The 57,671-nt window shown below is 57.9% G+C and carries 29 protein-coding genes (2 of these 29 only partly in view); 1 reads left to right on the top strand and 28 read right to left on the bottom strand.

Annotated elements, in window-relative coordinates; translation table 11 throughout:
* The 28 genes from QEH57_RS06485 to QEH57_RS06350 all read right to left on the bottom strand — a co-directional run.
* On the bottom strand, window positions 1–1,139 hold the 5' portion of the coding sequence (locus tag QEH57_RS06485) for a DUF6786 family protein (RefSeq protein WP_309005880.1). Its footprint begins 112 nt before the window's first position; only the first 1,139 of its 1,251 coding nucleotides appear in the window; its start codon is at window positions 1,137–1,139; its stop codon lies beyond the left edge, outside the window.
* Window positions 1,140–1,183: 44 nt separating this feature from the next.
* Window positions 1,184–2,764, bottom strand: coding sequence for an SGNH/GDSL hydrolase family protein (locus QEH57_RS06480; RefSeq protein WP_309005879.1), 1,581 nt, complete (start codon window positions 2,762–2,764; stop codon window positions 1,184–1,186).
* 78 nt (window positions 2,765–2,842) lie between these two features.
* Complete coding sequence (locus QEH57_RS06475; RefSeq protein WP_309005878.1) at window positions 2,843–4,252, bottom strand: arylsulfatase; 1,410 nt, start codon at window positions 4,250–4,252, stop codon at window positions 2,843–2,845.
* 449 nt (window positions 4,253–4,701) lie between these two features.
* Entirely contained in the window at window positions 4,702–8,211 is a 3,510-nt protein-coding gene (locus QEH57_RS06470; RefSeq protein WP_309005877.1) for a TonB-dependent receptor plug domain-containing protein, read from the bottom strand.
* A gap of 428 nt (window positions 8,212–8,639) precedes the next feature.
* Window positions 8,640–13,397 carry an Ig-like domain-containing protein gene (locus QEH57_RS06465; protein WP_309005876.1) on the bottom strand — a complete coding sequence of 1,586 codons (4,758 nt, stop codon included), beginning with the start codon at window positions 13,395–13,397 and terminating at the stop codon, window positions 8,640–8,642.
* 274 nt (window positions 13,398–13,671) lie between these two features.
* Entirely contained in the window at window positions 13,672–17,634 is a 3,963-nt protein-coding gene (locus QEH57_RS06460; protein ID WP_309005875.1) for a helix-turn-helix domain-containing protein, read from the bottom strand.
* A gap of 68 nt (window positions 17,635–17,702) precedes the next feature.
* Entirely contained in the window at window positions 17,703–19,736 is a 2,034-nt protein-coding gene (locus QEH57_RS06455; protein WP_309005874.1) for a glycoside hydrolase family 97 catalytic domain-containing protein, read from the bottom strand.
* Complete coding sequence (locus tag QEH57_RS06450) at window positions 19,737–21,254, bottom strand: arylsulfatase (protein WP_309005873.1); 1,518 nt, start codon at window positions 21,252–21,254, stop codon at window positions 19,737–19,739.
* Window positions 21,255–21,295: 41 nt separating this feature from the next.
* On the bottom strand, window positions 21,296–22,375 hold the full coding sequence (locus tag QEH57_RS06445) for a glycoside hydrolase family protein (protein ID WP_309005872.1): 1,080 nt from the start codon (window positions 22,373–22,375) through the stop codon (window positions 21,296–21,298).
* A gap of 27 nt (window positions 22,376–22,402) precedes the next feature.
* Entirely contained in the window at window positions 22,403–25,000 is a 2,598-nt protein-coding gene (locus QEH57_RS06440; protein ID WP_309005871.1) for a glycoside hydrolase family 95 protein, read from the bottom strand.
* Window positions 25,001–25,566: 566 nt separating this feature from the next.
* Window positions 25,567–29,382: a hypothetical protein gene (locus tag QEH57_RS06435; protein ID WP_309005870.1), complete on the bottom strand. Its 3,816-nt coding sequence runs from the start codon at window positions 29,380–29,382 to the stop codon at window positions 25,567–25,569.
* 1,015 nt (window positions 29,383–30,397) lie between these two features.
* On the bottom strand, window positions 30,398–33,103 hold the full coding sequence (locus QEH57_RS06430) for a GH116 family glycosyl hydrolase (protein ID WP_309005869.1): 2,706 nt from the start codon (window positions 33,101–33,103) through the stop codon (window positions 30,398–30,400).
* Between the two features lie 14 nt (window positions 33,104–33,117).
* Window positions 33,118–34,689 carry a sulfatase-like hydrolase/transferase gene (locus tag QEH57_RS06425; RefSeq protein WP_343224760.1) on the bottom strand — a complete coding sequence of 524 codons (1,572 nt, stop codon included), beginning with the start codon at window positions 34,687–34,689 and terminating at the stop codon, window positions 33,118–33,120.
* Between the two features lie 82 nt (window positions 34,690–34,771).
* The gene (locus QEH57_RS06420; protein ID WP_309005867.1) at window positions 34,772–36,181 is read right to left on the bottom strand and encodes a sulfatase; all 1,410 of its coding nucleotides are present in this window, start codon (window positions 36,179–36,181) and stop codon (window positions 34,772–34,774) included.
* 92 nt (window positions 36,182–36,273) lie between these two features.
* A complete protein-coding gene (locus QEH57_RS06415; RefSeq protein WP_309005866.1) occupies window positions 36,274–37,254 on the bottom strand; it encodes a family 43 glycosylhydrolase in 981 nt (326 codons plus the stop codon).
* Between the two features lie 47 nt (window positions 37,255–37,301).
* Window positions 37,302–38,297, bottom strand: coding sequence for an aldo/keto reductase (locus QEH57_RS06410; protein WP_309005865.1), 996 nt, complete (start codon window positions 38,295–38,297; stop codon window positions 37,302–37,304).
* 86 nt (window positions 38,298–38,383) lie between these two features.
* Window positions 38,384–39,913: an arylsulfatase gene (locus tag QEH57_RS06405; RefSeq protein WP_309005864.1), complete on the bottom strand. Its 1,530-nt coding sequence runs from the start codon at window positions 39,911–39,913 to the stop codon at window positions 38,384–38,386.
* 35 nt (window positions 39,914–39,948) lie between these two features.
* Window positions 39,949–41,412, bottom strand: coding sequence for a sulfatase (locus tag QEH57_RS06400; protein WP_309005863.1), 1,464 nt, complete (start codon window positions 41,410–41,412; stop codon window positions 39,949–39,951).
* Window positions 41,409–42,791 (bottom strand): sulfatase, encoded by a 1,383-nt coding sequence (locus tag QEH57_RS06395; protein ID WP_309005862.1) that lies wholly within the window; start codon window positions 42,789–42,791, stop codon window positions 41,409–41,411. Before QEH57_RS06395 ends, QEH57_RS06400 begins: the two co-directional genes overlap by 4 nt.
* 127 nt (window positions 42,792–42,918) lie before the next feature.
* Complete coding sequence (locus QEH57_RS06390; protein WP_309005861.1) at window positions 42,919–44,361, bottom strand: sulfatase; 1,443 nt, start codon at window positions 44,359–44,361, stop codon at window positions 42,919–42,921.
* Window positions 44,358–45,788, bottom strand: a complete 1,431-nt coding sequence (locus QEH57_RS06385; protein ID WP_309005860.1) for a sulfatase — start codon at window positions 45,786–45,788, stop codon at window positions 44,358–44,360. The genes QEH57_RS06390 and QEH57_RS06385 overlap by 4 nt, the downstream gene beginning before the upstream one ends.
* 80 nt (window positions 45,789–45,868) lie before the next feature.
* On the bottom strand, window positions 45,869–47,275 hold the full coding sequence (locus tag QEH57_RS06380) for a sulfatase-like hydrolase/transferase (RefSeq protein ID WP_309005859.1): 1,407 nt from the start codon (window positions 47,273–47,275) through the stop codon (window positions 45,869–45,871).
* Window positions 47,272–48,573, bottom strand: coding sequence for a sulfatase-like hydrolase/transferase (locus tag QEH57_RS06375; protein WP_309005858.1), 1,302 nt, complete (start codon window positions 48,571–48,573; stop codon window positions 47,272–47,274). The genes QEH57_RS06380 and QEH57_RS06375 overlap by 4 nt, the downstream gene beginning before the upstream one ends.
* 92 nt (window positions 48,574–48,665) lie before the next feature.
* The gene (locus QEH57_RS06370) at window positions 48,666–48,890 is read right to left on the bottom strand and encodes a hypothetical protein (RefSeq protein ID WP_309005857.1); all 225 of its coding nucleotides are present in this window, start codon (window positions 48,888–48,890) and stop codon (window positions 48,666–48,668) included.
* Window positions 48,891–49,089: 199 nt separating this feature from the next.
* Window positions 49,090–52,506, bottom strand: coding sequence for a GH116 family glycosyl-hydrolase (locus QEH57_RS06365; RefSeq protein ID WP_309005856.1), 3,417 nt, complete (start codon window positions 52,504–52,506; stop codon window positions 49,090–49,092).
* A gap of 6 nt (window positions 52,507–52,512) precedes the next feature.
* The gene (locus QEH57_RS06360; RefSeq protein WP_343224759.1) at window positions 52,513–53,415 is read right to left on the bottom strand and encodes a family 43 glycosylhydrolase; all 903 of its coding nucleotides are present in this window, start codon (window positions 53,413–53,415) and stop codon (window positions 52,513–52,515) included.
* 134 nt (window positions 53,416–53,549) lie between these two features.
* On the bottom strand, window positions 53,550–54,995 hold the full coding sequence (locus QEH57_RS06355; protein WP_309005854.1) for a sulfatase: 1,446 nt from the start codon (window positions 54,993–54,995) through the stop codon (window positions 53,550–53,552).
* A 233-nt stretch (window positions 54,996–55,228) separates the two neighbouring features.
* A complete protein-coding gene (locus QEH57_RS06350) occupies window positions 55,229–56,596 on the bottom strand; it encodes a sulfatase (protein WP_309005853.1) in 1,368 nt (455 codons plus the stop codon).
* Between the two features lie 155 nt (window positions 56,597–56,751).
* On the opposite strand from QEH57_RS06350, the gene QEH57_RS06345 reads away from it, so the two are divergent.
* Window positions 56,752–57,671, top strand: partial view of a LacI family DNA-binding transcriptional regulator gene (locus QEH57_RS06345; RefSeq protein WP_309005852.1) — the 5' portion only. It continues 106 nt past the right edge of the window; the window shows 920 of its 1,026 coding nt (coding positions 1–920); its start codon is at window positions 56,752–56,754; the stop codon falls past the right edge of the window.

Raw genomic sequence — 57,671 nt, 5'->3', positions numbered from 1 at the left:
GTTTCGCCCGGCTTCAGGGCGGCGGCGGGAGAAGAGGTTTCGAGCTCGTAGAAAGGCCCCAGCGGAGCCACGCCTTCCGCGGGCGAACCGTCGTTGTAGGAATTGATCACGTCGCCGGAGTAAGGCTCCTTCTGCAACTCCCACATGGAATTCACGAAACCGTTGGGCGCCTCCTGCACGTTGTAGGTCACCACTGTCAGGACCTTCCCCTTCGCGTCGTAGCTGCCGGCGATTCCCTCGGAGCGCTGCGGCGAGATTCCAATCTTGCCGCGACGCGTTCCGTCGCCCCGGAAGTATAGGATGTCCTCTTCTACCTTCAGGTAGTCCTCCGGCACCTTGCCGAAATAAGTGTCGTTCACCTTGGGGCCGAGCTTCGCCTCGCTGCCTTCCTTGAAAGGGATCACCACGGTAGTTTCGGGCGATGGGTTGTACATGCCCAAGATCCAAATCGACAACAAGCCGGTCTTGGGATCCCAAGCCTTGTCGCCTTGATTGGTCACGCGATTATCCGTTTCGTATCCAACCAGCTGGATACCCTCGCCTACGGAAACGCCGAGCGACTTTTCCGCCGCCTCCGCCCCCAGCAGCGAAACGGTGCGTTCGATACCAAGCTGAAACTTCGTCCCGCTGTAGTTCATCAACTCCGCCTCGTGCTTAAACGTAGCGGATTTATCACTACGCTTCACGAGCTCGAAAGCATCGGTGTCGATGGCCGCTGGTGTTTTCCAGTCTTCGAACTCGAACTTGTCGCCCGGCTTGAAGAAAATCGCGTACTGTCCGCCTTCCGGACCAAGCCAGAAGCGCTCCTCGCCTCCAAAGATATAGATGTGATCTTCCAGTTTCCCTTTCTGCTCTTCCGGCGAAAGAATGCCCTTTTCGATGACAGGACGGTTGATCCAGCCGAAGCTCGGCCCCTCCGATCGATCATAGGTACTGGTCATGACACGCCCCTGGTAGTCAGGGGCTACCGCCACCGCGGCGTTCCCGTCCTGCAGCAGAACGATAGGAGTATGCTTTTCCATGAACGCCACATCGCTGGCAAACTCGCCGTCTCCACCTTTGGACGTGCATCCACACAACAAATACAGAGCCAATCCAGCTGCTCCGATCTCAGTTAAAGTCCTTTTCTTGTTCTTCATACGTTCTCTATCTATGGGGTTCTCTTATCGCTTTCTCACAGAGATCAGCTGTCAAGTTTGATTGAATAGGTTTCTGCCAAATGGCGAATCAGTTCCTCCATCTCTTCATCAGCTAAGGGGCGCTCGTAGATGAGAAGACGGGCAATCTCGCCGCTAAAGGATTCCTTGCCTGGGTGATTGGTTGCGTCGCGCTCTTGGCCGATGGCCATTTTGGACGGATTTGCCTCTGGGTTCACCGGCACCTGCTTCGTATCCACAGGAACAGACGAATTCACGAAAAGCTCCAGGTCCACCAGCTCGTGCCCCTCGTCCATTCTGCCCATGACGATGTAGTAGCGATCTTGCTCGAGCGGCTTTTCGCTCACCACCAAAGGGTTGAGCCTTTCATGCCAGAGGGTCGGCTTTCCCTCTCCGCGAATACCGTTCCGGGTCCCCATCCAAACACGGTTGTCATCCATCAGGTTTCCCCAGAAACCTTCGTAAAACGATCCGTTCTTCAAATTGCCGAAGAACGAGTTCACGTCCTTCTTGCCCACGTTTTGCTCGTAGGCGCACATCACCGAAAACCAAGTGTATCCACTTCCGGTCACCAGATGGTCAAACGCATCCTCGTGCAGATTCACCAGCTCCTGCTCCTCGAAGACAAGCGTATCATTCCCACCGATACGGGCCACCGCTCGCTTCAATGTGGGGCGCCCCGATCCGGGGAGCTCGCGCCCTTCGTCTCGTTTCACGAACCGGTCCGCAGCCGTCCCCTCCACCTGATTGCGCCAGGCAGCCACCCGCAATCCGTCTTCCAGCTCCACGCCGCGATTGGCATCAAGATCGAGCAAAAGCCAGTCGCGCACGGGCAGGTCTCCAGCCTTCGAGGATCCGCCGCTCGCCCGCAAGGCCGCGGAGATTTCGCTAGCCACCTTCTCCGCCAGGTAGGCCGACCCTTCCGGCGTGTAATGCACGTCGCCTTTTTGCCTTTGGATCTTCGCATACCGCTGCAGGGCGTGGGAGTGCAGATCGTTGATCCTGATTCCGTTCGCCTCCATGATCTCGCCCGCAATCTCGTTGTAGACGAGGTCGTCGCCCAGCTTGCGCCCGGCCTCGAATTCCGGAACCGGCGTCGTGGCGCACCAAATCAAAGTCGCATCGGTTCGCTTCAGGCGAGCCACGATCTTTTCCATGTTGGAGCGGTACTGCTCGGGCGTAGCAGTGATCGTTCCGTTCACCTTGTCCCGATAGCCCTGCGTCTTCGACTCGGGATGCCGGTAGCAAAGGTCCCATAGGCCCCAGTTGAAATGAATGACATCCCACTTGCCCGGCTCCATGGCCAGCCACTTATCCAAATGCTCCAAGCCGTAGGCAGAATTCTTCCCGTTTCCCGGAATTCGAAAAACGTCCGCCTTCCCGTGCAGCAGCTTGCGAACATCCACCGTGTAAGCGTTCGAAATCGAGTCGCCGATCAGCAACACATTGGGCCGTCCCGGATGGTCCTTCGGATTCTTGAAGGCCTGCGAATACTCGGGCCCTTCGAAAAGCTCCTCCTCGCTTGCCAACTCCTTCTCGGCAAATGCGAGCGATACCGAGCAGGCCGCCAACACGGCCCACCTCACTGCTCTGAATAATGCGACCATGACTTTGGGGGGATAACTCGAATAACTCACCAGCTTAACACATTCGGACCGTTCGCTGCCATCGCCTAAAAAGGCGATTTAAGGGCGGTTCCCAGCCTGCTTCGGCGCAAGGCTCTGTCGCGGAACATGAGCCTCCTCGAATAGCTTCGCAAAGCGGTCCACCACTTCAGGATAGCTCGCGGCCAAGTCCCGCTCTTCCGCAAGGTCGCTCGCGGCAAAAAGCAGAATCGGATCCTCTCCCAAGCGTACCGCTTTCCAATGGCGGGTCAGGGCCGCGCGCTTCTCGACCTTCGCCTTAAACTCCCAGTAAAGATAGTCGTGCTGCGCTTGCTCTCCCTCGCCTACCAGTGTCGGAAGAAAGCTGATACCGTCGACTCCCTCTGGAACCGTCGCTCCCGTCAGGTCGCAGAGGGTTGGCATCACGTCCCAAAACGCGGACAGATGATCGGTCTCGCTTCCGGCGGCGATCCGCCCGGGCCATCGAGCGAGCATAGGCACGCGGATCCCGCCTTCGAACAGGTCGCGCTTGCCGCCGCGCAATTGCCCGTTCGAGCCGAAGGCCTCCGGATCCTGACCGCCTTCGCTATGCGGGCCGTTATCGGACGAAAAGATCACCAGCGTATCCTCGGCGATGCCCAGCGTATCCAGTTTCTTCATAATCTCCCCTATCTCCCAATCCAGACGGCTAACCATGCCGGCAAAAGTCGCTCGGGGTTCCTGCACGGGGCCATACTCGCCTCCGCGTCCACCGCCACCTCCGGGAAAGGGATCCACTTCCTCCACCTTGCCGCGATACGGAGCGACCCATTCCTCGGGCGCCACCAAATCGGCGTGCGGTATCAGCGCCGCGTAATGCAAAAAGAAGGGCTGCTCCTGCGCGGCGCGTTGATCGAGGTAAGCCATGATTTCCTTCATGAACTCGTCGTGAATATAAGTATCGCCCGTGTGCTTTCGATTGTTAGGAAAGGCGACCGTTTCACCATTGCGATACACGACTTCCGGAAAATAGTAATGCGCCGCGGCGTGGCTGTTGAACCCATAGAAATAGTCGAATCCCTTGCGGTTCGCGAAGCCCGGCTCGATCCCATTGCAGCCCAACCCGTTTTTGCCAATCATGGCCGTGTGGTAGCCCACGTCCTGCAATACCCGGGCGATCGTTATATCCAAATCGTCCTCCCGCAGCTGAACATTCCCGTTTCCCCGTACCCACAGGTGCCCGGAGTGCAAGCCGGTCATCAAGGACGCTCGCGAGGGAGCGCAGACCGTGCTTCCGGAATGATGGTTGGTGAACTTCATCCCCTCGTCCCGCAGACGATCGATGTTCGGCGTCTCGATCAGCTCTTGTCCATAACAACCGAGGTCCCCGTATCCCAGATCATCCGCCAGGATGTATATGATATTCGGCCGCGCTCCGAACAGGCAAGCTGGCAGCAGGAAGCCCGCGAACAGCAGGAACTTCAAACGGCGACTTAGTTGGCTAGTTCTCATCGATAATCTAAATGCTAAACAATTCTACGGCTCCCCCAACGCATCAGCAGAACTGAGTCGACGAAGCTCCCTTGATTCGCATGCGATAGAACACGGCAGCGGCGAAAAGGCGTCCGGACAAGGCCACGATCAGGAAAACGAAGGAAAGGTATCTAAAGGGCATGGGGTTCAAGGCGCTTCGAACGCCCTCACAGGGCCATTCAAAAAACCCGTGACCTTACCAGATTCCAAGCCATGCCACTATCGCCTGAAAAGGTGATTTATCAGCCCCGCTCGAGAATAGGACGTTCTTCCGACTAACGACTTCGCGCAAAAAAAGGCAGCCTCGCGTGGAAGCTGCCTTATTGCGAAAAGGACGGGAGCCCTCCGACCCTACATCGAAGGATCCCCCCTTTTCTCCCTAATAAGCGTCGATACCCTACATCGACGCGAAAAACCTTAGCATGGCTCTAGAATTTGACAGTGGTCGTGAGCTTCCAGGTACGAGGCGTAATGGTCGTGTACTTACGAACGTTGCCGTCGACCATGTAGCGCAGCGGAATCATGCGGTGCTCCGGCTCCAGGACGTTGTTCACGTTCAACTGGAACGATACTTGGGCGTCGCGCTGGCCTAGCTTCATCTTCGTCGAGTACTTCGCCATCAGGTTGAGCCTGAAGTCATCTTCCGAGAGGTATTGGCTGATGCTGTCGTACTCGCCCAGCTCCGCGTTGGGGCGGGTCGTGGTGTAGACCGAACCATCTTCGTTCACGTAGTTGTAGAAGTGGTTCAAGATACGCTTGTCGCGCCAAGTAAAGCCACCGCCTAGGCTCATGCCACGGAATCGACCGTCCTTGAAGGTATAAGTCGTGAACATGTTCCCCTTCTTCTTGCTCGATCCAGTGCTCACCTCTTCCACCATCATCTTGTCGATCGACGTCTCCTGGTCGCTCCAGTCGTACACGCGGCCGACGGGATGCAGGCTCGCCATCAAAGCATCCGCCGCTTCGTAGTCGCCTGCTTCGATGAGGTTCTTATAACGAATCTCGTCTTCCTCCAGGATGTAGTTGCTGTACGCGCCTCCGCTGTTAAGGGCATCGACCAAAGCCTCGGCGGTGCCGTCCCCCGCAGCGACGTATTGCTCGTAAAGGTCTCGCATGAGGGCGCTTTTCTCGTCCCTCCAACCGAGATCTTCTTCGTAGAGGCCTGTCATGTTGGATTTCAGCATATCCGAGAAGTTGAAGGAGAGCCTCCAGTTGCGAGTCGGATTCGCGATGATTCGGATATCGTAACCGCTAGACGACCTGTCCACGAGCGTCTGGTTGACGCCTGTTGCGTTCAGAACCTCGTACTCTTCGTCGCTGATATAGCGCGGATCGCTCTCAGCGATCGGAGCCACGCTTCTTTCTTCGTCGACGATCGGCTCCCCGTTTTCATCCAGGATTTCCATGCCGTTCTCGTCCAATTGATAATACTCGAACCCATCCTGGACATCGCGGAACGCGTTCAGCACATAACGGTGCGGGTTGAGTATATACGAATTGATACCGCCTCCTGCCATCGAGTTGTTCTGCTCGTTCTCGAAGTAATTGACGTTAACCGAAACCTTGTTGTCCAGGAGCTTGAAGCGCAGGCCGATGTCGCGTCCGAAGCCATCGCCGCTAGGGGCGATCACGCCCGGCAGAATGGTGCGGAAGATACTTGGATCCGAACGGTTGTCAGACTCGTTGTAGACAAGGGATGCCCACTTCGTGGCCTTGTAGACGATGCCGAGGCTGCCGTTGTTCGCGGAGGAGGTCTTGGACTGCTCAGCCTCGGTCCTCGTGTAGCCTAGGGACTGGTTGTTCGGCGCAAGCTGGCCGGCTAGCCCCGCTTCCACCAGAGCCTCCGTCTCGGGATAAAAGTACAGGAGATCGCGGGCCGCCTCGTCTATCAGGGCCGGGCTGCCGTCTTCGTTATATACGACGTTTCCGTCTTCGTCCTTTATCACCGCAGCGTTCGCATAAACGCCGGGATATATATTGGTCGTCACATCCGTCTTGCGCACACCGAACGTGGTCGTCAGGCGGTCCTTTAGAAACTTGCTGGAAACGGTGAGGCTGCCTCCCGAGGACTTGTTCTCGGTGGTGCGGAAGTTGCCCAGTCCGGCCGGAGCCCACATCGAGCCCAGCAGGAGGGGGTCTCCATTGCCGTCCTCGACCAGCATGCTAACCGGCTCCGTCAGATCCCCTACCGAGATGTGAGTATCGTCGATGGGGTAGCCATCTGGACCGGCTTGATAGTAGTGGCGACGCGTCACTCTGTTCCGGACATTCATGTAGTTCGCGATGAGGTGATAGCGGCCGAGGTCGACCCCTTCCTCGATGGCCGTCCGCACGTCGATGCTCTCGTGATAGGCCTCCCTGCCGTTCGACTTGAGCTTGTTGTTGAAGGACAGGTTCACGCGGTGCTTGCCCCAGCGTTCCGTATCGAGCTTGTAGCCCAAGGATCCGCGAAAGGTACGGTTCTCCACATAATAGGTCGCCTTGGTTGTCTCGGAATCTGAATACATCCAAAAGCTGTCTTCCGTGGGGGCGAAGGGATTCGCATAGGAGTCGCCATTTTCGTCTGCCGCGAAAACAGACCCGGGACTGACCGCCCCCCACACTTGGTTCGGGTCCGCATCGATGACCACCGAGCGGGCATTGGCAGAGGTTTGCGTCGCGTCCACATCCGAGTCCCAATATTCAAGATTGAGATAGAGGTTTGGCCGCAAGCGCTGGGTGAGCCCGATCTTGAAGTTCTGGATGTTCTCCTCGCGCGTGGCGTCGTCGCCGTAAGCGTTGAAGGCGGAGACATCGATCTCCTCGTTGGAGAACATGCGACCGCCAACCTCAGCGGTGGTGCGCGGCATATGCAGAAACGGAATCACATTGCCCGCATCGGTCGGCAATCCGGCAGCCGCAAAATCCAAGTTGTCTATGAATACCTTGGAGCGGGCGTTTCTGCCGAGCTGGATGCCAGTGGCGCCACGGACCGCTCCGCCCACCGCGTTGAACTCGCTATAAGCCGCCTCGGCCGAATAGGTATCGTGATAGCTTCCATCCAAGAAGGCATTGGAAAAACTCATGTAGCGATCCGTGAGGCTTCCCCGCAGCCCGTACACCGAGTCAACGTGCCCTTTCTCGTAGTTGGCATGGACCTCGGTTCCCTGGAAGGGACGCCAAGTGGCAATGAAGGTGTTGCGCTGGCTGCTCTTGGTCTGCCCTGCTCGCCAGCTATCCGCGTCGTCCAGCAGCGAGATGACCTTGAAGCCGAGCCGGTTCTCGAAGATCGACTTGTTGACGTTCAGGATGTTGCGGAACTGGTTGAAGGATCCCACCGTCGAGGACAGCGAGAGAGAATCCTGGGTCGTGCTCGCCTGTTGCGTCGAAAGATTGACGATACCGCCCGAGCCGCCGAAGCCGAAGAGCACCGCATTGGGACCCTGCGAGATTTCCACGCGAGACGAATTGTAGGTATCGATGGTCCCTCCGCCGGAATTGTTATCCACCGAGACAGAGGCCTTGGACCCACGCATCTTCTGCAAGCCGTTCGCCGCGAAGGCCAAGGTATCGCCTACGCTGTTTTCGTCGACCAATCCGCTCACCCCATCCGCATAGTCCGGCTCGGCGTTCACGGCATAGAGCAGGATGTCGTCGATATTCTCGGCTCCGACATCCTCGAGAAACTCAGCCGTGAGCACGTTCACGGACTGGGCCACATCCTCCAAGGACATATTCATGCGGCTCCCGGCCAGTGTATTCTCGGCGCGGTAGCCCTGGTCTTCCGACGCATCGACGACGAAAGGCGAAAGCTCGTGGACTTCCTCCAATTCCTCCTCCTGGGCGCTCAGGGCCGGGGCCAGCGCAAAAGGGACTGCCAGCAAGGCAGAAAGTTGACGCGTATAGGGGCGGCGGAATAACGGTCCCTCGCTCGGAACCTCAGGTTTAGGGTGCTTCATTTTGTAATGAGTGTGGGGTGGGTTTCGTAGTTTATCGTTCTGGCCTAAGCGGGGGCGCGGGGTGGAGCGGGTAAGCGATTCGAGAGCGAAACGGTGGGATCCGTGCTGCTCTCCAGTCGGGCGCAATGGGTGCCGCGTCCTTTTCTTAAACCACCCCCAGACAGCTCCGCCCCCTCTCTAAATCCAAGCGGGTTTCCGTCCCAAGAAGGGAATATTTTGTCTTACCCGCTGATATGTAAACACTTGCAAGCTCCACAAAAGCTTCGCACCAAGCGAGGAATCGGGTTGCGAGCGTTGATCTACGACTGCCGATACGTAGGGCTGGCGCCGTGTTCAAGAGCGATTCATTTCAAATTGAGAACCCACCGCAAAAAAAGGGCGCCTACCGATACGGTAAGCGCCCTGCTAGATATGAATGGAATGCGCGGCTACTCCACGGTCGCGTTGTCGGGAATTTGCAAGCCGGAGGGAATGCTGGCGCCGTCCGAGATCGTAACGTTTTCGCCAATACGCACGAAGCCGCCGATCGTCACTCCGTCGCCAATCTCAGTTCCAGAACCGATCCTCACGAAGAAGCCTATTTCCACGTCGTCGCCGACGCTTACCTGGGAATCGATCGTCGCGAAAAAGCCGGTTTCGACACGGGCGCCGAACGCGACGCCGTCGCCGTAGGTACCGAAATGGCCTAGCATCGAATCCTCGCCCACGCTGAGGTCGTCCCCTGCCCGGGTGAAGAAACCGAGGCTGGAGCGGTCGCCGACCGATACGCCTTCACCGTACTCGCTGTACTTTGCGAGCTCCGCTACGTCGCCGAGCACAGCTCCGTCGCGCAGGATTACCCAGCGTTCCACTGCCGTCTCGGAGCCGATGAACACGTCGTCACCCAGCCAGCTGTAGTCGCCGATAGAGCTGCCGTCGGCAATCGTGAAGCCGTCGCCGATAGTCGTCTCCCGGCCGATGCTCACGTTCTCGCCGATGAGGGCGTTGTCTCCGATAAGAGCATTTTTCCCGATCACGCTTCCCGCGCCTACGAAGGGATTGTAGCCGAGGCGAGCGCTTGGCGAAACATCGGAACCTGTATCCACGCAGACATCACCATAGCCATCCGCGTTGATATCCGCCTGGTCCGCATTCGGAGTGGTGGGACAACTGTCGACCAAGTCCTCCACGCCGTCGCCATCGTCGTCGAGATCGGCATTGTCACCGGTTCCGTCGCCGTCGAGATCGCTCTGCTCGGTGGGATCCAATGGGAACGCATCCGATTCGTCCGGGGTGCCGTCGTTGTCGTCGTCGGTATCGGCGTTGTTTCCTGTACCGTCTCCATCGGAATCCGTGTCTTCCGTCGGGTCGTTCGGGAAGGCATCGCCGTTATCTCCGACGCCATCCCCATCCGTATCCGTGTCTTCCGCAGGATCCAGCGGGAAGGCGTCCAACTCGTCCGGCGTGCCGTCGCCGTCATCGTCGGCGTCCTCGTCATTGGCGATCCCGTCGCCATCGGTATCGGCTCGCACCGTGATCTCAACGGTCGCCGCAGGACTGTCATCCGTGCCGTCGTTGGCCACGAAGGTAAAGCTGTCCACTCCGACAAAGTCCGGATCCGGCGTGTAGACGAGATCGGGAGCGACTCCGCTCAAGCTGCCGTTGGCAGGTGGCGTTTGCACCGAGTAGCTCAAGGGCTCCTCGTCCGAGTCGGATCCGCTCAAGGTTAATGCGACGGATGTATCCTCCAGAGTGGATACGCTCTGAGACTCCGCATAGGGAATCTTATTGTTCGTAGCGTAACTTGAATACAGGTCCGCAACCGCATCCGCATCCAAACTCAATCCGTAGATACGTACGCTATCGATGAGCCCCTTGTAGTATAGGTTTATGCCATTGCTTCCCAAGTAGGCGTCGGCAACGCCCTCCAAGGTCTTGGTCGTTCCCGTCTTGCTGTGGTGAAGAGCACCGTTGGCGTACATCGCCATCTCGCCGGTGGCGGCGTTCTTGGTGAACACCCAATGATTCCACTGACCCCGCGTTTTCGCTGCCGGAGTATTTTTGAAAAGCCGGTCATAGGTTTTCGCGCCGATCTTTCCAGCATCCCAAATGACGTTGTTCTTATTATCTGGCAGTGCGAGGCTCATCATCTTGTTGCCTGCCCCATCGAATGCGATGAAGATTGAATCCGGACGCGGCTGGGAGAGATCTCCGTAGATCCAAAGGGCAATCGTGATTTGCTCGCCTACCGAGCTAAACGCCTCTGCGGGAATATCCACGCTCGTGGCGCTGCCGTCGAAGGCCATGGCGCTGCCGCTGATTCCAGCCACCCATGTTCCCTCGGAGGCTAGCCCGTCATGGCCAGAAGGTCCGCTATCCGATACGGTGGAGCCCGACGCATCGTCGAACTCCCAGGAGAGCAGCAAACTGTCTTCCCAAGTGGATACAGCAATTTCCAATGTCGCCGTGGCGCTGCGGCCCGTTCCGTCCGAGGCCTCGACCAGCCAACTGTTCAAGCCTGCGTCCGCCGCTTGCGGCGTGCCGCTCAAGGTCCCGTCGGCCTGCGCGCTCAACCACGACGGGCCGCTGAGAATCGCGTAGCTCACCGGATCTTCGTCCGCATCCAACGCGGCCCCTTCAAGCGTGCCTTCGTACGGCGTGCCGATGACGGCTTCCAAGCCTTGTATCGGATTGGAGACGAACACAGGGGCGTCGTCATTAACAAGTTCCACGTTCAAGAGAATCGTCCCGGACCGGCTAACGTTCTGCCCGTCGCTCACCTTGAACCCCAGGCGATCCTCGCCGAAAAAGTTGGGATCGGGCGTGTAGACGAGGTTGGGCGCCGTGCCGCTCAGCGTTCCGTGCTCCGGCTCGACGGAGATCTCGAACGTCAACGGATCCCCGTCCGGATCGCTACCCGTCAGAACAATGTCCGCCGGGCTATCTTCCAACAGGACGACGCGACTCGAAGTGGGACGAGGCGTGTGGTCGTAGACCGTGAAATTCCAAACCTCGCCCTCGATCACCGAAGCGTCGGCCTGCACTGCATCGACGCGCCAGTAATAGGTCTGATCGTTCGTCAAAATCCCCGGATCGAAAATATTGTTCGTCTGGTTCCCTTGGAATACGAGGTTGTCTGGCGACGTTCCGAAATAGACGTTATGGGATACGGCGTCCAGCCCACCCAACCACATCAGGTCGGCATCTACTTTGATGTTTTCCCGTCCCACCGGCGGTACTGCCATAGAAGCGTGCGGCTCCTTGCGGCCGCCGATCCAGTATTCATCATCTCCATACTCGTAGGCGCCGATGTCTGGAGCCGCACCAAGGTAGCCAGCGGTCACGTCAATTTCCTGCCCATTCACCGTACATACGGTAGGCGTGCCTTGGTCGATCAAAGCGACGGCGTCGGGGCGTGGGCGAAAGTCCCAGTTGGCCGGATCTCGCAAGAGGGTCGCCATAATCGCAGTGCTATCGTTCTGGCCCACGTAGTTGTGGGAGGAAACTCCAGGCAGCGGGTCGTCCTTGATCATGTCGGCCGCGTTGTTGCGGGTCAGGGTATGGGCATTGCCTCCCAGGGAAACGGTTACCGCCAGTTCCGACTGAGCGCCGCCGATACCTATATTGTTATAGACTTCATGGAAATCGCCCTTGAGGTAATAAGCATCTCCGGGACCAGCGATCCCTTTGATATAAGTCGACAGGGCGACGTTGCGATAGAGGTTCGCCCTCACCCCTTCTAGAGGCTTGTTGTTCCCGTCCCAACGGAAGTCGCGACGATTGCCAATGAACCAATTGTAACGTCCCACCGACTCGATCACGTGGGCCAGCGGCGAGTACATCGAGGAGGAATCGCTTCCCTCCATCTTGCCGCAGCCGGTGTGGAAATTATATTCGCTGGTCCAGGGACGGCCTTCCTCCGGATCGTAAAGAATGAACTTAACGCCTTGGGCGCTGCCGGCGGTGTCGATCGTATTGCGACGGTACACGAAGTCCCGAGACCTGGAAACGGTGATGGTCCCCTGAGAATGGAGAAAGTAAGGTGTGCCCGTATCCGGCGAAACGGTGGCGTGATCGATGTGGTAGAACAGGTTGTTCTCCACCAGCATGTTCTCCACGAAGTTGCCCCACAGGCCAGACGCATCCGCATAGCGAAACGCGCAATTGTATATCGTGGTATTAACGCAGAAGTCTGCCTCCGTACCTTCGAAAAAAGCAGTCTGCGGCACGTCGGTATCCCCCAGCGAACGCTTCGAAGCCGCGTAATAGTTAAATTCGCAGTTTTGCAGGGTGATGTTGTCGGACGAGGCGAAGTAGAAGGTCGTAGCGAAAAACTCGATACCGTCGACCACGATGTCATGCGTCCCCGCGTCGCCTAGCAAAGAATAGGCATTAGTGCCCTTGGCGAAGATTTGACGCCCGTTGGGACTTTCCCCGTCGTCTGCCCACAGGTACAAGGTTCCGGTCGATTCGTCGTAACCCCACTCCTCGGCCGTATCCAGCAGCACGCGCTCCGCATTGTTCAAGCCTCCCTCGAAGAAGTATTCGTGGGAGCCTTTATACTTGCCGACTTTCCGGTAGTTGAACCGGTCCGATCCGACGCCGTGGTTTTCGACCAGCCTCGCGAAAGTCGAGTGGTTTCCGAAATTGAGCACACCGACGCAATCGGTGAAATCGATGCCGAGCGAAGCCAATTGGGCGTCGATCACCGTGCCGTTCGTCGACCCCGGATCCTTGCGGATGCGAGCAGGCCCCTTCGTCCAACAGGTATCCGAAAACACGGGGGCGTTCGGGAACCGGGCCAAAGTCATGAGGCGGTCGTCCACGAACAGCTGGGTGACCGGCTCGGCCACCGTCGTCTTGTAGACGTTACCGGTGTCCAGCGTCCACTCGGAAGCGACTTCGAAGGTGCCATCCACCGTGACGCTTTCGCCCGGGTAGGCGGTCACGGTAATCGGGCTTCCCTCCGCTCCGGCAACTCCAGACAAATCGATGGTCTGGCCGCGATAAACGCCGCCTCGGATAAAGCAGGTATCCCCCGGGCCCAACTGGTCGACAGCCCGCTGAATCGTAGCGAACGGACTCTCCAGCGTTCCTGCGTTGGAGTCGCTGCCCGTGGTTGCCACGTAGTAATCCGCAGCCTGAAGGGCGCCGCCGGAAAGGGCAAAGCACGCTATTATGGTTTCACAAAGCTTTTTGTATTTCATGAGGTTTTGTCTTGGGGTTCAGATTCGTAGCCGCCGCCCTTCGAGGGTCCGCGCTACGGAAACATCGACTTCGACTAGGCCCGGAATTTCCGGGGTCGAAACGAGGCGGCCGATTGCCGCGTAGATACCGATAAGTCGCTAGTTCCGAGCGCGCCAAAACCAAGTGTGCATTTGTGCCAGATACGGAACCATTTGTCCTTCCATCTGCTAATAAACGACTTACGCAAAACGCCTTACACCTGCTAACGGCCTTCGAGAGCGCCTTCTACCTCGCTCAAACGCTCGATTTCCTGCGGATCTCAGAGGGGGCGCAGTCGAAGCGCTTCTGAAAGGCGCGGGTAAACGAACGCGGGTCCGAATAACCCACCACCGACGCCACGTCGGACACCCACTTGCCGCTCTCCAGCAGCTCCTTGGCCTTGGCGAGACGGTAGTTCTTGATGGCCTCGGCCGGCGGCAATCCGGTGACCGCCTTGCACTTTCGGTAGAAGGAGCTGCGGCTCATTCCGACCTCCTTGGCCAACACATCGGTGTTGAAACTGTAGTCGTCCCAGCGGCTCTCCAGAATCTCCCGGATCCGCTTCACAAACCCGAGCTCGGCTTCGTTCGAGACGGACTCCGAAACCTCCTCGCTATCGGCTTCCAGCAAGCGCGATTTCAGATACTTGGCAAAGCGGGCCCGAGCGTCCAAATGGCTCGCGATCCGCTTCTTGATCAGCGGAATGGATACCGGCTTGGTAACGTAATCGATCGCCCCGGCCTCCAGTCCAGCCGCCTCGCTTTCCCGCGATGCCAGCGAGGTTTGCAAAATGATCGGGATGTGGCTGGTGGCGACGTTCTTCTTGAGAGCATCGCAAAACTCGACGCCATCCATCTCCGGCATCACCACATCGGAAATGATCAAGTCCGGCATCCGCTGCAGGGCGAGCTCGATCCCCTCGCGACTTCCCTCGGCTTCGATCACGGCGAAGTCGGCCGCCAATTCCTCCGCAATGTATTCCCTCAGCTCCTTATGGTCGTCCACCAAGAGGATAAGCGGCTTGGCCTCGCCCTTCGCCCGGGAATCGGCTGCCGCATCCCCCTCCGCCTCCGAGCCGACTTCAGCGGGCGCCGAAAGCGCCTTCTCCTTCTCAAGCTCGCCAGCGTCCACCGGTAACATCCCTTGGAATTCGATGGTGAACCGGGAGCCGTGCTGCCGTCCTTCCGCGCTTCGCGTCGGACTCTCCGCCGTGATGGTCGCCTGGCAGAAATCCACCAGTTCCTTCACCAATGCCAGGCCGATCCCGTGGCTCCGCATCCGATGGCTCGTTCCCTTCGAATCATAGTAAAACGGCTCGAAGATCCGCTTCAGGATAGTGGGCCGAATTCCGAAACCGTCGTCCTCCACGACCAAGCGCAAAGCCCCTTCTCCCAGCTCCGGACCCATTTCGAGGGAGACGGAAATCTCGGCCTTCGAGGGGGAATGCTTGATCGCGTTCAACACGAGATTGTCCAAGAGCTTGCGATAAAGGTCCTCGTCGAAGCGGGTAAGGTAACGATCCACAGCGCACGAAAAACGAACCACTTGATCTCGCGAAGCCGCAAGATTGTCGAAGTCGCCCACGATCAGGCGGGTATAGCGAACGATGTCTCCAACTTTTGGATTCAAGCGATACTTCTGGGCCCGAGCCTTGTGCAGGTCCAGCAGCTGCTCTACCAGTTGGTTTAGCCGGCGGGCGCTGCGAAGGGCCGTGCCCAAGCCTTTCGAATTCTCGTCGATCCCCTGCTCCTTCACGAACTTTTCCAAGGGCATCATGATCAAGCTCAAGGGCGAGCGCAGCTCGTGCGACACGTTCATCAGGAACCGCGTGCGAACCCCATCGAGCTCCGCCATATGCCGAATTCGCTGCGCCAGCAACAAGATCACCAACCCGATGACGACGAGCGGAATCGCGATCACCGCAACGAGGAACCAGGTCGTTTCCCAAAACGGGGCGACAATGGTGAACGACAGCGCCGCCGGGGTTTCATCCACATTCCCGTCTCGGTCCCGGGCCCTCACCTTGATCGTATGGTCCCCCGCCTCCAGCTCCGAGAAATACTTCGAAGTCTCCGGACCGAACAAGCTCCATTCGCCTCCGTCCAACTGATACGAATACTGGAGCTCGGCATGAGGCGTGTCCGACCATTCGTCCACTCCATCCCAACTAATGTAAGCAGACCTTGAATACAGGGAGGACTCCGGAGTATAGAACACCATGGTATCCGGCGCTGCCTCGTCCTCGCGAAACCGAAGGCTGCGGAAGTCCATGACCTGGGTCGTCCGGGAGTTTTCGGTGAAGTACCAGCTGCGGCTCGCCAAGCTCACCCAAATGGATCCGTCCTTCGACTGCCGCAAGGTCGCCCCTTCGCGAATGCCTCCCACACGGGGCCCGGCCACGTTTTCCCACTTCCCCTTGCGATAGCGGTCCAGACCGCTTTCAGTTAGGGCGTAAACGGTTCCGTTTTCCTGTACCAACAAGTTCGATACATAGTTCGAACTCAAGCCGTCGTCCACGGTGAACATGCGCAAGGCCTCCCCATCGAAGAAATGCACGCCGCGTCCCCAGTTGCAGTACCAGAGCGAACCATCCTCCTCCGCGTGAAACTCGTCGATCCAAATGACCGGATTTTCGGAGGGCAGCTCCAAGGGCACCGCCCCCTCCTCATCGAGACGATAGATCTGGTTTTTGCTGTAGAGAAGCTCCCCGTCGTCTCCTTCCTGGATCGATATGATTCGCTGGTGGGCACCTGCTAGCCGCTCCTTAGCGTAGCTCCCGTTTTCCACGCGGAAGCGAACGATTCCCCCCTTGCCCTTGCCAACCTCGAACTCCTGCCCGCAAGCGAACACCAAGCTTCCATCGGAAAGGGAACGCGCCGAAAAACGGCTGATTGTCCCGCCCAGTTCCGGCAATTCATGCAGCCTCCACCTGTCTCCGTCGAACTGGTTGACCGCCGCTACGCCGCGGTGCGAGCCTGCGATCCAAACCTCGCCCTCCGCGCTCAGGATGGCCACCAAGGCATTGTCGATGAGCCCGTCCTCTTCGCCGTATCGATGCCACAGGTCCCGTCGCGTATCGTGCACCACGAAATCGCCGGACTTCGTCAAGAAGCAGAGACGGCCCTCTCCCCAATCGCACTGGAAGTTCAAATCGACGAACTCCTTCCAGCGCTCGCCCGCATAGTCTATGCGAGCCAGCCGGCTGCGGTCATGCGGACTGCTGCTTTGCATGAACCAAAGGTACCCGTCCTGGTCGACGCGCATGAAGGTCGTGAGCTCGGTCAAGTTCAGGCTCGCGTTCGAGATCGAACTCCATCCGCCGCCCGACGCCACCGAGATCGAATCGTTTCCGGAAATCAGCAGCTTGCCTTTCTCCACCTCGAGGATCGAGTGGTTCCGATGGGTGCCGCCCGATTTAAGCAGATCGATCTCGTTCCACTCTCCGGTCTTGGGATTGAAGCTGCGCGGCGGCCGACTTGGATTGACGTCGACGAACCAAAGAAGCCCGTCGCGGGTGGCCTCGATCATTCCCGTCCGGCACGGCCTGCCGTTGCCTACGCTTTCGAAGACATCCCACCGTTGCCTGACCAACGCCTTCCCGCCATTCGGGCGGCAACGATAAACCCCTCCCAAAGCGTCGAGCGCCCAAATCGCCCCCTGCTCATCGAGCTCGATGTCGAGCAGCCGGCTGGCGATCTGTACCGAGCTCTGGATCTCGTCGCCCAGCACGCTGTGAATCTGGCCGTCCGCGGCGAACCAAAGCCTTCCGTCGTCCCCTTCCAAGATCCGCCGACAGCGGTTCGCCCCCACGTTTCCCAGCAGCTTCCAGCTCCCCTCGCTCAAACGGAAAAGCTCCGTCCGGGACAAGGCATACACGTCGCCGCTCTTGCTGGCCTTGATCGCCCTGGCCCCCGAGCGCGGTCCGCCGGGCAAGCCGAAATCCTGAAAGGTCTTCCCGTCGTAGCGCAGCACCTTCGTATCCATGCCGATCCACACCGTTCCCTCCTCCGCAATGTCGAAGGAGTGAATCGACCCGGCCCCTAGGCCTTCCACGTTTTGCCAGCGCCATTTTTCGCTGATGGCTTCGATTTCCTTCGGAACATACAACTGGCTCGCTCCCGCCAAGCAGCCACCCGCGAGCAGCCCGAGCCAAACCAGCGACCGAGCAAGAAAATGAACGAGACCTAAAACGCCTCCTGTACCTCTGTCTGTATTCAACACTTCGTTACCGGCGCTTACGCGGCCAGCTCAGGCAAAACGACGCCATCGCTGGCCCTTTCAAAAAATCAGGACGCAGGGCGTATCCACATGCTATGGCCTCCGCCCGGAGCGATCACGATGGGCAGCACGTCGCCCCGCTTGGCAGTGAGCCTGCGCACCTGATACAATTCCCGCTTCGTTTCATGAGGCTTCATCTCAAGGCCCTGCTCCGTGGCCTCCTTCTTGGTGCCGGGACCGTAATACTCGTAGCTAGCCCCGGGCGCGTCCTCGTACAAGGTTACATCGTAGCTGACGCCCTCTTCCAGGAAATCGAGCGCCACCGTTCCTTCTCGCCCAGCTTCGTCCGCCAAGGACGCCACGAACCACTGCTCGCCGCTCCGGCGGGCTAGGGTGATATGCTTCCCAATCTCCGCGTCCAGGACCTTGGTTTCGTCCCAAGTCATGGGCATCCGGGCGATGAATTCGAATAGATCCGCCTTGCGCCGGTAGGCATCCGGATGGTCGGGCAAGGTCAGCAAGCCGCTGGGAAACAGGAGGCACTGGGCCACCTGAGAAGCCACCGTCGACGGAATTTGCCGATGGCATTTCTCGCGGCTGATAAACGTATCCAAATCGAACATACCGCAACTGCGATCTACCGGCCCGGCGAGGGCATGCACGAAAAGCTGGTTGATCAAGCGGCTCGGCGTCGCCGACGGCCGACTCGGTCCGTCCAACATGCTATTGACGTACTCGTAGGCGAGGATGTTCGGATAGGTTCGCTGGTATCCACTGGGCTTATACGGCTCATGAAGCACGTATTGGATCTGGTACTCCGCGCACTTCCTCACCACCTCGTTGCTGAGTTCGATGGGGTTGCTGCTTCCAGCGCCTCCCAGAAAACCCATCTTCACTCCCGCCACGCCCCACTCCTGGTACTGGGACAAGGTCTCGTCGAGATCGTAGCGAGCGAAGGCTTTGGAATTAACGTACAACCACAGGGCTACGCCCTTCGACTTCGCATAGGAACAGATCTTCTGGATGTCGACCTCGGGGATAAAGGTTTTCGGGTCAGACTCGAAATCGTGCTCGGGACCGTACCACTCCGCATCCACCATCACGTACTGAAGGTTGTTCTCCGCGGCGAAATCGACGTAGCGCAGGTAGCTCTCCGTCGTCAGCCCGTACTCGAAACCATCGTCGGCATGGGCGCCGTGGTTTCGCCAGTCCCACAGCGACTTTCCGGGCTTGATCCAAGAGCTGTCCTCCAGGCGCGAAGGCTCGTTCAAGTTGACGATCAAGGTGGACTCGATCAGCTCGCCGGGACGCTCGCCGATGGTGAGCGTTCGCCACGGCGTAAGGCGACCGGCTACCTTTGCGAAGTCGCTCCGGTAAGTGATGGAATTTCCTTCCAGCTGGACACCGTCCGAGACCGCATGGTTCACGCCGGCCTCGTGGAGCGAAAGGTAGGCATCGTCCGCCAGCTTCAGGGTTAGCGGCGTCTTGATAACCTTCGGCTTAAAGGTATAGCGGGTGTTCGCGGTCACCCGGGCCTGGTCCTCTTTCTCCGGTTCCCATGACGCTACCTCGATCGCGTCGGACACCAGGGTGGAAGACAAGGGATGCCAAGCGATCGGATTTTTGGATACGTAACGGATCGAACTGGCTTCGTGCTGGTAGGCGGCCTCGTTGAGGGCCCGACCTTCCGGAAGCTCGTAGCGGAAAGCGACCCCATCGTCATAGGCCCGCAACACGATCGTTTGCGGCGAATCCGTATCGGACGCCCCGCCGACGCGCAGTCGAATCTCGCGGTACGCGTCTCTGTAGATCCTTTGCGGTCCCCAAACCGCTTCCCACGATTCGTCGCCGGCGGAGCGACTCACCTCGTAGACCTCGAGCACCTGCCCGGCTTCCGCCTTCAAGCCCAAGGGCGAGGCCTCGACAAGCGGTTCTCCGTTCAGGCGAACCGCGTAAAGGATGTCACCGTCCTCAGCCTGCCAGGAAACTTCGATACTCCCGTCAGGAGAAGAAAGCTTCTCGGAGTTGCTGGAACACGCCGCGAACAGGCCCGCAATACAGGGAGCAAGAACGGCAAGAAACAGGATACGATTCGCCTTCATCTATTCCTTCCCCGATTTCCAAAGTACAATTTCGTCCACGTCGTTGCTCACGACAGGTCCCGCCGTACTACGCCCGCGGGCCACGTCCTCTTCCAACTGCTTGAGCAACTGGGCCACCACCTCCGGATGGCTGTGATACAGGTTCGTCGTTTCGCTGGGATCCTTCTCCATGTCGTACAACTGGGCAATCGGCGCCCCGCTCGCGGCCGCGTCCTTTTCCGTCGGCTTCGTCCAACCTCCGGACCCCTTCGACAAAAGCAGCTTCCACTTCCCTTGACGGTAGGCGAAATGGCCGCGAATGCCGTGGTGCACGATACCGTTGCGGGTGGATACGATCTTCTCGCCCTTCAAGGCCGGCAGGAAGCTGACGCTGTCAACGCCTTCCGTCTCCGGATACGAAGTGCCGAGGATATCCGCGCAGGTCGCCATCAAGTCGGTAAGGCAGATGGCCTGGTCGCTCTTCGACCCCGCTTCCACCACGCTGGGCCAACGTACGATGAAGGGCACCCGATGCCCGCCTTCCCACAGGTCGGATTTGAATCCACGAAGCTCGGCGCTGGAATAGTGCCCCTTCGCCTCCATCGCCTGGTAGTCGGAAGGGTTGGCCGAACAACCGTTGTCCGCAGTCACCACGATGATGGTATTCTCGCCAAAGCCGGCCTCGTCCACCGCAGCGACGATCTGACCAATCACATGATCGGTTTGCATGACGAAGTCCCCATAGGGCTCGACCCCGCTCTTGCCCTGCCATTCGGGAGCCACCGAGATCGGCGAATGCGGCGAGGTGAGCGGCACGTAGGCAAAGAAAGGCGTATCCTTCTTTTGCTTACGGATAAACTCGACCGTCTTGCGCCCAATCTCCGGCAGGACGTCGACCGCCTCGAAACCGGGCTCCGCCCACCCGGTACGCTCCTTCCAGAAGTTCTTCTTCACCGTTGCTTCCCCGAGGAAACGATCGTTCTCGATATAGATGTAAGGCGGCATGTCCAGCGAGGCGGAGATCCCATAAAAATAGTCGAAGCCATGGTGAAAGGGACTGTCCTCGATCACGCCGTTCCAATCGACATTGTTGCCATTGTTGGCGGCTGGCTTTCCGTCCGTGGTCGGCAAGTCCATTCCCAAATGCCACTTGCCGATGGCTGCGGTGTTGTAGCCCTGCTCCTTCAAGAAATCCGCCACCGTCACCCGCTCCTTGGAGATCAAGGGTGGGCTATAGCCCCAGAGCACGAAGGTCTGCAGACGGGTACGCCAATTGTAACGCCCCGTGAGGATTCCATAGCGGGTCGGCGTACAGACCGCCGAGCTGGTGTGGGCGTCAGTGAAGATCATGCCTTCCTCCGCCAGCCTGTCCATGTGCGGGGTCTGGATCTTTCCCCGTTCCGGATTGAGGACCTGCACGTCGCCGACCCCCATGTCATCCGCCAGGATGTAGATAATATTGGGCTCAGCAGCCCAAGACTCCGCAACGCCCAGCAGCAAAATCGCCGCCAAGCGCCAGCTCCCTAATATCGAACTCATAGCTTTCATCTAAATTCCTTTTCGTGGTGGGGGTTATAAAATCAATTTTCCTGACCGGATGCTCGAATTCGGAAAACGCAGGAGACCGAACCGCGGCCCCCGTTCCAATTCACTCCGGATGCCAAATACAAATACTGGGGGCGCCCCTCCTTGAGCAACAACTGGGGACGCTCGAACTTCTCCGCTCGCAAGACCTGGGCTCCGGCCAGATTTTCCGGCGAAACATAGCTCGACATCGTGTCGTATCCAATAATCGGATCCTCAAAATTCCTTCCATCCTCCGAGCGCCACAGGTAGCCGGTCCCCGCGCTATTGTGCGTCGTCAGCAGACAAATCCTGCCGTTCTCCTGGAAGGCGTAACCATCCTCGATTTCGCTCTGGTTGCTGGTAAGCGGTTCCTGCTCGAAGACGTAAGGCCCCTCCAGCTTGTCGGACACGGCCAGCCCCATGCGACGCACGTCGCCCTGCCGCATGGCCTTGTAGTAGAGGAAAAAGCGCCCGTCGGGATGGGCGAAAAGCGCCGGATTGTTCACTCCCACCACGGAGCGATAGCTCCAGATAGACGGGTCTTCGGGAAGCGAGAGCAGCAGACCGTCGCCGCCCACCTTCCGCCACGGCCCCGCCGGGTGGTCCGCGACCAACATCCCGATTCGTTGCGACTCTACCCGCTCCTTTCGCTGCCCTCCGGCATTCGCAATAAAAGTCAGGGCGTAGCGCTCTCCCACCTTTTGCACGTTCGGATTATGGGGAGACTGGCGATCCCAGGTGGCCCCGCCCGTTCCCTTGGCAACGACCTCTTTGTATTTAAAAGGACCTTCCGGGCCATCGCTTTCGTAGCGGGCGATCTCGCAATGGGTCAACCACGCGCCGAAACCTTTTTCAATGGGCCAGCGCGACACGAAAAGGTGCGTCTTCCCTTCCGGCCCCAGCACCGGCGAAGCGCCCCAGATATGGTAGCCCTCCTCTTCGACCGCAACTCCGACATACTCAATGCGATCCGCCCACGAACGATCCTTCGCGTAGTCTTCGCCGGACTCGCCGGCGCTGATACAGGGCGGCGCTCCAGACAGGAATGTCCAGAGCACCGCGGGGGTAACAAAACGTTTTAGGAGCGAAGCCATAAGCTGAAAGAACCGGAACGATCCGACCTAGCGCCAGACCTTCGATTCTCCCTTCCGCAAGGATATCGGCTCGCTGAGAGCGCCCTCGGAATAGACGCGAAAACGTCCATCGCTCGTAGCCCGAATAATAGCCTCCGCGAGTTCGCCATCCTTCCACTCGATATCCACTTCGAATCCGCCGCGGGCCCGAAGCCCCGTGATCTTACCGGTTGGCCACGCCGAAGGCAAAGCCGGCAACAGGTGCAAGATATACGGAGCATCTACCAAACTCTCGTCCGGCACCACTGGCACGAAGTGATTGGGCTTTTCCGGATCCGACTGGTAGGCCACGAATGCCGCCTCTTCAATGGACTCGGCCTCGTCGTTCACGCTGCGAAGATGGCTTTGTAGCAACATTTCGCATACACCCGCGGCGCCGCCGAAATTGCCGTCAATCTGGAACGGCGGATGAAAGTCGAAGAGGTTCGGATAGGCCCGCTGGGACGTCAGGAAACGGTAGATCTTGTGGGCCCGGTCTCCATTGTGCAGACGCGCCCAAAAATTCGTCTTCCAGCCGGTGCTCCACCCCGTGGACTCGTCGCCGCGGTGAGCCATGGTTACCAGGGCCGCTTCGTGCAGCTCCTTGGTGGTAAGCGGCGAAATGTCGCGTCCCGGATGCAAGGCGATCAGGTGCGAGATGTGACGGTGCTTGTTGTTCGGATCGTCCCAGTCCTCGGGCCATTCCTGCAGCTGCCCGTGTTGCCCGATCTTCTGCGGGCAAAGCTGCGGAATCATCTTCTGCAGGATCTTCCGGAAATCCTCGTCGCGATCCAAAACGTAAGAGGCTTCGATGCAGTCGGTGAAGAGATTGAGGATCAACTGCTGGTCGTAGGAAGCGCCCCAGGCTTGCTTGTTCAGCTTGCCGTAAAGCTCCTTCAGGTAGTCGTTTTCCGGCGACCAGGTGGGATAAACGACCAAGGTGCCATCCTTCCAAGGAGCCAGGTAACCCACGAAAAACTCCGCCGCGCCCTTAAGAATTGGATACACCTCTTCGAGATACTCTTCGTCGCGGCCGAAAGCGTAGTGCTCGAACAAATGCTGAGCCAACCAATGCCCGCTTTGCTGGGCCCGGCGCCCATGCTCGTTCTGCGCGGTAAATCCGAATACATTGCTGTTGAGCGAAACGCTCCAGCCCTGCTCGACTCCATAGGTTTCCCGAGCCGTATAAGCCCCAGACTCCGCCAAAACCTTCATCCACTCCACGAACGGACTAAAGGACTCGGGAAGGTTCGCGGTTTCCACCATCCAGTAGTTCATCTCCACGTTGATATCGGTATGGTAGTCGCAATTCCAGGCGGGCTTGAGGTCCGCGTTCCAAAGCCCTTGCAAATTCGAGGGCACGGGTGCGCCGCGCGAGCAGCTGATCTGCAGGTAGCGGCTGTAGTTGAAGTATAGGTTCTCGAGCTCCAAGCTCCCCTTGCCCGCTACCAGCTCATCGGTAGTCCCCCCCGACGAATCGAAATCCAACTCCAGGAAACAACGCTCCATCAAAGCCGATACATCCTCGCGGTGCGCCGCCCGCAAGGCATCGTAGCCGAGCTTGCTCGCCGTCGCAACCGCCGCTTCGCAGTCCCCCGCGTAGTCACGCCCCTTGAAGCTGGGATAGTCCGGCAGGTAATCGGAATAGCCAGCGAGATAGATCGTCACCTCCCGAGCCCCCTTCACTGCGATCGTCCCGTCCGCTTGGGCCGTCACCTCACCCTTGGACCCGGCATCGACCTGCACCAACTGCATAAACTCCGTGTTGTCCTGCACCATCTCGGCCTCGCCGCGCAACTCGATCCTGCGCCCCTGGGCCTTCACCTCAGCCGCGTGCTTGGTGGTCGCCTGCACCGTCAGGTCCAGCGTCGCGTTCTTAGCGGTATAGCGTACGACCAGCACATCGTTCGGATAGCTGCAAAAGTACTCTCGGGTGAATTCCCCCTTGCCGATCCGGTAGCTCACCGACCCCAGTCCCGTACGGATGTCGAGCGAACGGCGATAGTCGCTCACCGACTCCTGCTGGTGCCCGGTCGAAATCAGCAAATCGGCAAAGGGAGCGTAGTTCCCCAGCGGCTCCTGAGAGCTCAGGTACTTCGTGCCCAAGGCCTCCATGCTTCCCTCGCCCGAGCCAAACTTGCCCTCGCGGTAGGCCTTTCGCACCGTATCCAAATTCTTGTAGGCGCCGATGCGCGTTCCCGATTGGGCCACCTCGTCCATCCCGCGCTTGGTATTCATCCAGAGCGTGATGTCGTTTATGAGCAAATGCTCGGTATCCACGCCTCCGGAGAACATCGCTCCCAGCCTGCCGTTGCCCAGGGGCAAGGCCGTCTGAATGTAGCCAAAGGCATCCGCTCTTCCGCCCATCTTGGTCGTAGCCCGCTTGAACTCCGGATTCGCCGGCGAGTCGTACCGCAGCACGAATCGCTCGTCGCTCGCGCTTGCGAAAGCCACCGAGGCGCCGATGGCCCCCAAAAGAATTCCACGTTTGATTTTCGAAAACACTCCAAGCTCTCTCATTCTCAGTTCCTTAGCGGTCCGATTCCGGATACGTTCGATCAATCCGCCGTTCGCAGCGGGACAAGGGGTTTCTCTGGCGAGATTCATAAGTTTCAGGAAGGGGTAAACATTCGGAAAACTCGCGATACTAACACATCCGAACAGCAGCCGGTATCGCCTAAAAAGGCTATTTGTTTCGAAGAAAGCGCAAGAATCAGCGCCCATGGGCTCTTCAAGGCCCCCATGGCAGCGAACCCTGACGCCGCATCGGCGTGCCCGGCCGAACGCTCCTCGCACCGAGAAACCATGCCCCCCGGTAAAACTGCCTCCCTTAAACACCAACCCGCCCAGCGCCCAACCGCAAAGCCCCCGACTCCACCCGCGAAATCGAGATGCTCCCCCCGCAGAAAGCCTTTCTTAACGCAACCCGGGCAATTATGCGAAACGACGTAGGTCGATAGAACGTTCCCGTTCTCCTCCTCACCTAGAAACAATGCAGCTCCATGGTCCGAAAACCGAGACCCAATAACTTTATTTGCACCGAGAATCCATCCTTGTTTCTCACCTCTCGATCGAAGTTATAAAATCAAATAAAAGTACTATATTAAGATTCGGATTTTACGGTTAATGATTAGTTCTCCATAGTTGAGTGTTTTCCGAAACAGAATATTGAATCAATCCTCATACGGGTCTCGCTTCTCCTCTCGTTCCGCGTCTCGATCATATCGTTCGGCGAATTGACGCATTGCAGTTCCGAAACGAATGAATCCTTTCGCATCAAGAGATTCTGCTTTTTCCCTGTTTTTTTTCGCAAGTTCTCGCTCTTCCTTGCCATGAGTAAACCAATGGGCACCACGCTGGTTGAATAATTCGGCAGTGAATCCAGAGCGCATTTTTTCTGTATCTCGATAGTTCAGTACGGAAGCAACAGCTTCATGAATCCAGAGGCCTCCAGGGTCCGGCGGAGCATAGGCTAAAAGGTGCCCGATCTGAATCTGTGCAACATCAGCGTGTCCTGTTTCTTCCGTTATTCTCCGTGCTTCGTTAATCCATTCGTTAAATGCTTCAGCATTTAGTGTCCCGTCTTCGGAAAGCCCTGGGCAACGTCTCCATTCGGTCAGTAGTTTGTATGCGTTTCGTGCGAGGTTCTGCTTCTTCTTATTTGGTTCATCAGAATCATCTTTCTCATCATTCTTGGATCGGAAAACGAGACCTACAGCCTCCGCGAAGAATGCAGGATCTCCTGCTAGGCGTTTTTCGAGAGTGGCTGGTGATCCTGAAGAGAAGCGGTCAAGCCAGGGCAGAAAATTCCACTCGATTCGGAACAGCGCGTCCTGATCAGCAGTTTCTGATTTCTGAAGTCGTTTAATCAACTCGACAGTCTGATAGTTGTTAAGTTCGGCAATTCCTCCTCCACTTTCAAGCACCGCGATAAGCGCGCGGCTTGCTAGAGACTCGTCGATATAATTTTCGTCCTCTGCAGAGCACGCTATGCACATGACAGCGGCACCTGCGCGCCTGTAAGTGAGTAATTTCTCAATTGCTACTGAAAGACCCCGATCACATCCGTATGGGTCAACTCGCACTTTATTCCAATACTGCTCCTCGCTGGCCTCTCCAAGGTGAGTAGCCACTCGTTCCCAGATTTCACTCTCAAAGGGAAGGAGCGTTAAGAACTTCACACGGTAGTCAGCAGTCCAATCTTGTTCAAGCACCTCATCTACCCAATCAATCCGTCGAACCCAGAACCTGGCCCACACGAATCCGGCCACAAGTCTCGCTATGGATTCATCTTCCGCATCTAGAAGGAAAGGCAGTATTTCGGCCTCGGTTTCGTTTAACGCAACGATTCCAAGTGCCCGACCAACTTCATATGGAGAGGCAACCTTCGAAGCGAAATCTAAACAGCCCGCCATACCTCCTTCGGAGATGATCTCGTCGACGGCAGTCTGTCGTGCTTCCTCAAGACGTTTCCGTTGCTCTTCATAGTTTCCCTTCTCATCGTAAAGATCGAAATCTCGCCCAATGAAAAGGTGCTGGTATTTGAACTGGGGTGCGGTGGGAGCAAGGAGATTACTGGTCTCCACGATCTTTACTCTAACGTCCTTTGGAAGAGCCCCATCAGCGTCGGCGAACTTCCTGTGATGTCGGACGATCTCATCAAGTTTCTCCCAGATCGGCAGGCGTTCAGGTTCAGCGAGACCGGTGACCGCTTCGGAGGAGAGATGATCAAGGAGGGAATCAAGTGCAGCCATTGGCAGATCCGCAAGACGCCCAATGAGGGCAACGAGCTTCTCTGTATCTTGCTTGGCGAGTTCTACGGCAAGTTCAGTAATAGCGGCAATCTGCTCCCAATATTCGGTTCGAAGCACACTTTCTTTCCAGTCGCGGGGAATAAAGTCCCGCCACACTGGCTTATGGCACCCAGAAGTGAATCCGTGGCTATGCGGCAGAAGCGCTAATAGAAGAGCCCATCCGACTTCTGGTTGTTCCCTCAATACGACCTTGATTGCGGACTTTCGCTTCTCGAAAGGTGCCGTTGTTTGCACGTGCCATGGCAAATAGATTTCAGCAAGGGAGTTCGCGGGGCGGTTGGCCCAGTTGCCGCCTGGATCAATGGAGGCGATATCCGCAAGGATAACCGACACTCTAGGCAGGTAGTCGCTGTTCCACGCAAGGCTCTCTAGCGCCCAAAGCAATCCACTCATGTAGTTCCAGCCACCAAATCCACCCGCTCCCTCTTGCGCAAAGACCTCGTGAAAAGGAGCCGATGGCAAATCGACCAAAACCGACTCCACTGCATCTAGGAACTCGTCGGGAGCAGCTTCGGCAAGAAGCGGCATGTGAGTATCCAAACTCGCCCAACGCTCCCAACTCGCCTTGTTGAGTAATCGACGAACTACAAGAAGCGCTGTCGTATCTGCCTTCCTTTGCGAACACTCTGACAGAGCCTTAGGTTGGGATCCAAGCAACGCAAGGGTCTCCGCTATACCCTTTCTTAGTAACGAAGAGTACTCTAGGGCTTTGCCGTGAATGCTCGCGGCGAATCGCTCGTCTTTCGGGAGCTCAAACTTAGGATCTCTCTCGCTCAGTACGGCAACCGCTGTCGCTTCAAATCGATCTAGATCACTATCAGTGATCCGGTTGCCTAGAGCGTTCCAAGCCTCACCGCGCGCTACGAATCTCCACCTCTCATCAGTCTGAATAAGGGGAGAGTCCGAGCGCAGCGCGTCAGCTCTGAGTATCTCGATCCACTCCCCGTAGCTTTTTCCCAGCATTTCCTCCACTGCCCGAAGATCTGCAGGATTGTTTGCATTCCACTGACCCGCCAACGCGGCTTGCGCCAGTTCGCGAGCGGTATCCCAGTTGACGTATGGTGGAACAGAACCAAGTCCCAAAAGATGGCGGCGAAGAGCCGACATTCGTCCTCCTCCGATACCGCCAAGTTCTCGGGCGCGGACTTCAGAAAAATTAGCCTCTTTGAGAACTGCTTCTATCTGTGATCGAGACGGACTGCGGAGTTTTATTATTTCAGGATTGTCACCGGATAAAGCACCACACAGCGGTATAACAACCGCGTGGCCCTTTTTCGTTGCAACGGCTTGGAGGTTTTGCCGCTCTGAGTCCAATCCCAATCTAGGACTCGCAACTAGAACATGCGATTGCCTCAGCTCCGAAACCGTTCTCCAGGCCTCTTCATCGCTAATGAAAAGGCAGCGGTTTGCGTATTCTCGGGTCTTTTCATCATCGAGTGTCGATAAATATGCAGCGACAAAATCTTCGACATCATCTTCGCTCTCAGCAAAAAAAAATTGCCTGTGGGATTCTCCTGAGAAGACAGCTTCTAAGGACGCACAAGCACCGCCGCGAGAAGTCGTGAATAGTTGAGGTGGTAAAGGTGGATCGTTCTTGTCGCCTTGGGCTAGAATCAGATCCAAATGCTCGCCAGGTGTGATGATTCCCCCAAGACTTGCAGTGATCCCTACCTTCTTCGCCATCCATCGACCTAAGGCAGGAAATTCGCGGAGCCAGTCCGCAAGTTTTACTCCGTCGATTATTTTGATGGTGTTCCAACCACTACCCTTTCTCTCTTCCAACCACTCGGTCTGTTCGGGCTCATTCCAACCTCCAGAGGCGGAGGATCGGGGGGTCACGAAGACGAATGAGGATTTCGCCCGATTTTCAGCGGATAAAGCCTCAGTGCGCTTTTTGAAATCAGTTGACGCCTTAGTCTTCGGATCAGCCCCAGTGCCGATTTCCCAGTAGGAAGCGCCTGCTGGAACATACTCAAGAAAGCTTTGGTCTATCTCGACGAGCCCGTCCCAACCTGGCTGATTGACGACATCTCCATATGGGATACGGCACTCCGAGGGTGCTGGAACAGACTGCTTTACCAGCAAATACACAAGTTCAGGAACCACCGACTGACTGTCGCGCGTGGGTGAATAGCGGTCTAAATCGGCAGCTTGGACTATGTGAGTGTGATCCATCGGCGGGAGTTACTAAGCTTTTGAAAGATCGAGATTCGCGACGCGGGTTTTCGCGGCCATCAGTTAGTGCGGTGGGAAAGATTCATCTCGTGATAAACAATCAGGGATGTGCAGTTCCAGGTATCCAGAATTTGTATCCAAATTTTCATGCCCTGATACATTCGCAATTCCTAATGAGTTATTCCCAGTTCCAACTTAGACAGATACCTTCGGAAATGGATTTACTAGATCCCATTTCGGTGGGCTCTGGGCATAGGAGCGTTGGACAGGGGGTAACGCTTGTACCGCAATTTGGATACGCGCTTCGGAAGGCTTGAAAGGACATGTACAAGAGAGGGAGCTGTGAGACTTACAAAGTTGTCAGTTTCCTGCTTAGGACCGAAACGCGACCTTCGCAAGCTAAAGGTATTTACCTAGCAATATTTCAAAGACTCCCATGGCGGCCTTGGGGCGTGGTCGAGACTGGATCCCTACAAAAACGAGTGTGGTCTGAGACAAAGACCTGGCCCGAGAAAGCGAGAACCGGGTCGCTAAAAGACGAGGAAGATGGCCCGACAAAAAGCACGAAGAATCCGCGTGCTGAAACCTGCCTTATAAGGCAGGAAGCAGTGCAGGAGTCTTTGTGCCTTTTCGTGGCCAATAAACCTTCTAGCGGCGTGCCCGGCGGTCACGCCCTACCTATTGCGACGGATCAAATTGCACGAGACGCGCAAAGCAGGTGCGCGGCTCTGCCCTCTCACCTTCTGAAGAGGATGCGAAATTTCTCCCCCGTCTTTTTCCGCGTCCTCCGCGTTCTCTGCGGTTAAGAAAACAAGAGTCGTCTTGTGTGCTTCGGGAGTCGCGGCGTGCCCGGCGGTCACGCCCTACCTATTGCGAGTGATCATTGCACGAGACGCGAAAAGCATGTGTGTGGCTCTGCCCTCTTCTCCGCGTCCTCCGCGGTTAATAGGATAAACGTATCTCGTATCGAAACGACAATGCCCCTGCCCGCAGTCGATGCAGGCAAGGTAATCGCCTAGGAGCAAGACACCTCGAAACGCTGTCCGGCTTTAATCGCTAGCGGGCTAGCAAACTTCAAAACATAAGCGTCTCCCTTCGCTTCCACGGAAACGCCCAGCGCCTTTCCGTCTAGCGTGGCGGTAACGTCCCTCCCTGCGATGCCCGCTACTTTGTCCAAAGCGAACTCCTGCAATGCCAGCTTGCCGTAACGTAGTTCGAGGCCGGCCGTCAGCTTTCCGCCTTCAACTTGTTGCGTGAAACGGCCCCAGCCTTCGGCCGTGGTGAAGGCCGTCTGGAAGTTCTCCGGACTGAGCTTCGGGCCGAAGCCGAGCTTCCCCTCCGGACCGTCGTAGCGATAGCCACAGACCGCCAGAAACGCGCCGTAGCTCGCCATGGCTCGGGAATAGTGGTCGCTGCACTCAACCTCGTTGTAGGGATTGCGGGCTTCCGGCCGGTAGCGGTCGTAGATCGCCTTCCCGATGGCCAAGCCCTCCTCGACCATGCCCTCGCGGATCATGTGTGCCGCCACTTGCCACTCGAAGCCGGTCATGCACTCGTTGAGGTAGCCGGCGTAGTTCTTGTTTCCGCTCTTGGGTTCGACCTTGCCGAAGGGAAAGCTGCACATCACCAGCCCCGCGTCGCCCTCCGCCGCATAGTAGCGCCCGTTGGTCATCACCTTGCGGAAGGCCCCCACGTCCGGCGTAAAGTTGTACTTCCAAAGGGCCTGCAGCGCCTTGCGAATCTTGTCCTTTGGCAAGATGGGATCGAGCCCTAGCTCGTGCAACCAGGACTCGCCTAGAACCTGGTCAATATGGCAGCCATTGGTCGAACCGTGCATCTTATCCTCATCGGCGGGCGGCTTGTGGATAAAGTATCCAAAATCCTCGTTCCACAAGGCTTCCACCATGGCCGGAGCGCCCCTTGCCACAATGCCTTCGTAGCGGGAAGCGACCGCAGGCTGATCCATCTGGCGAGCCATCAAGGCCGCAGCCTTCAGGGCCGCGTGGTAGACGTTGGTCAGCCAATGCACCTGCCCGTACCAAGGTTCGTCCAAGGTATTGTGCTGGGCTCCCGCCAGCATGCCGTCCTCGTCCGGGTCCCACTCCTTGATCACAAAATCCATGGAGAGCTTCACCCGATCCCAGATCCTCGCGAGGAAGCTGTAGTCCGTCGTCATCTGGCTCTCCCGCAGCACGCGAATGATCGTTCCGCAGGTGCCGTCGATGGCGTCGTCGCGCCCCTTCTTTCCCTCCTGCATGCAATAGCGGAAGTACACCATGCCGTTCTCGTCATCGAAGCCGAGCCCGTACTCCACCTTCTCGCGGCACTCGCGCTCGATCTCCGGAAAGATGCGAGCCAGTCCTTGGGCATAGTTCCAGACATGGGTGCAATTGCCCGGACAACAGCGGACCCCTTCTTCCAAATTGTAGTGTTCGTCGTCGCTACCTTCTGGATACACGCGCTGCGCCACCTGCGTCTGCATGCAATTGATCGGTATGAAGGCTCGCTCCAAAAACCAGTACGGCAAACTCGAATCGTACCAAGTATCCACCCAGTCCTTACTCTTAGCGTAGAGCTCGCCCTCGCGACTCGCGACCTGGCTCGCAGCTTGCGCCGCGGTCGGCCAGAGCGTCGCGTAATGATTGCTCCCCGGCGAGGTCGATTTGGGTCCCACCCCGAAAGCCGTTCCATATCGAATGTGCGGAACCCGCCAGGATACCGCGAAGGACACGGTCTTGGACTCGCCCGGCGCCAGCGTCAACCGACGCCCGAGCGAAGCGAAGGAGGGAGCGGAAAGCTCGCGCTCGCTGACGGATCCGTCCTGCAGCCGCCCAATGGACTCGAAAAGTCCCTCCGGGCCAGGCGAGACCTTCTCCAGATCCACCCAGTCCGGCGACTCTTTTCCGAAAATCCCCAAGGCGATCGCATCCGCGTCCTCAAAGTCGGCGAAACACTCCACCGTAGCGATGTCGTCAAATTTTCGATACGCGCAGGTCTTCTTCCCACCCGAAGCCGATTCCTCCTTGCGGTCCACGATGCTCTCGATCCAGCCCGCGATCCCAAACTCCTTGGAAACGGACGCAGTATTGGTAACCGTATACCGCATCACGATCACCGGATAGCTGGACTCGTCACGGTTCAAAGGAATGAACGGCGTGTAAGCCTCCAGGCGAACCGCCAAGGGACACTGCCCATCGGCATAATCCACCTGCCCCATAGGGTACCGATTCGTGAAGCTGACCTCCTCAAAGCCCTCCGCGTCGAGGGTTCGCGTCTTTCCGTCTACTTGCAGGGCGAAGCCTTGGCTGATCGGCGAATGCGCCGCATCCGGCTTCAGGTAGCGAAGCCCCTTCGGGTTGTTCTTCTTGTCCTTGGTGGCGTCGAGGTTCCAATACCAAAGGCGGCCGTCCCCGCCGAGGTAGACCTGCCCCGTGCAAATCCCGTTGATCGGCATGCCGATGTACTGCAGCGCCCCCTTCTTGGCGCTCAGGGCCTCGCCGCGGGAGTACAGGCTGGCGATCCAATCCTTGCTCAGCCGCTTGTTCGCGGGAATGATCTTGTCGAAATCCTTCGCTTCAAAAGGCCCGGCCATCACCTTGAAGCGACCCGCCAGCAACATCGCAGCGGTCAGACCGGTTGCCTTTAAAAAGTCGCGCCGCGGGAGAGAGAGCCCTTCCCCGCTCAGTTCGCTGGCCAGGCTCGATTGTATCCTATTTTCCATGACGTTTCGATCCCTTAGTTTTTGCGCTTGATGCCGTCGTTCTGCGCCTGCGGCCGATAGCTCTCGATCTGGGCTTGCAGCTCCCGCACGACCTCGGGGTACTCATGATAGAGGTTGCGGGTTTGATTGGGATCCGCCTCCAGATCGTAGAGCTGGGCTGGAGCGGCATCCGCCTTGAGTTTGCCGTTTTCGATATCGCTGTTAGGCGTATTCACCAAAGCGGCCACCGCTGGCCCGCCCCAGGCATGGTGATGCGGCTTCGAACCCGAAAAACCTCCGTCGCTCTTGGCGGGAATATACATCCACTTCCCTTTGCGAAGCGACATGTGGGACGCCTTGCGCGGCGTAATGACCATTTCAGTACGCAGCGGAGCGTTGGGATTACCGACAAGGGCTGGCAACATATTGACGCTGTCGCGCTGCTCGCTCGGACTGAGCGTTTGCCCCGTTAGATCGGCAAAGGTCGCTTTCAAATCCACGCTCATGAACAACTGATTGGATACGCTTCCTGCCTCGATCTTCCCGGGCCACCAAGCGATGAAGGGCACGCGGTGCCCGCCTTCCCATACGCCGAACTTGGATCCGAGCAGGTCGCCGTTGATCCGATGGCCCAACTCGGCCGCCACGCGTCCACCATGATTGAACATGCCGCCATTGTCGCTCGTGAAGATCACAAGGGTATTATCGGCGACTCCGCTTTCCTCCAGCGACTTCATCACCTCGCCGACCATCCAGTCCAACTCGTGCACGAAATCGCCGTAAGGCCCCGCTTCGCTCGTTCCCTGGAAACGGGGGGCTGGAGTGAAGGGGTGGTGCACCGCAGTCGTGGCCAGATACATGAAAAACGGATTCCCGTCGCGAGCTTTGATCCAGTCCGTGGCCTTCTCGGTCAGCTTGGTGCCCACTTCGTAATCGTTGAAGAGCTTATGCGCTTCGACCGCGCCTTGGAAGCGGTTTTCCGTACGTTGGGATGCCTCGGGAGGAATTGGCGTAATCGGCGTCACGGGCTTCTTCTCCGCGTTTCGCCCGAGGTAGATCAATGGATCCGACGGATCGCCGCCCACCACGTGTTCATTTTCCACATACACGTACGGAGGGGCGCTGTTCACCACTGGCATCCCGAAATAATAATCGAAGCCCAAGTCGCGCGGGCCCGGACTCAAGGGCTTCTGCCAATCGTTCTCGCCTTCCCCGAAACCGAGATGCCACTTACCGACCACTGCCGTATCGTATCCCTTGCTTTTGAATACGTCGGCAATGGTCTGCGTTTCGACGTCGATCAGCAGCGGTGACTCGATCGGGCACGGCCCCCAAAGTCCCTTGCCGCCATCGGCCTTGTAAGGATACTCTCCCGTTAGCAGACCGTAGCGAGATGGCGTACAGACAGCCGAGGCCGAATGAGCGTCCGTGAAGCGACGCCCTTCCGCCGCGAGGCGATCGATGTTCGGCGTATCCACTTTCGTCGCGCCATAGCAGCCAAGGTCCCCATAGCCAAGATCGTCGGCGAAGATGAGCACCACGTTGGGAGCTACTTGCCGCATGGAAGGCGAAGTCGCGGCCGAGCAGAGGGTGCCCGCTGCCAGCATTGAAAGGATTAGGGTTAATAGCTTCGTTCTCATAGTATTCGGGTAAGTTGAAATTCGATAATGCTTTTTCATTATTCCTGATTCACGGGATAAGGGCCAGAGGCGTCGGGTTGTCGACCGAGCCTGCAGGGCGCTCGTTCGCCTCCATTTCCTTTTCGAAGGCCTGCATGGCGCCCTTGAGCTGCTGCACGATTTCCGGGTGGCTGGATGCGAGATTCGTTTTCTCCGAGATATCCGTATCCAAATTGTAGAGCGCTTCTTCTCCATCCACGATGCGCAGCTTCCAATCCTTCCAACGCACCGCTTCCAGGGTGCCCCAGTGGGCATAGAAGAAATACTCGTGCGGGCTTTCCGCGCCGTCCGCCAAGGTAGGCAAGATATCCTTCCCGTCGATGGCACGGTCTCTTGGCAGCTTCGCTCCCGCGAGCTTCGCAAAGGTGGGCAGCACGTCCATGGCCGTCACCAGCTCATCGACTTCGGTCCCCGCCGGAATACCATTTGGCCAACGAAGCACCGCAGGCACGCGCATGCCGCCTTCAAGCGTTTTGCCTTTCCATCCGCTCAAGGGTTTTGCGGAACCTTTCCGTCCAGCCGGACCATTATCGGTCGCAAAGAGTACAATCGTATTCTTCTCGATTCCCTGCTCCTCGAGGGCGTCTAGAATTTCTCCCACCGACCAATCGATCTCATAGATCGCGGTGGAATAAAGCCCTTGTTTCGCCTTATCGTCCGTCCCGACTTTCTGAGCGTACTCCTTCTTGATCTCCGGCGACGCCGCCAGAGGGCCATGCGGCAAGGGATGCGCCACGTAGAGGAAAAAGTTCTCGTCCTTGTTCTTCTCGATAAACGACACCGCCCGCTCCGTGATGCGCCGCGTCAGGTAATCCGCGTCAGGCTCCATTTCGATTACGGTCTCTCCTTCCAGCAGCGGCAGTGGAGGGAAATTGAAGATCTCCTGCCGCCGGTGGGCGGGATGGATATCGTGGCTGTAGGGAATTCCAAAATACTCCTCGAAGCCCTGGCGGGTCGGTAGGAATTCCGTCTGGTCGCCTAAATGCCATTTGCCGAACATGCCCGTCTTGTATCCAGCCGATTGCGCCGCCTCGGCAATCGTGAATTCCTCCGGATTCAGGCCCCGTCCGTCACCTGCCAAGAAAACGGGGAAGCACTTTCCCCGCGGGACATTCGGCAGGTCCACCGCGATCGAAGAGGGAGTTCCCATATCGATACGCGACGGGTAACAGCCTGTCATCAAGGCCGCCCGCGACGGCGAACAAAGCGGGGCGCCGACATAAAAGCTCGTCAAGCGAACGCCCTCCGCCGCCATCCGATCGATATTCGGAGTCAGGACATGATCCCCACCAAAGCAGCTCAAGTCCGCGTACCCTTGGTCATCGGTGAAGATGATCACCAGGTTCGGACGCGGCGGCGTCTCAGATGATGCTGAGGATTCCGCGCCCAGCTGCGAAACACCGAGGAGGTGAAGACCCATAAGCGCGGCCGCCATTGCGCATTTCCTCCGGTTTAGAGGCGTATTCAGAATTATATTTAAAACGTTTTTCATTTCTTCGTTCCCCAAGCGTCCTACTCGCTCCATTCGATATCGAATCGTTGGATACAAAGCAGCTTTCCGGCTTTTCCAATTTCAACGCCCCAGACCGGAGCCTCGCCCTCATCGCTGCCAGTGAAGGCTTCCGGTCGATACGTGCCTCCCGCAAACGCCTCCTGCGAAAGCTCATGGGTCTTTGAGAAATAAACCCCATCCTCCGCGTATTGCACGGTTCGCACCAGGTCCTTCGGCCCGACTTTTCCAATCATCGCCGCTACGCCTTTTCCCTGCGGCCAAACGACCACCTCGTGGTTGCCGGGAATGACGGGATTGGCGGAATGCTTCACGTACGGCCCACCGGGCGAATCCGCGATCGCCAGCCCCATTTGCGTTTCGCTGGGTTGCTTGCCCAGCTGACGCCCCTTATAATAAAGCCAGTACTTTCCGTCCCGAACGATCAGGCAAGAATCGTCAACCAAGTGACTATCGAAATCGGATTCGTTTTCGCTGTTCCGCAGCACGGGATTGCTGGACAAGCGTTCCCAGGGTCCGTCTGGCGTATCCGCAACTGCAATACCGATCTTCGAATCGGGCTTGATCTCAGGATCCTTCGAAATCCCAGTATAAAACAGCCAATACTTTCCTTCAGCCACCAGAATGTTTGGAGTGAAAACGCTTGCCTCGTCCCAAGCTCCGCTTTCGCCCTTGGCAATCGCCTGACCTCGTTCCGTCCAGCGCAAGCCGTCCGGGGAGGTCGCGTACCAAACGGTAGCGTCGTAGCCAGTCCGAACCGGCCCACGCGAATACCAGACGTAATAGAGCCCGCCGACTTCTATGATATCGCTCGGGTCTCGCCGGGAAACTCCTTCTTCCGGGCCGATCCCCGTCAATCGAGTATGCGTGAGCGACGCCCTCCCGTAATCCTGCGACTCCGCCTGGGTTGAGGGAACCGTCGCAAGGACGGCAACCAGCAAATGCGCCAGGAGCGAAAGTTTGTTCAAAACCTTTGGTTTCATTCTAAATGTCTGTAACTCGCTATCTACTACACCCGATCTCACCGCGACTAGGCTGTCGAGCCGCCATGCATCGCCTGCAGACGCGGGTTTTCTTCAATGAGCTCGCGACCGCGACGTGCTACGGCGATTAGTTCCTCCTCGCTCAAAGCGTCCACCCGGCGAAAGGTCTCCAGCAACTGGTTCAAGTGGGCCCTGCTACTCATTCCCACTACCGCTGTATTCAATCCTTTGAGACTCAAGGTATAGCGCAAGGCGTTCTCGTAGTCCGCCGGATCGAAACGGTGCGAGGCCGTACGACCGACTCGCCCGCCGAACACCTTCATGGACACCAGCCCTTTGTTCTTGCTAGCCGCGGGCAGCCAAACCTTGTCCTCGAAATTGTAAGTATGCTGGTTAACGAAGTTTACCGCCACCATCAGGGCATCGATCTCATCGGATTCGACAACGCGGCCGAACCGGCTCGGATAAAGATGCCCGGTCGCCCCGATGAAGCGAACCATGCCCTTCTGCTTGGCCTCCCGCAAAGCGCCCATCGCTCCCTTTTCACTGAAGGCGAAGTCCAGATCTTCCCAACGTTCTTCATGGCCGATATTGTGAAGGTGCACCATGTCCAGGTAATCGGTCTGCAGGTGCTTGAGGCTTTGCTCCAGCAGCTTCCAAGTTCCCTCGTAGCTTTGATCATGAGTCTTCGAAACGAGGAAAACCTTGTCCCGCTTCCCCTTCAGGCCCTTGCCGGTGCGACGCTCCGCCTCCCCTTGGTCGTAGCGAGGCGCCGTATCGAAATAGTTAATACCTTCGTCGATCGCTTGATCGATCACCCGCATCGCCTCTTCCTCGCTGCATTCCGGCTTGGACAAGGAGGCCGTCCCCACGCCGATCTTAGAAACGCGCACCCCCGTTTTTCCGAAGAACGACATCGGCATTTCGTTGGAACGCGGCGCCGCCCAAGCCAGCGGGCTCAAGCCCTTCAGGGCCAGCATACCACCGCCAAGGATGGCTCCTCTCTTGATAGCTTCTCTGCGATTCAGTTCTTCGGAATTCATAACGGGGCTCCTTCTTTGACGTTTATAGGGGTTGGTTTTAGGGGGGGGATCTTAGGTTGTGATGAAAAATGGAAACGCTCGCGAATCTAGGGCGACTGGGACGCATCTACGTATTCGTTCAGCAATGACGCCATCCGCTCCACGCGGTGCGGGTAGTCGCGGTAGCGATTCGTCGTTTGGCTCAAGTCCCGTTCGAGATCGTAAAGCTGCCCCGGCGGAGCCGATTCCTTGATACGTCCGTTTTCGATATCGCTGTTCTCTCGACCCGCGTAGCTAGCCGCCGCAGGGCCGGCGAATCCGTTTTGGCCGGGTTGCTTTCCGCGAAAGCCTCCGCTCCCTTGGAATGGAATATACATCCACTTCCCTTTGCGAAGCGAAAGGTGCTCCTCCTGACGGGCAGCAATTACCAGCTCTTTCCGCACCGGCTCCCTCGTCTCGCCTAGGAAGGTCGGCAATTGGTTGAGACTATCGCCAGCCGGCGCCGCTTGCTCCGTAATCGCCGCAAAGGTCGCGAGAAGGTCCATCGTACAAAGCAGCTCCTCCGAAACCGATCCCGCCTCCACCTTGCCGGGCCAGGACAGGATAAAGGGAACGCGGTGACCGCCCTCCCAGGCTCCGAATTTATAGCCAAGCAAGCTGCCGTTGTTTTCATGGCCAAGCTGATAGGCGTCTTGGGCGATCTTGCTGAACATCCCGCCGTTGTCGCTGGTAAATACGATCAAGGTATCGTCCAGCTGCCCTCGCTCCTCGAGGCACGCAACGATTTCGCCAACCATCCAGTCCAGCTCATGAAGGTAGTCTCCATAGACGCCCGCTTCGCTGCTCCCTCGGAATCGCTCGGCCGGCGTATAAGGATGATGGATATTCAGGGCTGAAAAATAGAGGAAGAAAGGACCATCGTCTTGGGAGCGAATCCACTCAACTGCCTTTTCGGTGTGTCGTATGCCTTGCTCGAAATCGTCGTAGCTTTCGTGAGCTTCGACCGCCCCGCTAAACGCATTCTCCGAACGCTGGCCAACCTCCGATTCGGGCGGCAGCGGCTTAAGCGGCGTCGCTTCGTCTGGGCGTTTGGATCCAATGAAGACCAATGGATCCGCTGGATCATGGCCCAGCGGCCGGTCGTTCTCAACGTAAAGGAAGGGGCTGACGCTATTGATTACAGGGATGCCAAAATAGGAGTCGAAGCCGAGCTCCAGCGGGCCGGGACGAAGCGGTTTCGACCAATCGGTTTCGCCAGCCCCGAAACCGAGCTGCCAATTTCCGACGAACCCGGTCGCGTAGGCCTTCTTCTTGAAAAGGTCCGCGATCGTGAAGGTCTCCGGATCGATGACCAGGCCGGAGGTATTGCGAACCGGAGCCCAGAGGTCGACCCGAAACGGGTACTGCCCCGTCAGCAGCGCGTAGCGCGACGGAGAATTCGCGGCGGACGCGGAATGGGCATCCGTAAAGCGACGCCCACGTTCCGCCAAGCCGTCGATATGCGGCGTCCGCACCCGCGTCGCCCCGTAGCAGCCAAGGTCGCCATAGCCAAGGTCTTCGGCCACGATAAGCACCACGTTGGGCAAGCCTCCCCTCGCGGCGCTGGCCTCGCTTCCCCCAAACAGGAAAGCAAGCATGGCCAAACAAGCTGTATTCAGTTTCCTCACACGTGCTACTTCTTCCTTGCTTTCTTCTTGGGTAGGAATTCCGACTTGGCCCTGCCCTTTTCCTCGTCGGACAGCTTATCCCAATCGGTAAGATGGTTCGATACGATAGGCACTTCCGGAAAGAGCGTTCCCGTGGCTCGCTGATCGGAGCCGCGTCGGCCATACTCGCCAAGCTTCGCCCGAATCCCTTCCGCCAGGGCCATCATTTCGGATACACGCTCCGGATATTGAGCGGCAAGGTCCCGTTCCTCAGCCACGTCGTTAGCGAGATGATACAGGCGCGGCGCGGCGATCTCCTGCTGCTTTTTCATGGCCCAAAACGGAATCTGCTCCATGCGACGCGGCAGGTGCAGCTTCCAGTCGCCTACCCGAACCGCCTGCAGGTTTTCGCAGTTGTAGTAGTAAAACGGCTCGTCCGCCGCACGGGCAATCGCCTTGCCCTCGAACAAGGGCAGCAAGCTGACGCCATCGTATACCCGATCCTCCGGCAAGGGAGCTCCGATCAGTTCGCTCAAGGTGGGAAACAAGTCCATGGCCACTACCGGCACCTCAGAGACCGCCGGTTCCAAGGTCCCTTTCCAGTACAGGATAAACGGGACTCGATGTCCTCCTTCCCTGGATACGTACTTGGTTCCGCTATAGGGCTGAGCGTACTCCTCCTTCACGGGTCCGTTATCGGAGCTGAAGATTACAAGCGTATTTTCCAGAAGTCCGTTGGCTTCGAGCGCTTTCAGAATCTCGCCAATCCCCCAATCCGCTTCCTCGATAATGTCGCCCCGCACGCCGTCGTCGGAAGCGCCCTTGAACTCGGGACCTGCCCGGTAGGGAGTATGCGGATAATTGTGGGCGAAATAGATGAAGAAGGGTTGGTTCCGAAAGTCCTCGATATGCTGGACCATACGTTCGGTGTAGAGCGTCGTCAGCTGGTCCAGCGGCGTGGACTCATAGACCACTTCCCGATCGTCGTAGAAGGCGGAGTTATGCCCCATGTTGTCCGGCGCCCCGTAATAATGGTCGAAACCTTGGCCATAGTAGGAAAACGCCTCCTCCTTTCCCAAGTGCCACTTGCCTACGAGAGCAGTGACGTAGCCTTGCTTCTTGAACTGCTCGGCGATCGTAAGCTCCTCCGGATTCAATCCCAGAAACCAATGGGCTTCCCGGTTTTGGTTGATTCCCATGTAGAGCCCCGCTCGTTGCGGATAGGCGCCGGTCAAGAACGCCGCCCGCGAAGGCGAACAGATCGAGGCGCCCGTATGGAAGTCCGTAAACATAAGCCCCTCCGCCGCCATGCGATCGATGTTCGGCGTATCCACTTTTTCAGCGCCGTAGCAACTGACATCGCTGTACCCCATGTCGTCCATGAGGATGAAGATCACGTTGGGACGATCAGTCCTAGCCTTGCCCCAGCAAGAGACGGAAGCGCAGAGCATGCCCGCAAGGGCGATTAACTTAATTTTCGTTCTAATCACGGTTCTCCCTTCTCCTGCGGATTCGCCAAGCCATGCGGCCGTTGATCCCTACCGACCATATGCAGGTCACCGATTTCGGCACGGATCCGTTCCGCTTCTCTCATCAGCTCCGCAACGACTTCCGGGTGCTGGGAATAGACATTTTTTCTCTCACCAGCATCCGTATCCAAATTAAACAACAAAGGCGCCTCCAAGGTAGTGTACACCCTCTTTCCGCTGTCGCGCTTCGCCCAGTAAGGCTGGTCATCTGAGCTACGGGGAAAGTGCAGCTTCCACTTCTCGTTTCGCACCGCCTGCAGATGGAGTCCATTGTAGTAATGGAAATAGCGGTGAGGGCTTTGCGTCTCTTCACCGGTTAGAAGCTTGATGATGTTCTTTCCATCGTAGGTTCGATCCGTGGGGAGCGCCACGCCCGCCACGTCACAGAACAAGGGCAATAGGTCCATGCTGGTCATCAGGGCGTCGGAAACCTGAGCTGCAGGAATTCGCTTCGGCCAATGGAAAATAGCGGGAACGCGGTGTCCTCCTTCCGTGGTGACGTACTTGCCACCGAGCAGATCCCCCGCCGATCCGAATCTCGCCGGACCGTTATCCGACAGGAACACGAGCAAGGTATCGTCGACGATTCCCGCTTCCTCGAGCGCAGCGACGACCCGCCCCACGCTATGGTCGAGCTCCAGCACCACATCGCTATACTCCCCGTCCTTGCCCGGCTTGCCGGAGGCACCCACGAAGGGCTCGCTCGCTTCGATGGGCGTATGCGGAATGTGATGGGCGAAATAGAGGAAAAAGGGTTCCTTGTGATCCGCCTTGATGAATTCCACGGCCTCGTCGGTGTATAGCTTCGTCACTTCCGTGAAAGGAATGTCCGCCCGAACGATTTCCCGATTCCGGTAGAGAGCGCTCGCATCCGGCCGGCTCGCAAGATGATTGCTGTGCAGCCCCAAATAGTCGTCGAAGCCGGCATCGAGCGGGTGGCTTCCTTCCACGTGAAAGCCGAGATGCCACTTGCCAATCATCTTGGTGTAGTAGCCCGCCGACTTCAGCAGTTCCGCCATGGTCAGCTCATCAGGAGCGATTCCATATGCGGCGTATTTAGGAAATGGATGCCGGGAAATCGGATGCCCCACCCGCATCGGATAACGCCCCGTCATCAAAGCCGAGCGGGAAGGCCCGCATACATTAGCCCCCACCAAACAGTCCGTCGCCCGCAATCCCTGAGCGGCCAAGCGATCGATCTCCGGCGTCGCCAGATCCGCCCCGTAACACCCCAAGTCGCCGTAACCAAGATCATCCGCGAAGATCAGGATGATGTTCGGTTTCTCAGCATAGGCTCCCACAGTCAATACCAGCAAGAAAACGGAAACGAGGCCAAGCAAGGTAGGGTCCGACCGCCGGGCGGACCGCATCGCAGGTTCAATTCTCCTCGGCTCGCCCGGCGGTCGAGCCCTACCTAAGAACGCGTCGAAAGCTAACGATAAAAAACTTCTATAAAACATCTCCATCTCACCGAATCCTCCTCGTCAAAATTTTCGCCTCTTCCACTTTTCCAGCGGGGCGACTATCCTCGCTCAACTCCGCTTCAAAGGCCTTCGCATACGCTCGCAAGCGTTCCGCGACCTCCGGATAGTCATTCAAAACATTCACCTGCTCGCCCGCGTCCGTATCCAAATGATACAACGCGGCTATCGGCGAGCTCGACCCCTTGCCGCGCCGTTCGGCTCCCTTCGAGCTTTTCCCCGGCCTGCCCAAATGCAGTTTCCACGGACCCGAGCGCACCGCCTCCAGACGACTTCCCTTGTAGTAAAAAAACGCTTCGTGCGGCGTTTCAACGCCCTCGGTCAACGCTGCCCAAACATCTCTACCGTCGATCGCTCGGTCCGAGGGAACCTCCACCCCGGCCAGCTTCGCAAAGGTTGGAAGCAAATCCATAGCGCTCATCAGCGTGTCGTTCTTCCCTCCCGCCGGAATGGCTCCCGGCCAGCGAATCACTGTCGGGACACGCTGTCCGCCTTCGTAAGAACTACCCTTCCCTCCCGTCAACGAACCGGTCGAACCCACCGAAGGACCATTGTCGGAAGTGAAAATCACCAGCGTATTCTCATCGATTCCGTTCGCCACCAGGGCATCGAGGATCTGACCTACGGACCAGTCGATCTCGCTGATCGCGTGATGATACAGTTTATCCCGCGTCAAATAATCGATGCCCTGCTCTTCCTCAAGCTTCGCTTTGATCTCCTCCGGGGCTGTCTCCATAAACGGAGGGGACATATGAATCGGGCGATGCGGAAGGGGATGCGGCACGTAGAGGAAAAACGGCTCGTCCTTATGCCGTTCGATAAAATCCACCGCCCGTTCCGTAATCCGCTTCGTCAGGTAATCCGCATCGGGCTCCTCCTCGATTACCTCCTCGCCTTCCAACAGCGGCAGAAGCGGGAAGTTATGACGCTTGTTCATATGGTAGGGATGAATGTCGTGGCTATAAGGCAGCCCGAAAAAAGCGTCGAAGCCTTGCCGCGTCGGCAAAAACTCCGGCTGGTCGCCCAAGTGCCACTTGCCGAATATCCCGGTTCGATATCCCGCTGACTTCAAGATCTCGGCAATCGTAAGTTCTTCCGGACTCAGTCCTCTCTCGTCGCCCGCTAAAAAGACTCCGTCCGCCAACCCGATCCTCTTAGGATAGCTCCCCGTCATCAAGGCCGAGCGCGAGGGCGTGCAAACCGATCCGGCCATGTAGAAGCTCGTTAGCATGACCCCTTCCGTCGCCATTTTATCAATACGCGGCGTCTTTACATGATCCCCTCCGAAGCAGCCTAGATCTCCGTAGCCCTGATCATCAGTCAATATGACAATAAAGTTCGGTTGAGCCTTCCCAGAGCCAGCCGCCCAAGACGAAATTCCGACAAGGAAAAAGACAAGGCCGATCGCAGTTAGCAGCTCCTTCTTCATAGCTTCTTCTCGCTCGTAAGCGTTCGCCTTTCAGCCCCGAAAGTACGGGCGTTCGCTCCAAAAACGTCGTGATCGCCGATATCTTCGCGGGCCCATTGGGCAAGCTGCATCAGCTCCGCCACGACTTCCGGGTTCTGATCCGCCACATCCGTCGTCTCCCCGATATCCGCTTCCAGGTCGTAAAGGTGCGCCTTCTCGAAGCGGATACGGTCTTCCGCTTTGATGTGATTTCTCCACTTCCAACCGATACTTCCTTCCAACGGCTCCGTATGCGGCAACATCAGTTTCCACTTTCCGGAACGCACCGCTCGCAAGCAATCGTGCTGGTAGTAGAAGTAGCTGCGTTCCAAGTCATCGCCTTTGCCGTGCATCACCGATGAAATGTTGATCCCGTCGATTACGCGATCCTGGGGAACGGACGCGCCCGCCAAGTCCGCCAGCGTTGGCAGCAGATCAATGGTTGCAGTAATGGCATCAGTCACCTGGCCCGCCGGGACGCGCCCTGGCGCTCGCATGATACACGGCACCCGCAAGCCACCTTCCCAGCAGGACGTCTTGGCTCCCCGCAGCGGTTCCGCATGCCCGCCATGATCTCCCCGGATGTGCCAGGGCCCGTTGTCGCTGGTGAAGATAACGTATGTATTTTCGTCAAGCCCGAGCTCGTCGACCTTATCGAGCACGCGCCCGATGTGATAGTCCAACTCTTCAATGACGTCCCCATACAAGCCACCTTCCGACTTGCCTCTAAATGCCTCCGAAGCCGCCAATCGGGTATGCGGCATGGTATGGGCGAGGTAGACGAAAAACGGACGGTCCTGATTCCGTTCCATAAAAGACAAGGCTTCGTCAGTATAGCGCTGGGTTAAGGTGGCCATATCCGCCTTTTCCTCGATCCGCTCCGTTCCGCGAATCAGATCCACGTACTTGTCGTTGCTGCCTGGCGTTCCAAAGTAGTAGTCGAATCCCTGATACGTTGGCAGGAGCTCCTTTTTGTAGGCCGTCGGATTGTGTCCCGCCAAATCCCATTTTCCAAAAGCTCCCGTCGCGTAGCCCTCTTCCTTAAGGACTTCGGCGAGGGTGACCTCCTCCAAGTGCAGCTCCGGGTGGATCGAGTCCGGATCGTCGAAACGAGCGAAACGCAAGGGATAGCTGCCCGTCATCAAGGCTCCCCGCGACGGCCCGCAGACCGTATGGGCATAAAAGCTGGTAAAGCGCATCCCCTCCTCCGCCATGCGATCGAGCCGCGGCGTCTTGATATCGGGCGAACCGTAACAGCCGACATCCTGATAGCCCTGGTCATCGGTGAAGATAATAATAAAGTTCGGTTTCTCCTGAGCTTGTCGACTGGGCTTAGCCGCTGACGCGACGTGAGGCGCCAAGGCAAATGCCAGGACTAAAAATGTAATATTTGCTGTTACTCTGATCATGACTCTTGAATGACTGCGGCGAGTGCCGCTTCTAAACCGTTCCACGCTTTTCAATAGCTTCAAATTTCTTTTTCGACCTCTTACCCTCGCTTCTTTCGCCCCAAAAACTTCGCTCTTTCTTTCTGGTCCCAGCCGACACGCTCACAATACGCGTCCATGTTCTTGCGCAGGCGCTCGGCGAGCTCAGGCATGACGCGGATCAGGTTATTCGATTCTCCCAAATCTTCCTCGATCGCCCAGAGGTATTCGTTTCCGGACTCGATCTCGCGATAGAACTTATACCCGTCTTGAATGATCGCCACATCCAAAACGCCGCCGAAAACGCCCTGCTCCTCCCTAGCCATCGCCGACCGAAACACCATAAACGGGTCCCGCCTTTCGACTTCGGCATTGCCACCACTGAAGCACAGAGAACGCAAGGAGCCTCCCTCCACAGCATCGGGAATCTGTTCGCTGGCGCCCGCCAAATCGAGAACGGTTGGCATGATATCCCAACCGACGACAGGAACCCGCGAACTTACGCCTGCAGGAATGCCCGGGCCACTCACGATAAACGGCACTCTGATGCCGCCTTCGCTGATCACGTACTTATGGCTCCGCAGCGGATAAGACTTATAGAAGTCGCGCTCCGACATAGGTAGAAGCCGATCCCGCTTACTCTCGTAGCCGTTATCCGCAGTATAGATGATATAGGTGTTATCGGATAGGCCCTGCTCTTCCAAGGCCTCCATTATGGATCCCACAGCTGTATCCAGATTCTCATTCATGGCTGCCCAAAGCGGCGAGTTGTGGTACTCGGTCGCCCGCTCAGATAAGGTCTCGTATTTCGCAATCGTTTCTGGAAGGGCCTGGTACTTTAGATGGTTGGCGTAAAACGAAACCTGCAGGAAGAACGGAGTTTCCGCCTTCGCCTGAGCTTCGATGAACGCGTTGGCCTTTTTCGCCAAGGAGAAGCTCATCTTCGGATCGAAAGGATCCTTGCTCTGGTCGTTCATGGTTTGCCCATCGCTCTCGTCGAAGCCAATATCCTCCGGCGTGCGAGAGCGCTGGTGCCACTTGCCGAAGTGTGCCGCTTTATAATCGGGGAAAGCGGCCTTCAAGCGACTGACCATGGCATCCGAAGGAGGCGGCAAGGACTTGGGAGCGACCGTGGCAAACTTCCCCAGTGCCGTCGGCGTCATCCCATACTGGATACTGGTACGCGTGGGATCGCACACCGAAGAGGGCGAATAAGCTCTTGAGAAGCGTATTCCGCTTTGGGCCAGGCGATCCGTATGCGGCGTTTGGTAATAACTGCTGCCCGACTCCGGAATCTCCGGGTCGGCGGGCAGCGAGAGCCCATTCCACCCCATGTCGTCCGTGAGTATAAGGACGAAGTTCGGCAACTCGGACGCTGCCGCTCGCGCATGCCCACAGCAGCTCAGGATCAGAACCGCCAGGAGCCGCGCCGAGACCTGCTTGGAGACTTTAGACCGAAACCTTTTCATAGCGAATTTGCGCCGTGCCTCGGCGGCCAGCCCGGACGCTGGTCCCTGCCTTGAACGCCTACGTCTCCCAACTCGCGTCGCGCCCGCTCCGCTTCCTCGAGAAGATCGGTGACGACCTCCGGATAGTGGGCGGCGAGATTCCGCTCTTCCGCGATATCGGTTTCCAGATTTACGAGAAATGCTTCGTCCAACTCATAGAAACGGCGACTTCTCCCGCCCTTTCCCCAGAACGGCTGATCTTGGGCGGAGCGCGGCAGGTGAAGCTTCCACTTCCCCTTGCGAACCGCCTGCAGGTTGTGCCCATTATAATAATACAAAATTTCGTGCGGCGATTCCTCCGCTTCGCCGAGAAGAACGTTGAGGATATTCTTTCCGTCGATCTTCCGATCCTTGGGCGCCTCAACCTCCGCTAGATCGCAAAAGAGCGGAAGCAGATCCATACTGCTTACGGTGACATCCGAGACTTGTCCGGCGGGTATGGTCCCTTTCCAGCGAAATATCCCCGGTACGCGGTGACCGCCCTCCATCGTCGTGTACTTGCCGCCCGCCAAGGGCCCGCCGGAACCGAAGCGCCCCGTATGACCGTTGTCCGCGAGGAACACCACCAAAGTGCTTTCCTCCAAGCCCGCGTCGCGAAGCGCTTCCAGCACCTGACCGGTGCTGTGATCGAGCTCCGCAACGAAATCCGCGTAAACGCCCTTTCCCGTAGCACCCTTGAAGGCCTCGCTCGGCAATACCGGCGAATGCGCGATCTGGTGGGCAAGGTAAATAAGGAACGGCGCATCCGGATCGTGCTGCTCGATAAATCGCACCACTTCCTGCGTATAACGCTCCGTAACGACCTCGAATTCCACTTCCGCTTCTTCCACTTCACGGTCGCGATACAAGGCCCTGTTCCAAGGTTCGTGCTTCTTCGAATAGTTGTAGGCGAGCCCGTAGTACGCATCGAAGCCGGCATCCATGGGATGGGAGCCTTCCTTTTCGAATCCAAGGTGCCATTTGCCGACGGCAAGGCTTTGATAGCTCGCAGCATCCAGCAATTCCGCAAAGGTGATCTCGTCCGGATGCAAGCCGTAGGTCCAAGTCTTGTCTTCCGTCCGATAAACCGGATGGCCGTTGCGCATCGGATAGCGCCCCGTGAGCAGCGCCGCGCGGGAAGGGCTGCAAACGTTGGCTGGAACGATGAAATCTGTACAACGCAGCCCCTCCGCCGCCAACTGGTCCAGGGACGGCGTCTCGTAGTCCGCGCCATAGCACCCCAGATCGCCGTAGCCAAGGTCGTCGGCAAAGATGACCACGATATTAGGTTTTAGCGACTCAACGCTCTCCCCCCATAGCATGTGGGAGGCAAGCAAAACGCAAAACGCTCCCCAGGTTCTCGTCCGCGCCGTCATTCTTCAGCGTTCTCCCTCGCCCGCTGCCGTTCGAGACGTTTCCTTTCGCTTTCCTTCAAGCGCTCCGCCTGCTCGATCCTCTCGCGGTCCCACCGATCGCCCGCTTGCATTGCAGAAGACGCCTTTGCGATGGTCAGGAACGGGGCATCGATGGCGCCGCTGTTCGAATCGCTTCCGTCGACCGCCACATGAAAATCCGCTGCGTAAACGATACACGGCACAAATAGCAGACCAAGGATCCACCGCGGCCTGAATCGCAGCGGTGAATTCGACTTCAATTTCCTATCTTTAATCATGGGGTTCGATGGGGAGTCGTTCGGAGTTTAGAATTTCTCGAGCGAATGGGGCTCTCTTAAAATCTAAACTTTGCTTCCGTGACAACGAAAGGCGCTGCACAGCAATTTATCGAATATACACATGCTAGCTCACTTCGATCGACAGCCGGGCCCCTCCTTCTAGGACAATTGGGGTTTGGAAAATCAACCGAAGCTCTGCTTTCCCCGCTTCCAAACGCGCTTTCACAGTCTTACCTGCTAGCGTCACCTCGGCGGACTTGGCCGGCGACGCCCCTAGAGAGGCGAGAGCGATCTCCGACAAGCGGAGCGTTCCCTCGGAGAGCTCGAGCGAGGCGGTCAGCTTTTTCCGGTCCACCTTCTGCGAAAACAGCCCATAGCCCTCTGCCGCCGTAAAGAAGCTGGCGTGGTCCTCTGGATTCAAAACAGGGCGGAACCCGATACGGCCTGCCGGGCCATCGTACGAAAAGCCCTGCAGTGCGAGCAACGCCGACCAGACGCTGAGCGAGCGTCCATAGAACTTTCCGCACTCGTCGTCGCCGAAGGGATTGCCGGAGTAGCCCCAGGGTCCGTTTCGCACATTGGAAACCCCTTCCGTACGCAAACGGCCATCGTAGCGGTCCGAGATAATCTTTATGACCATCAAGCCCTCCTTCAGCATGCCGTTCTGAATCATGGATACAGCCGCTCCATACTCGAAGCCAGTCATGACCTCGTCACCGTACTTCATGCCTGGAATCGGCTGCGGATCCTTGGGCCAAGTGATCATCTTCATGCCGCCGTCATCGACCTCGCAATACTGACGCGGCTTGAGGGACTGGCCGTGGAAATCCGCTCGAAAGTTGTACTTCAGGAGCGACTCCATCGCCCGCCGGGAGCGTTCGGGCGGGAAGTTACGATCGATATCGATCTGATCGGCCCACCATTCGCCTAGAATCTGATCGATATGGCAGCCGTCGAGATAATCCTGTATCCGCTTTTCTCCGACTTCCTGGATATAGTATTCCCCATTCCACAAACTTTCGTTCTGCAGCTTCTTGCCGGACTCGCGAATCCTGCGGTACTCGGCCGCCGCATCCGGCTCGCCCATCAAGTCCGCCATGCGAGCCGCAGCCTCCAGGGCGGAAAGGTACAAGCTTCCGATCCACGAAGAGCAGCCCATGATATCGCCATCGAGCGTATTATGCTGCACCGTCTCCATAAATCCATCACGGCTGGGATTCCAGTAGTCGATGCTCCAGTCCATGCCCTTCTTAACCTTTGGCCAGAGCGACTTGAGCCAGCCGCTATCGGGCGAACACAGGTGCTCGCGGTAGGTATTCAAAATCGTGCCGTAAAAACCGTCCGCAGCGCCAGCCGTATTGGTATGTCGATACGGCGTCAGGCCGTTCTCCAACTGCATGGAATAATCTTGCTCGCGCATCTTGCGTCCGAGCTCCGGCAACAAACGGGCATGCCCTTGGGCGTAGTGCCACACATGCGTACAGTTTCCACCGCAGCAGCCCGCGTCCGCGTTGCAGCCTTCCCAAGCGCCGAAGTAGCCGTCCTCCGACCACCAGCAGGTCTGGCTGCGCAACACCGCCAGCTGCGAACTCATGCGGTCCAGCAGCCACACCGGCAGCTTCGAGGCGTAGAACGTATCGTGGAAGCGACGCGTGCGAGCGGTGAGGCTGGCAAGGTTCTTCTGCAAATCCTCCGCCACTCCCAGGGCGCTGGGCCACCAGTTGGTGTAGTTCTGCCCATAGCGCAACCACTTGCCGGGCTTGGCTCTCCCCTCGCCTTCCAAAGCAGGTCCGCGCTTGCCTTGGCCATGTTCCCCGTCCTTGAAATACCAGGCGAGGGCAAAGGTGACCGACTTGGTTTCGCCGGCAGCCAATTCGAGCGGAGCCGCGAGGGCGCCGTTTACCGAGCGACCGCTGGGGCTGAGCTTAGACTGCGGCGGTCCCTGCAATTTCCCTTTCGCCGCGAAGCGATCATGGAGCTCGCTCAGGGAATCCCACTCCGCGACGCTCGAAACGCCGGAAGCCTGGCTCATCAAAACCATATCCGAATCGTCGACACCGTCACGGGTCATGTGCAGGAAGGTAGCGTCTCCCTTTTTCACGACCGCGTTCTGGTTTCGACCAAAGCGACCACCCTTTCCTTCGTCGAAGCCGAGGGCGTTCTTCTGCGCGGCCAACACATCGACCGTCGCCTTGCGAGACGACCTGTTGGTCGCTTTCACCGTATAGATCGCGCAAGGAATCGCGCAGCTTTTAAGATCCATCGGTATGAAGGGATTGAATACTTCCAGCTCAACTTCAACCGGAAGCTCAGACTCCTCGAAACGGTATTTAGCGAACGGATACTCGCCCTCGAACTTCAGGGACGACATCGCCTGAAAAGCGCCAACCGGCTCGGTCTGCAAGGCCCGCACCACGGGTTTACCGCCGGCAGCTTGAGCACGCACCGCCAAGAAGCTGTCTTCGACGCGGTGCTCTTCGTAGTTGCAGGCGATCTGCCAAATAGCGGGCTCGGCCTTTCCGTTGAACTGAATGCCGCCTGCTCCAATTCCCCCTACGATAAAGTTGATAGCTGTGAGGCGCTCTCCTTCGTAGACCTGCGTCCGGCCCGGATCGGTAAGCTCCGGGTTCGCCAGAATCGCCTCCGCCTTGCGAGCCCGCCGCGCTTCGCGTTCGGCCAGAACGCTCGCGACCAAAGCTCCGGTTTCCTCCAGCTTCTCTCCCCAGCCAGCAGCCCGGATATGCTTCTGGATCTGAGCCTGAGTCAGGCCTTCCGCGTAGCAGGCAACTTCGTCCAAGCACACCTTGCCCGAGGACCAACCCTCGATCTCGATGCCGCCCCAATTCAAGGCTGTCTTCTTCGGGCCGCGTCGCGTGAACTCGTACGCACCGCCAACCAGGCTGCATTCGTATCCATCCACGTAAGCGCGCACGTCGAGGTCGAAGCTGGTGACCGCGAGATGATACCACCGGCCGAGCTCGATCGGCTGAGCGGTCGGCAGATTGACCTCGGTCAATACCGCGGCGTTCACGTTTCGATAGAGCAAGGCCGACAAGTCGTTCTTGATGCCGACCACGTAGCGAGCCTCTCGCCCCGCGGTCTGGGCAATGAGAACCAAGTCGTCGTCGCCCTCAGGCCGGGAGTCTACCTTGAAAAACAGCTCCAACGTCGCGGAACGCCCTCTAAGATGCTCGGCCTCCTTCACGAAGATCGATTGCTGCGGCGTCAGGCTCAAAGCATCTCCCTCCACTGCTCCGTCAACGAACGAAACAGGAGCGGCCGCCGTCGCGGCCTTGTTGCTCAAGGCATCGAGCAAATCCCCATCGAATTTCCAGTAGCCACGCAGCGAATCATGAGACTTCAAAGCTTTCGCATACTCCTCTCGACGCCCCGCTGCGAAGAGGGATCCGCCCAAGGGACCTAAGCTCAATCCAGCCGCAAAGGCGCCCGCCGACACTAGGAAGCGTCGGCGGGAAACGGTGGAGCTCGCTGCGGGAGCGACCCCTTGTATCTGGTTTTCCGATACTTTTTTAAAGATCATGGCCGTTTACTGTAGTTCCGAGTCCCAACGTTGGATGAAGGGCAGCTGCCCCTTTTGCCAAGATTGCCCTTTCATGCCACGAGGACGGCCAATCTCGACGCCCCACTCCGGCAAGTCGCCCTTGCCGCTTTCGGTGAAAGCTTCCGGACGATACGCCCCCGCTGCCCAAGGCCCTTCGACCACGTCATGCAGCTTGGAAAAATGGATACCATCCTCCGAATACAGTACGGAGTTCGTGATCTCCTTCGGGCCGGTGGTGCCGATCATCGCGGCAACGCCTTCGCCCTGCGGCCACACCACCACTTCATGGTTGCCCTGGATCACTGGATTGGCCTCGTGCTTGACGTAGGGGCCTTGCGGGCGATCCGCGATCGCGACGCCCATCTTGGTCTGAGCGGGGCTCTTTCCCAATTGGCGGCCTTTGTAGTAGAGCCAGTACTTCCCATCGCGAACGATAAGGCAGGCGTCGTCCACCAAGTGGCTGTCGAAGTCGCTCGGATCGTCGCTGTTAACCAACACGGGACCGGAACCGATGCGTTCCCAAGGACCGTCCGGCGAATCCGACACCGCCATGCCAATCTTCGAGTCAGGATTGAAGGGACGCGTGTACTCCTGAGAAACACCGGTGTAGAAAAGCCAGTACTTCCCTTCGGCGACCAAGATGTTCGGCGTAAAGACGCCGCCCGCTTCCCAGCTTCCCGCTTTGCCCTTGGCAACCGCTTGCCCTTTCTCCGCCCAGTCGACGCCGTCCTCGGAAGTGGCATACCAAACCGTGGCCGTGTAGCCGGTCGAATCCGGCCCCTTCGAATACCAAACGTAATACAAGTCGCCCACCTTGATCACATCGCTCGGATCCCGGCGCATGACGCCTTTCTCCCAACCGATGCCGGAGAGTTCGGTGTAGCTCATCGCGACCGTTCCGGCTTCGAGGGCTTTCGTACATCCGGCCCATCCTGCAAATCCAACTGCGGCCAAGAGACCTATATTAAAAAAGCGCTTCGTATTCATATGCTTTAAAATCATCGTTCGTATTTAATTTCTAACTACGGCCTCCAGGGCATGGGGCCACCATCCTTCGGCTGGAGAAACTTCGCGTCCACCTCCTCGTACCAAGCGTGCAGGCGAGCCCGCATCTGGGCGACCTTCTCTGGATAGGCAGCTGCGATATCGTTTTGCTCGCCAAGATCGTTCTTCAAATTGTACAGGTGCACCTGGCCGTCCTCGTAGCGTTCGAAGAGCTTGAAATCTCCCATCCGAATCGCTCCCCCGGGAATTCCGCCCTGGTTGCTGTAGTGCGGATAGTGCCAAAACAGGGCGTCCCGCTGCAGCTCGCCGCCCTGCAGGGTCGGCTTCAAGTCCAAGCCGTCGATCTCGTGCTCGATCTCCGCGCCGGCTGCGGCAGCCAAGGTCGGGAACAAATCGATGGAGCAAATCTGGGCGTCGCTCACGCTGCCGGGCTTCGTGACGCCGGGATAGCGAATGATCCACGGCTCGCGAATGCCGCCTTCGTAGACCCAACCCTTGCCGCCGCGCAGCGGGAGGTTGCTGGTGGGCGAGCCTTCCGAGGTAGACAAACCGCCATTGTCGGAGGTGAAAACGACGATCGTATTGTCCGCCACGCCCGAGTCTTCGAGTTGCTGCAGTACCTTGCCCACCGCCTCGTCCATGGCTTCCACCATAGCGGCGTAGACCGCGTGCTTCTGCAAAACCCGCACCCGCCGCGCCTTGTCTCCGAAAATTTGCTCCTCTTCCGCGAACGCCTCGCCAGCGATCTCCTTGGCTCGCTCCTCGTACTTCGCCACCAAGTCCGGCCTTCCCATCAACGGAGTATGCACCGAGTAGAACGAGAGGTAGGCGAAGAATGGGCCTTCTTTATTCTCCTCGATAAACTGGGCCGTCTCCCGAGCCAAGCGATCCGGCAGGTGATCCCCTTCCGGGCTATCCGGATGCAACTGCGGATTCTCGAAGGGCGAAAAGTATTTGTTGCCGGTATAGGGACCGCCCTTCGTGTGCCCGCCCTTGTTAATATCGAAGCCGCGATGCTGCGGGTAGTATTCCTCCGATTCGCCCAGATGCCACTTGCCCGCGAAAAAGGTCCGGTATCCAGCTTCCTTCAATACTTGGGCAATGGTGATGTCGTCCAAGGGCATGTTATCTATAAAAGGCGCCGTATTGAAGGTTCCACTACGCTTACCGGAAAAGAAATTGGTGGCATCGACGCGGGACGGATACTTGCCGGTCATCAAAGCGTAGCGCGTCGGCGAACAAACCGGGTTCGCCGCGTAACCGTCCGTGTAGCGCTGCCCCGTCTCCGCCAATCCGTCGATGTGCGGCGTGTCGTAGAAGCAATCCGGATTGTTCGCTCCGATATCCGCGTAGCCGAGGTCGTCGACGAGGAAAACCAGGATGTTGGGTTTTCGTTGCGCCTCGCCCCAGCAGGTCGCTGAGCAGCAGAGAGCAAGGAGAAGTGAGGCACCAATAATCTTCATATAGACTTCAATTTAAGCGGGAATGGGGCAAAGGACCGGTACGAGTCGTCCAGCCTCCCATAGTAGCGCTTGCTGCCTCTCGAGCGCTATCGCCTGAAAAGAGTATTTGGGGCCAAGGCGCAGGCCGGCCTGCCGGTCCGGCGCCCTTTCGAGCACGGAGCCTGCCGATGCCGGTCTTACTTCCCGACCGATGGTGGAGCGGCCGCTGCGAGGAGCGACGGCCGCGACTCAGCTTACTGCGGATCGGCCAAGCTGGCCTGCGCCGCCGCCAGTCGCTTGGAAAGCTGCGACACTTTCTCCGGATACTGCGGAGCGAGGTTTTTCTGCTCTTCCACGTCCGTGGCTAGGTCGAAAAGCTCCTCGGCGTCCTTCGTTTTCACGTACTTCCAGTTCCCCACGCGAATCGCGTTTCCGCGGTAGAGGAACCATTCGCGCTCGGGTACCGTTTCGCTTTCGCCCCGCAGCAAGGGGCCGACATCCACGCCGTCCAAGGGACGGTCCTCGGGAATGCGAGCGCCGGCCATCGACGCGAAGGTCGGGAAAAAATCCAAGGTGGACACCTGCTCTGAGCTCACCACGCCCGCTGGCACGGTTCCGGGTTGCCAAACGATACAGGGCACGCGACTGCCTCCCTCGTAGGGGCCAAACTTCCCTCCACGCAACGGGGCCGCCGTTCCCGCATGGTCCTTCTTGCTGAGCCACGGCCCGTTGTCCGAGGTAAAGATGACCAGCGTGTTCCTGTCCAAGCCATGCTCCTGCAAAGCCTTTAGGATCTCGCCGGTAGACCAATCCATCTCCTCGATCACGTCGCCGAAGATGCCGCGCTCCGACTTCCCCGCGAAGCGCTCGGAAGCGAACAGCGGCGTATGCGGCATGGCGTGAGCGAAATAGAGGAAGAAGGGCTTATCCTTGTTGCTCTCGATAAACTGCAAAGCCTTCTCCGTGTAGCGCTTCGTCAAGGTGGACTGATCGACCGGCCATTCGATCACTTCCCGGCCCAACATCAGCGGCACGTTGTCCCGGTGCGTCTTCCGGTCCTTCACCTTGTGGTTCAAGAAATCCTCGCGATTGAAGCCTGCATTGAACACGGCGTCCTCCGCCAAGGGGCTGCTCGGGTCGTGCCACATGTCGTTGCTGAATGGGATTCCGTAGTATAAATCAAATCCCTGGGCCACCGGGTGAAACTCGTCTCGATGCCCGAGGTGCCACTTCCCTACCAACGCGGTTTCGTATCCGGACTCCTGCAAGGTTTCCGCGATCGTGATTTCCGATCCCGGCATGCCATCCGCGCTGTAAGGCCAGTAGACCCCGCCTTCATGCCCCCAGCGCTGAGCGTAGCGACCCGTCAGCAAGCCAGCCCGCGAGGGGGTGCAAATCGAGCTGGAGGTCGAAAAGTCGGTGAAGCGCAGGCCCTGTTCCGCCATGCGATCGAGCTCGGGCGTAGCGTAGCCCTCCGCCCCGTAGCAACCGAGATCCCCGTAGCCTAAGTCGTCCGCGTAGATTAGGATAAAGTTTGGCTTCGACGCTTTCGCCTCCGAGGCAAAGGCCGCTCTCGCGGCAACAACCAACCCAAGGATTACAAATAAAACGGATATTCTCATGCGCTTGATATCATTTGAGGTAACACTGCCCCAGGGATAAACGGGGCATTCTCGAAAATGCGCTTGCCGGGAGAAGTGGCTATGCCGCAGGATCTTTACATGTAAAGCTCCACGGCTGCCGGAGGCCCTTGGAGAAAAAGAAAATCGCCCCGACCTTGAAACGGAAAGTCACCCTCGCCGACATCGCCCTCGAATGCGGCATCTCCAAGATGTCCGTTTCCTTGGCCCTGCGCAAACGCCACGGGGTCTCGGAGGCGACCCGGGCTCTGGTAGAGCGCAAAGCCAAGGAGCTGGGCTACCGCCCGGATCCGGAACTGGCCGCCCTGCACCGCTACCGCCACAACGCGGCAACCCCGCACATCCAAGCGTCTCTGGCGTGGCTCGACATCTCCCTCCGCCCCGCCGAGCGCCCTCAACGCAAGGAGTTCGAGCTCTACTGGCAAGGAGCCAAAGAAAACGCCCACCAGCTAGGCTATCGCCTGGAACGCTTCAACCTCGCCGACACCCCCATCCAGCGTATCCATACAATCCTGACAACCCGCAACATCCGCGGAATCATCCTCCCGCCCTTGCACAGCGAACAGGCATCGGGACTGGAGGCCTTCGACTGGTCCGACTTCGCCGTCATACGCCTCGGCCAAACCATTCCGTCCCCTAAAACGCACTACGTCGCCAGCGCCCAAATGAAGAATACGGTGATGGCCTTCCAGCAGGTCCGCCAACGGGGCTACCAACGGATCGGCTACGTCGGCAGCCGCAACGACTCGCGCTTCTTCTCCGCTGGATACCTCTGGGCCCAGAACGCGGTCCCTCAAACACAGCGGCTCCCCATGCTCGAAATCGACCCGCCCATCGAAAGTCGCTCCAAGCGGGAAGCCCTAAAGTCCTGGCTTCGCGAGCACCGGCCCGACGCCATCATCACCGACAAGGGCGCCCTGCTCCCCCAGCTGCAAAACCTCGGCTACCGCATCCCCGAAGATATCGGACTCGCAACCACCAGCGTTCACGACACCCCCATCGATACCGGCATCGATCAACGTCCCTACGAGATTGGTCGCACCGCGATTCGCTTGAT

Origin of the sequence: Pelagicoccus sp. SDUM812005 (assembly GCF_031127875.1) — a bacterium.
GTDB lineage: Bacteria > Verrucomicrobiota > Verrucomicrobiia > Opitutales > Opitutaceae > Pelagicoccus.
The sequence above is the reverse complement of the archived record's forward strand: the minus strand, read 5'-3'. Positions and strand labels throughout refer to the sequence as shown.

What these genes read in the sequence shown, in the direction of transcription:
- QEH57_RS06360 (WP_343224759.1), bottom strand. Translation starts at nt 53,415, where the DNA reads ATGAGCTACACCGAACTCTCCGGCATCGGTTGGGAGAAAGGCGTCATG.
- QEH57_RS06415 (WP_309005866.1), bottom strand. Translation starts at nt 37,254, where the DNA reads ATGAAACCAAAGGTTTTGAACAAACTTTCGCTCCTGGCGCATTTGCTG.
- QEH57_RS06420 (WP_309005867.1), bottom strand. Translation starts at nt 36,181, where the DNA reads ATGGGTCTTCACCTCCTCGGTGTTTCGCAGCTGGGCGCGGAATCCTCA.
- QEH57_RS06385 (WP_309005860.1), bottom strand. Translation starts at nt 45,788, where the DNA reads ATGATCAGAGTAACAGCAAATATTACATTTTTAGTCCTGGCATTTGCC.
- QEH57_RS06405 (WP_309005864.1), bottom strand. Translation starts at nt 39,913, where the DNA reads ATGCTTGCTTTCCTGTTTGGGGGAAGCGAGGCCAGCGCCGCGAGGGGA.
- QEH57_RS06440 (WP_309005871.1), bottom strand. Translation starts at nt 25,000, where the DNA reads ATGAATCTCGCCAGAGAAACCCCTTGTCCCGCTGCGAACGGCGGATTG.
- QEH57_RS06425 (WP_343224760.1), bottom strand. Translation starts at nt 34,689, where the DNA reads ATGCTGGCAGCGGGCACCCTCTGCTCGGCCGCGACTTCGCCTTCCATG.
- QEH57_RS06435 (WP_309005870.1), bottom strand. Translation starts at nt 29,382, where the DNA reads ATGGATCACACTCACATAGTCCAAGCTGCCGATTTAGACCGCTATTCA.
- QEH57_RS06355 (WP_309005854.1), bottom strand. Translation starts at nt 54,995, where the DNA reads ATGAAGATTATTGGTGCCTCACTTCTCCTTGCTCTCTGCTGCTCAGCG.
- QEH57_RS06430 (WP_309005869.1), bottom strand. Translation starts at nt 33,103, where the DNA reads ATGGAAAATAGGATACAATCGAGCCTGGCCAGCGAACTGAGCGGGGAA.
- QEH57_RS06445 (WP_309005872.1), bottom strand. Translation starts at nt 22,375, where the DNA reads ATGGCTTCGCTCCTAAAACGTTTTGTTACCCCCGCGGTGCTCTGGACA.
- QEH57_RS06410 (WP_309005865.1), bottom strand. Translation starts at nt 38,297, where the DNA reads ATGAATTCCGAAGAACTGAATCGCAGAGAAGCTATCAAGAGAGGAGCC.
- QEH57_RS06350 (WP_309005853.1), bottom strand. Translation starts at nt 56,596, where the DNA reads ATGAGAATATCCGTTTTATTTGTAATCCTTGGGTTGGTTGTTGCCGCG.
- QEH57_RS06380 (WP_309005859.1), bottom strand. Translation starts at nt 47,275, where the DNA reads ATGAAAAGGTTTCGGTCTAAAGTCTCCAAGCAGGTCTCGGCGCGGCTC.
- QEH57_RS06475 (WP_309005878.1), bottom strand. Translation starts at nt 4,252, where the DNA reads ATGAGAACTAGCCAACTAAGTCGCCGTTTGAAGTTCCTGCTGTTCGCG.
- QEH57_RS06470 (WP_309005877.1), bottom strand. Translation starts at nt 8,211, where the DNA reads ATGAAGCACCCTAAACCTGAGGTTCCGAGCGAGGGACCGTTATTCCGC.
- QEH57_RS06465 (WP_309005876.1), bottom strand. Translation starts at nt 13,397, where the DNA reads ATGAAATACAAAAAGCTTTGTGAAACCATAATAGCGTGCTTTGCCCTT.
- QEH57_RS06450 (WP_309005873.1), bottom strand. Translation starts at nt 21,254, where the DNA reads ATGAGTTCGATATTAGGGAGCTGGCGCTTGGCGGCGATTTTGCTGCTG.
- QEH57_RS06480 (WP_309005879.1), bottom strand. Translation starts at nt 2,764, where the DNA reads ATGGTCGCATTATTCAGAGCAGTGAGGTGGGCCGTGTTGGCGGCCTGC.
- QEH57_RS06365 (WP_309005856.1), bottom strand. Translation starts at nt 52,506, where the DNA reads ATGATCTTTAAAAAAGTATCGGAAAACCAGATACAAGGGGTCGCTCCC.
- QEH57_RS06455 (WP_309005874.1), bottom strand. Translation starts at nt 19,736, where the DNA reads ATGAAGGCGAATCGTATCCTGTTTCTTGCCGTTCTTGCTCCCTGTATT.
- QEH57_RS06390 (WP_309005861.1), bottom strand. Translation starts at nt 44,361, where the DNA reads ATGAAGAAGGAGCTGCTAACTGCGATCGGCCTTGTCTTTTTCCTTGTC.